Raw genomic sequence first — 55,785 nt, forward strand, 5'->3', positions numbered from 1 at the left:
CTCGCCGAGCCGCGGCGCGCCGCGGCCGGCCTTGAGCCGCGCCTGCTCGCGCGGCTCCACCCGCAGCCAGTGCGGTACGTTTTCGACGATGCGCACCGGCACCTTGAAATACTGCTGCAAAATTTTGCTCAGGCCTTCCGGATCGCGGCTGTGGCGAATCAGATGACCGGCCATAAAATGCTTGGCGTGGGCGTTGATGCTGTCGCGCTCTTGCTGCGCCGGCTGGCCGATGCCGATCAGGCTCGACAGGTACTCGTCGAAGCGCCGGTTGTCCGGGCGATCCAGCGATACCGTCGGCTGCGCGTCGGCCCAGGCGCGGTAAAACAGCAGCGTCAGGCGGTGATGGAACAGGTTGGTGAACGCCAGCAGGGTGGTGTCCTGATGGTGATACACCCGTTCGCGCACGTATTCGGTCAGGTGCAGCGGCAGCGGCCCGTTGGGGCCGAACAGGCCGAAACTGAAGATCGAAACGTCGTGCAGCGGGCCGTTGGCGCGCGGCGTCACCTGCGCCAGCGTGGAGGGCGCGAACGACAGCGACGGCTCCTGGCCCAGGCGCAGCATCTCGTGGCGCGGCAGCGGCGCGCGCCCCAGCAGGTAGGGCTGGCCGCCCTGGGCGTCGATGCGCCGCAGCAGCTGAAACAGATCGTGTTTGTAAGGCGCGCTGCGCAGCCGTGGCCAGAAGTCGTCCGGCAGGCGATACAGCGCGTTGATCTGCGGCGGCGCCAGTTCGGTGGCGATCATTTCCGCGCTCATATCAGCGTCCTTTTGCCCATGCGCGCCTGCCAGTGGGCGATTTCGCCGCGCTGCTGGCTGGAGAGCGTCATCTCGGTGAAGGTGTTCATCGCCACCAGGCGCGAGAACAGGCGCTCCAGCACGCTGCCGAGCAGGTAAGGGCTGTTGCCGGAGAACGCCTGCTCATCGACCGTCAGATCGATGGCGATGCCGCGCGCGAATACGATGGGGCCGGGCTCCGGTACACGCCGATAGACCGGCCGCAGGTTGCAGTGGCGCACGCCCTGGATCTGCTTGGCGATCGCCGGTTCGCTCAGGTTGCCGTACAGCCCCAGCAGCTGGCGCAGGCTGGCGGCACCCTGTTCCGGATCGCCGTCCATCATGCTGAGGTAGTTCAGCTGCAGCTGGCTGATCAGCCGCCAGGTGATCATCCCTTCGGCCAGCGCCGGGCGCGGCGGGGTGGGGCCTTTGCGCAGCGAGACCTGCTTGATCGGGATCGAATCGGGCATCACGAAGTTGCCCTGATCCTGTTGCAACAGCATCAACGGCAGATCGCGGCTGGTGCACAGCACGTCGGCGGTGAGGTATTTCAGATCGCTGTGCCACGGCGATTGCCGTTCGTCCACCAGCGACACGAACACTTCCGAACCGGCGTAGCCGGTGCGGGTGCCGTAGCGGCGGGCGTGCTCCGACAGCGTGCGCTGTTCGCGCCGCAGCGAAAAGTAGGCGCCATAGTTGCCGTCGTCCGCGCTCAGGGTGCTGTAAAACGGCCGAAACTCTTGCTCGTAGCGTTTTTCGCTGGCGCTGCCGCCGAGCCGCTGCACCGAAAACACTTCGTAATCCAGCGGCCGGATATTGTCGACCACCAGATGGTATTCGTGGTTCTTTTCGTTGATCGCGATGCGTTCGGCCACTTTCGGAAACAGGTTGATCACCGGCGTGCAGTGCAGCGCCAAATGGGCGGCGTCGACCACCCGTTCCAGCGCGGCATCATGCCGATCCAGCAGCACCACGATCTCGAATTGGCGCAGCCCCTTTTTCCCTTCGCGCACGCTCTGCAGCAGCGGACGCAGGCCGTTGACGCTGAAGAACTGGAAGCGTGCCGGGAAGGCGAAATACTCCTGCAGCAGCCGGTAGCCTTCAAAGTTGCGCAGGTCATTGGGCAGCAGCGCCTGCTCGGCGGCGAAACCCTCCTGCCGCAGCCCGTCCAGCGCCAGCGCCCGCCGCTGCGGTTGCGGTTCCACCGTTTGGCAGACAAGCCCGACGCTGTGCTGCATCAGCAACTCCAGCAGCTGCTGCGCCTGCATGTCCGGCCCGGCCAGGTAAAACATCAATTGATCCAGCTGCAGATTGTTGAGCGTCACGCTTTCGTAGCACTCAAGACGAATGCGCAGCGCGCTGACGCAGCCGCTGTGCTGCAGCCCCAGTGAGGCCAGCGGGATATCGGCCGGAATGCCGCCCAGCTCGACGCCGGCGATGCGCACCGGCTGCAGCGTGACGTCATGCGCCGTGGTGTAACTGCAGGTGATGCCGCTTTTCTTCAGCGTCTGGCTGTCCATCATGGTGCCGCGCGGCACCACGAAGCCGTTGCTGATATCGCCTTTACTGCTGTCCGGCTGCAGCTCGGCGATCGCCATCGACGGCGTCGGCGACAGGTAGTTAGGGTAGATGATCTCCAGCAAGCGCTGAGAAAAGCGCGGGAACTCGGCGTCCATTTTCAGCTGCACGCGCGAGGTGAGGAAGGCAAAGCCTTCCATCAGGCGCTCGATATAAGGGTCTGCCACGTCAATGCCGCGCATGCCGAGGCGGCCCGCGACCTTCGGGTACTGTTCGGCGAACTCGGCGCCCATCTCACGCAGATAGGCCAGCTCGCGGTTGTAATAATCTAACAGTTTACTGTCCATCGCCTTACCCTATGTCTTTCAGATCGAAGTGGCCGTTTTCCAGATCCACGTCGGTACGGAACAGAAACTCCAGCGGATAGGGCACGCACCACAGGCGGCCCTTGATTTCGATCGACAGCACGTTGTGCAGCTCCAGCGAGCCGGTATCCGAGATGCAGCGCACTTGCAGCCCCTCGGGCAAAATGCGCGGCTCGAAATGGAGAATGGATTCGGTCAGCGCGCGCTGAATGTCGAGCCATTCGATGTCCGACATGCGCTTGCCCGCCAGCGAGGCGATGCCGTAATTCAGGGTGGAGCGCTGCACCTGCGGAAAATCGCCGAGATCCAGATTGGATTCGCTGTTGACGCAGTTGAACAGCCACTGCAGATCGCGCAATACCCGGCGGCGCAGCTCGCTGTGCGACACCAGGTTGCGCACCTGCGCCTCCTGCTTTTTCTGCGGTTCGTCGTCGGTCAGCATATCGAGCAGCACCGGCTGCATTTTGTCGCGCGAGGTCAGGCGTTCGCTGTCCTGACGATAGCGATAGCCCTGGTGGCGCAGATCGCCGCCGTCGTAGTGGGGTGGGCGCTTATCGTTCATGGTCAGGCACTCGCGTCGAAGCTCAGCTGCCGCAGGCTGTGCAGTGGGAATTCATCGCTTTCGCTGAGCCAGGTTTTCAGGCCCAGCCCCGCATAGTGGGTGCCGTCGCCCAAAGGTTGCCATTCGGTGCGTTTGCCGAGCAGCAGCGCGTCGTCGCTGCCTTCGGGGAGCGGATAACGGGCGGGCAGTTGGCATACCTGTTCGCGGCCATCGGTCAGGCGCACCAGCGCATGGCTCCACACCAGGTCGATGGCGCTCTGCGGCGCCTGGAACTGGATCGCGGCGATGTCGGCAAACGGCAGCCAGTAGTAAACGCCGTTCAGCGCCAGTTCGCATACCGGCCCGAGGCGGCCGTCACCGTCGGTCAGCCAGTCGAAACGCAGTTGCCGTTCTTGTTCGCCTTCGGCCAGCGTTAACCGCCCGGCGCCGGCCGGGGCGGCCTCCAGCGCTTCGTCGCGCAGCGCCTGGGCCTGTTCGGCCGCCCCTTGCGCATCCTGATGCAGCGCCTGCACCATCAGTTTCAGCCAAGGCTGATCCTGCCGCAGCAGCGCCGGCGCGGCCGTGCCGGCAAACACCGCCTGGCGTTGCAGCTCGGCGTTGACTGACTGCATCAGCAGCAGCGTGGTCGGTTGGGCGATCGGTTTCAGCGCCTGCCAGGATTTCAGCTGCGCGTTGGCGCGCGTCCAGTTGCCGCTCAGACACAGCAGTTGCACCAGCGCGGCGCGCAGGTCGGCATCCGCCGGTTTCGCCTTGATATCGTTTTCGACGGCGGTGATGGCCGCGCCGATCGACTGGCCTTGCAGCATGCTTGCTAATGATTTCACAGGCTTTCCTTATAATCAGTGAGTGGCGCCGTTAACCGACAGGTAGCTGCCGCTGGCGGGATCAACGCGGTCTGCGGCCAGCTTTTCCACCAGTTTGAAAGTCAGCGGGGCGGGGGCGCTCAGCAGCGGCTGCCAGGCGGTTTGCGCCTGCTGCACGCGCTGTTTGATCTTGTTCTCGTCGGCGGCGTCGACGCGCGGCATTTCAACGATCGCTTCACCGTTGAACGCCCAGGCGTGCAGCTTCGGTTCGAAGTTCAGCAGCAGGAAGCTGCCCGGCGCCTGCGGGTTACCGCCCAAAATGAGCCGTTGGGCGTTGGCGCTGACGACGGTCAGCGCGCGATCGCCGCCGTTAACCTGCGCCAGCGGGTAACCTTGCAGGAACCACAGCGTCGGCGAGAGGGTTTGGCCGCCCTGTTGCAGCGTGACCGCGCCGCTGCCCTGCAGCCAGCCGTCCTCGCCGCAGCGCAGCGCGGCGCCGGCGGGAATGAACAGCGAGCCGCCGTTGGCCTCGTCACGCCAGAAGGTGCGGAAGTGGCAGCCCTGCGGCAGGCTGAAACGCTGAGCCGGCGCGCTGTCCGCCTGCGGAGAAGTCACGGCCACCGCCGCAGGGATCGCCGGTTGCGGCGGGGTTTCCGGCGGCTCGGAGGCCTCTTGTTTGACCACCGGTTTCCAGCCGCGCGCTTTGGCGGCTTCGCCGCTGGCCAGTTTCTCTCCGCGCTTGTCGGTCAGCGTCCAGGGCAGGTGGCCGGCTTTCGGGCACTGCTTTTCCAACAGATTGCCGACGCGCGGCAGAAAGTCGTTCAGCACCGCCGGATCCTGGCTTTGCGCCGAGACGATACGCAGCGGGATGCTTTTGCCGCACCAGCTTGCCGGATTGCTGTTTTTGACGTCATCGATAAACACTTCCAGCTTCTGGCTGGGGGAGTAAACCAGGCGATAGTTCATCGCCTGCGCGGTCGGCACCGCCATCAGGGCGACGAGCCCCGGCATCCAATATTTCATAGTGAACCTTGCTGTGAATGTGCGCTGCTCAGTCGCGGCTCAGAAACCGCTCCGCATCCGCCAGCGAATGCAGCAGGGTGGTTTCCTGCGGTGAGCCAATCCAGACGGCGATAGCGCTGTAGTTATCGCTGTTATTGTTTTTCTTCCATGCCTGCTGCATCAGGGCGATCCACTCGCTGGGGGAGTTGACCATGTGCAGCGACTGTTCCAGTTCGGCCTGGCTGAAGCTGTGCCAGAAGCCGTCGGTGCACAGCAGGAAAACGTCGCCGTCTTCCAGCTGCAGCACGTCACTGTAAGTGGCGTCGCGCTCTTCGTTGAGCCCCAGCGCGAAATACAGCAGGTTGCTGTTGATGCCGTTGGTCTGGTAGCCGGCGTCCTGCATCTGTTGGATCAGGCTGTGGTCGGTGGTGACGGCATGCAGGTAGCCGCGGCGGAACAGGTACAGGCGGCTGTCGCCGGCGTGCGCCCAGTAGGCCAGCTGGTAATCGCGATCGATAAACAGACTGACCAGCGTGGTGCCCATCTTGCTGTATTCGTCCGACTGCCGCTGCTGCTGGTGGATGGCGGCGTTGGCGCTGGTGATGTGCTGACGAATGCTCTGGGCGTTCAGGTGCTTTTCGCCGTCGAAGTTTTGCAAAATGGTGTCGCGTGCCAGTTTGGCGGCGATATCGCCGCCCGGAAAACCGGCGATGCCGTCGCACACCACGAAGCAGGCGGCGCGGTTGCCGAGCACCTCGCCGGTCTGATCCTGGTTGGAGGCGCGGCCGCCCTGGTTGGAGGTAGAGGCTATGGTGATATTCATTACGCGTCCGGTTTGGTCTGTGAGTCTTTGTATTGATTCACTTCAACGTCATAGGCGTGCAGGAAGGCTTCGCCGAACAGGGTGTGGAAATCGTCCTCGATTTCGCCGGAGGTTTGCTGATAGTTCTTCACGAAGTAGTCCCACAGCGCGGCCTTGCGGTTGGCGGGCAGCGACAGACGCGGCGCCACGCCTTCCTTGCGCGCTTCTTCTTCGAGACGCTCCGGGTTAAACGACTGCAGCATGGCGGCGATGATGGCGCGAATGCCGGCGATCATCCCCAGCTGGTGCGCCTGCAGGTCGATCAGCGCGTCGCGCACCGCCTGCTCCGGCGGCATAAAGCCCGGCATCTGGCTGCCGAACATCTGCATCAGTACCGTTTTGCCCGAAGGCAGCAACTTGAACGGGTTGTTGGCTTCGTCGAGGATCATGGTCATCTCGGCCTTCACGCCGCGCTTGAGGATCGAGCGGGATGAGAGCAGGGCGACGGTGCCTTGCGAGAACAGGCTCAGCAGGCGGCCGGCCAGGCGGATCTGTTGTTCGTCGAAATGCGGCTGCGGCTGCAGATCGTCAAGACCGATGCCTTGCAGCAGCGCCGCCAGCAACGGTCCTTCCAAGGTGTCGCCATTCGGCGCGGCGGCGTGCTGCCGCTGGGCAGACTGGTAGGCAACCGGATCGATGCCCAGGCGGTTGCCCTGGCGTGGACGCGGCGGTTGCGCAGGCGGCTCCTGCGGGCTGAACTGCGGCGCGGGTTGGGGTTGCGGCTCGGGCATCTGCACGGGCGGCGGCGTCGGCTGAGGGCGCGGCGCTACCGGCTGGGCGGCGACCGGAGCCGGTGCTGGCGGCGGGGACGGCGGCTGTACCGCTTCCTCCGGCTGAGCCAGCGGCACGGCGCCGCCCATCAGCAGCCCCAGCGGATCGTTGCTGTTCAGCGTCTCTGGCGAAGCGGGCGCGGATGAGCCGCCGAACAGCGCCAGCGGATCCAGCTCTTGCTCCGGTTGCTGCGCATTCCGGGCCGGTGTTGCCGGGCGCGGCGGCGCAGCCTGCTCCGCCAGCAGCGCGCTGGGGGTGGTGTCGGCCAGAATGTGTTCGCGTTCAAAAGTGGTGTCGGTATTGAACAGCGCCGCCGGATCGGTTTGCTGTTGCTGCAATTGGCGCAGATCGACATCGCCCGCCAGCTGCGCCAGCGGATCGGCCGGGTTCAGCTCGCGAGCGGGGGTATCCAGCAGCGGGTGATTGCCCGGGTTGGCGATCGGCGGCGGTGTGACGGCGGCCGGCGCGTTCGGCGTGAATTCTTCCACCAGGCTGTCCCAGATTTCGTTGGGAATTGGCGCGGCGGATTTTTCGGTGGCGGCGGCTGCTGGGGCCGCAGCAGCGGCAACGGCAGCAGCCTTGGCCACCGGTTGAGCCTGTGGCGCGGCGTGTTGCTGCAGCGCGCTGACTTCAATCTGGTAATCGTCGATGCCGAGTACGTCGCCATCCTGCAGTTCAACCTGGCGGCCGCGCTCCAGCGGAATATCGTTCAGCAGCACGCGGGTGACGTTGCCGCGGTTGGTGATGCGGCATTCGCCGTCAGCGGAAATATGCACGATCGCCTGCAGGCGGGAAATGGCGCGCTCTTCGTCCGGCAGCACCAGGTTGTTGTCCACGCTGCGGCCGATGGTGCCGCCCGGCGGCAGAAAATCGCAACTGCTCTGCGGCGGAACCTGGCCGCTTTTATTTTTTACAATGGAAAATCGCATAAGGCATTCCTGCTGATGGGGATTTTAGACTGCTTTGGGCGTATGTTGATTTAGTCATCTAATCAGATGGCTAACTTCTATTCTTTTCTTCTTTGTAATAGGTGTTTTTTGGTAGTTGAGTTAAGTAGATAAAGGTGAACATCAAACTGCCGTAGTGAATAGAGTCATAGTTATCGTTGCCTGGTGGGTAGAAAAGATTAAGAAAATCATTCCCGCATGCAAAAATTGAGAGCTGTATGATACTCATAAAAACCACAATGAGAGAGTTGAAAACAAAAAATGGATAATTGTGTTTGCGAGCCGATAATTTTTTTAAGTAATATAATGCCACTAAAGTGATGAGTGACAATGAAAAATAGAAAAGTAAGAATCCATATGAGTAAGTTGATAGCGTGACGTCTGGAGTCATGTTAATAATCAATAAATTTACTTGATTTGAAAGATTTATGAAATTGGGTTCGATAATCCTTACTATTACTTAGAGTAACGTTCAAAGATGGCTTTAGCATCACTGGAGCTTTGCAGTGAAAGGCAATCTAAAATATGATAACTTCCTTTAACTGAGCCTTGGCTATTTTTATTGGCGTACTGTTCAGCCAGCTTTTCGCCTTGTTCGAATGCATCCATCGGCAGTTTACTTAATTCTAAATAGGCGGAAGCGGAATGGAAGGCGTCTTGCTTGGTTTTTTCTGAGTCAGTGGACTTCCCAATGCAGCGGCTGACTAACCAATTTTTATATAGTGCCTCTTGCGATAAAATATTGAGTGAGTTTTCAGCAAGGGCTACATGGCTTCCGAGCAGCAGAGACATTAAAAAGTACGTGTATCTTCTCATCCGAGATAACCTTTGATATGAGCCGTCGTTTGAGCAACTCTGATATCAGTTTTCGTCTTTCCCTTGGTATTTCTTGATGATAGCTTGCAACGCTTGGCTATGTACAAGATCGATGCACTTGGCCATCGTCATCGGCTCTCCAGACATGCTGTCATAGGGCTTTGCCAGAAATTCTTTTGCCAGCGCCCTGACAGCGGTATGCGCTTCCAGAGAATAATCGCCGAACTCCATGTAACCCCGAGCAGCGGTGGCGGCATCGTTTTTGACTTCTTTTGCTGAGTACCCCTCGGCGATACAAACGCTGAGCGCGTAGTTTTTGAGGTTCTCGGCAGGGGAATAGTCAATTTCTGTCGCTGCATTAACGCTCAACGTTGCGGCGAAGGTTACAGTCAGTGAGATTTTTTTCACTGGTTATTTCCGAGGAGGATTTTCATTTACTCTGTCCGGATTGTCTTTCACCCAATTATCATTAGGGCGCTGTACATAATCTTTCGCAAGTTTGTCAAGTTCTTCACTATGGTACATATCCATGCACTTCATTAAGTCTAAGCGGCTTTTCCCGTCCTTAGCATTGTAATTCTTTTGCAAATACTGCTTTGTCAGCTTGATGATAGGGGATTCTTCATCACGAATTGCATAGTATGACCAAGCATCGATACCATTCGATGAGGCAATTGCATCTTTGCTAGCCTCTGGTGATGTCTTATAAGCGACGGAAATGCAGTAGGTCAGAGCAATATCCTTGTAGTTTTGCAAATAGTTTCGGTACGCCGCTTGCGGTGGCCACTTTTCAATAGGTTCTTCTTGGTTTTTCTGTGCTATAGCACAAGTGGCATATAGACAAAGAAAAGAGATAAGGATTTTTTTCATCTCAATACCCAAAAGTTAGCGTAATTTGTTGTATAGCGAGCTTCTGGTTCATTGAAATAACAATGATCATAACAATCGCCGTTCCCATTCCAAAGCGTAGCATGTCCTCCAGCATCGCTCCAACCTGCAATTTCAAACAGTATGATCCCTTTCTTCCCGGCTAATTCACCACCACCTGGAGGAGGGAATTTGACTCGAAGGTCGGGTTTGCCCCAGATCTTTGTCAGATAAGCGATAAGATCTTTAACTCTAAAAAAATACCATTGACGATCGGCGCCTGATACGGTCTGATCTTTTACATAAGGAATGGGGAAGCCAGATTTATTCAAGATGTAGCTCATACGCACAGCGCAGGTGTTTTCCCACTTTCCATTGGGCGCAATATTCATGGCGACACGCCCGCCGATAATCTTGGCAACATTTTGAGCTGAATATTGCGCGTTATATATTTTAGTGCTTGCAACCCATGCTGCTGAAAAAATGGGGCGATTATTATTCATTGTTATTTCCCTATATTAATCCCCCCGGCCGTAACCGGGGGGGGCATGCAGATTAAGCTTCGCGGTTTTCCTTGATGTTCCAACCTGCGCTGCTTTCGGCGCCTTTGCCGCCTTTGTCGCTCTGCTCCCAGTACTGCTGTTTCACTTTCGCCGCCTGGAAGGAGTAGGTGACGCCCACGGTGTCTTCGCCGCCTGCACCGGTGTACTGCACGGCGGTGACCAGCACGTCTTCCAGGGTGATTTTTGCGTATTCAACCTGGGTGCCGCCCGCCTTGCAAACCGACAGCTCAATCTTGGTCAGGTGTTTGCCGCTTGAGCAGTGTTTCAGCAAGGCCGGGGTTGACTTGTCGATCAGCGCGTTGACGTGCAGATCGTTGAAGCACACTTTGCCGGCGCCACCGCCGCCGCCAACGCCCATATTGCCTGGTTGAGAGGCGCCCCAGGAGAAAGAAGTAATGTCGGTCCAGCCTTTGTGATTCGAATCTTTGGATTCGCCGCTGGCACCTTCAACTTTCAGGAACATATCAATAGCCATAGTTTCTTCACTCTTTATTAAGGGTTAACAGTAGTATTAACGTTACGTTGAAAAACTCAGGTAATAGCAGCAGGAATTGCAAGTGTGGTAATGCATTACCAATTTATATCCTTGTGCCATGCACCTTCTTAAATACCGAAAACTATCGGTACGGGTTACCGAGCCACTATTAAGTGCTAATGGCTCAATGCTTAATTATTTCGCGTTATCTTGGTTTCACGCGCGATCTGGGTTGCCTGTTATGAACAAGCATGCAGTTAAACCAAACCTCATGCATTTACTGATAAGCCGATGGAACACTAGCTCAACTCCCAAAACCAGACCTCTTTGCAGTTAAAATAGCAATGGGAATGGCAGGTTAATAGCGAGTTTTCTGGTTCGATAAGATCAATGTGTCCGCCATCATAGTTGGTGATCTTATTGAAGAACACGACGCCTTTTTTATTGCCAATACCTTTCTCTGCATCTGGAGCATTAAAGAAAATTTTGGCTTTACCAAAACTACTGGAGCGATGCAACTGATCGGCCAGCAATTTGGCTCCCGGTTCAATCGTTTTACCCTTATAGGCGCCTTTCTTGATTGGCAGGCGGCCTTTGAAGCTGATACCGGTTTTCAACAGCGCCAGGCTCATGCGCACGGCACAGGTATTGGCATAACCAGGATTTTGCTTTAGAAGCGTATCAAGCTCATAGCCAATCTCAGCGTAAACGGCTTCTGCTGCCAAATATCCCGGGCTAGAGTAATCAGAGGAGTAATGGCTGCTTTTTAGCTGACGATATAAAGGTTTCATGCTTTGCCTCCTTTGCAGGGGAAGCGAGTTGCAAGAGCTTCTTCAATCAGGGGGGCAGCCCTTTCATGCAGGCGCGCCGTGGGAAGTTTATTAAAGAATTCGAACACAAACTCCTGCAGAGTGACGGTTTGTAGCTGGCTGTATTGGCACCAGCTTTTTCCTTCCGTCGCGTCCAGCACGCCCAGCAAATAAATCCGCGCTTTCTCTTTTTCCTGTTTATCTGCACTGCGATAGAAACGGAAAAAGTCGCTGCCTGGCAGATTGACATCATCGGACGTCAAATGTGCTATCGATGTCTGCTCGGCGAAAGCTGGCGGCGCGGCGGAGAGCGAGCAGACGACTGTCAACAGCGATGCCAGATAAAACCGTTTTGTCTTCATCTTTCTTTCCCTGTGATGAGGTTGATGTATCAGCCAGGCCGCACTACCGCGGCCTGACTTCAGTCCATCAGGACGCGTCGTTTTGTTTCAGCGAAGGCAGCTTCGACACCAGGCGCAGGGAGACGGTCAGGCCTTCCAGCTGGTAGTGCGGGCGCAGGAAGAACTTGGCGCTGTAGTAGCCCGGGTTGTCTTCGATCTCTTCCACCTGCACTTCCGCCGCGGCCAGCGGTTTGCGCGACTTGGTTTCCTGCGAGGAGTTGGCCGGATCGCCGTCCACGTAGTTCATGATCCAGTCATTCAGCCAGCGCTCCATATCGTCGCGCTCGCGGAAGGAGCCAATTTTGTCGCGCACGATGCACTTCAGATAGTGCGCGAAGCGGCAGCAGGCGAACAGGTATGGCAGGCGCGCAGAAAGCTGGGCGTTGGCGGAGGCGTCGGCGTCGTAGTATTCCGCCGGCTTCTGCAGCGACTGCGCGCCGATAAAGGCGGCGAAGTCGGAGTTTTTGCGGTGCACCAGCGGCATAAAGCCGTTTTTGGCCAGCTCGGCTTCGCGACGATCGCTGATGGCGATCTCGGTCGGGCACTTCATGTCCACGCCGCCGTCGTCGCTCGGGAAGGTGTGGCACGGCAGGTTTTCCACCGCGCCGCCGGATTCCACCCCGCGAATGGCGGTGCACCAGCCGAACTCTTTGAATGAACGGTTGATGTTGGCAGCCATGGCGTAGGCGGCGTTGGTCCAGGTGTAGTTGCCGTGGGTCGCGCCGTCGGTATCTTCTTCGAAGTCAAACTCGTCCACCGGATTGGTGCGGATGCCATACGGCAGGCGCGCCAGGAAGCGCGGCATCACCAGGCCCAGGTAGCGCGCATCTTCCGATTCGCGCAGGCTGCGCCAGGCGGCGTATTCGGTGTTCTGGAAAATCTTGGTCAGATCGCGCGGGTTGGAGAGCTCCTGCCAGGACTCCATCTGCATCACGCTCGGCGCGGTGCCGGCGATGAACGGGCAGTGCGAGGCGGCGCCGATCTTGGCCATTTCGCCCAGCAGCTCCACGTCCTGCGGGCTGTGATCGAAGTAGTAGTCGCCCACCAGGCAGCCGAACGGCTCGCCGCCGAACTGGCCATACTCTTCTTCGTAGATTTTCTTGAAGATCGGGCTCTGATCCCAGCCCACGCCTTTATAACGCTTCAGCGTGCGGCCCAGCTCCTGCTTGGAAATGCTCATGAAGCGGATCTTCAGCATCTCGTCGGTTTCAGAGTTGTTGACCAGGTAGTGCAGGCCGTGCCACGCGCCTTCCAGCTTCTGGAAATCGTCGTGGTGAATGATCTGGTTGATCTGCTGCGACAGCTTTTCGTCGATTTCCGCGATCAGCGCCTGGATGGTGCGGTAGGCGTCGGAAGAAACGGTGACGGTATTTTCCAGCGCCTGCTGCGCCAGCGTTTTCACCGCGTTCTCGACAGCTTCTTTGGCCTGATCGGTCTTCGGCCGGAACTCTTTGTTCAACAGCGCGCTGAACTCATCGCTGGAAAAAGTCTCGGTGGTTTGCAACGCATTTTGTTGCTGAGGCGAGTTGCTCATCGATTAATCCTCACGCTCGTTGTTGTCATCGTTAACCGCCGGCTTCGGCGCGTCGGTCAGGGATTTCAGCAGCGCCGGGTTTTGCAGGATCTTGGAGATCAGCTCCTCGGCGCCGTTCTTGCCGTCCATGTAGGACAGCAGGTTGGAAAGTTGGGTACGGGCATCCAGCAGATTGTCCAGCGCGTCGACCTTGCGGGCGATAGCGGCGGGGGAGAAGTCTTCCATGCTTTCGAAGGTCAGATCGATGTTCAGCTTGCCTTCGCCGGTCAGGGTATTGTCAACCTGGTAAGCGACACGCGGCTTCAGCGATTTCATGCGCTCGTCGAAGTTGTCGACGTCGATTTCCATGAACTTGCGCTCTTCCACGCTGGCTTGCGGATCGACCGCTTTCCCCACCAGATCCGCCATCACGCCCATCACGAACGGCAGCTGGATTTTGCGCTCTGCGCCATAAATTTCGACATCGTATTCAATCTGTACGCGCGGCGCGCGGTTGCGGGCGATGAATTTCTGCCCGCTGCGGGATTTCGAGTTTGACATGATTTACTCCATCTAATGGCGATTGGGAACGCGCCTCGTCCGGCTGGGAGAGTCAGGTTCTGATTCGGGTCTGCGCAGGGGCAGACGGTATCGGGTGTCGTCAAGAGAACAAAAGTCGGCGGCTAGCTGTTCTCCTCGTGGTCGGGGCGACCGAGAATGGTCTCCAGTTGGTTAAGCCCATCGGGCGCCAAATCGCGGACGATTTGCATAAAGTCCAGCGCAATCAGCCGCTGGACCCGATCGATCATCAGCGGCGCCGGGTGGCTTGGCTCATGAAGACGAAAATAGTTTTTCACCTTGTCCAGCATCAACTGGGCGTCGTCGCGCGACTGGATCTGCGCGCTGCGCCAGTTGAGTGGGGCAGAGGCGCTCTGTACGGCGGCCGGTGGTTGCTCAGCGGCGGTTTCCTGTGTGGCGTTCGCTTCGGTGGCGGCCGGGGCCTCGCTCTGGCCGGCGAGCGCCACCAGCGAAAAGACCTTGGTCAGCGCGCTCATTTCCGGCAGCGCGCTTTCACCCAGGTGGCGGGTCACTTCGCTGCGGATGGCGGCCAGGGTGTTGGCGATGTGCATCACCAGCGCGCCTTCGGGGCGATCCTGCTGCGCCAGTTCATCCTGCAGCCGCGCACGGCCGCCGGGAAAGTTGGGGCACTCTTGCTTGCTGCCGTCGAGCAGGGCGCCCGCATCGCGCAGCGAGATTTCACCGGCGGCGCTTTTCAGCAACGGCGCGGCGCGCACGCTGGCGGCCAGCGCGGCCTTGTCGCCAAGGTCGGCCAGCGCGTTGATGCGAAACAGCGGGTCGGCCTCGCCGTCGAACTCCAGCGGCGGCTGCAGGGCATCCCAGTAGCGGAGTATCGCCTGGTGGATCAGCGTCAGCCCGTCGGCATAGCCCGGCAATCCGCGCAGCTGGGTCCAGGCGCGGGTGAGATACAGCATGACGCGCAGGTCTTTGGTACGCGCCAGCAGCGAGCTTGCGAGACGCTCGACCTGCACCCAGTCCGGCGCTTCTTCCGGAATGATGGTGCTGCCGAATTGCTGTTCGGCTTTGCCGGTGGCGGCGCGCGCCATGGCCAGAAAGTCGGCGTCGTATTCCAGGTTGTCGCCGCAGGGATTGTCCGCGTCGACCGGGGCCAGCAGGGTATCGGTGTCGATAGCCATAAAATTTCCTTCAACGAGCGATGTTAATCAAACATTTGCGGGTACTGGCCGCCGCGGCCGGGGCGCGCCCAGCCGTTGGGCTCGAACAGCAGTGAAAACAGCTGCACGGTGAGGTTGCCGCTGTGCACGTGGGTGTAGAGCGGGTGCCCGTCGGCCTGATTGGTCCACCAGAAGCTGGTGTACTGCGCCGGATCGAAACAGTCGGCGGCCTGCTGCCAGCCGAGGCCCGGTACGTCCGGATGCTGGAACCCGATAATCGACAAGATCTCGGAGTCCGCTTCCGCCGGCGGGCTGGGCAGCGCCGGGATCGCCTGCAGCGTGCGGTCGATCTGTTCGGCGGAGAAGCCGTTGCGCACACCGTTCAGCAGGGTATGGCCGAGCTGTTGGTACCAGCTCGCCGCCATGTTCAGCTGTTGCGGGCGCCAATCCTGTTGGCTGAACAGGCGCAGCGCGCAGATGGGGTAACGCCGCCCGACGCGGTCGCGCGCCGGCAACAGGCAGCCCATCTGCACGTACTGGCTGCCGAGCGTGGCGGGGATCACGAAGTTCCACACCGGCGCGTTGCTGAACGGGTGATCGTTTGGCCCCTGCGCATCGCGCTGTAAATTCACCAGCCCGTTATGGAACCAGTGGGCCCAGTTGTTGATCACCGGGTCAGGCAAACGGCGTTGCAGGAAGTCACCGGCGGAAGGAAGTTTGCCGTACCAGCCGATGCTCGTCGGGGCGCTTGAATCAGTGCTCATGGTCATGTCCTTTCGGGGCTACGGGCACGAGAAGGCCGGCAGTTGGAACGGATTGCGAATGCTGTTGGGCGTGAACTCCAGCGTGACGCGATGGCCGTCGAGATTGAACGTCGCCTGGCGGCCGAGGCCGCCGGTGCCCGAAGACTGCGCCATATCCACCAGGCGGTTCAGCGCCCACGGCCCGCTGGTCACCAGGCTGGCGGTGGTGCCGTTGGCCAGCGCCAGCTGCAGATGCACCTGGTTGGTATTGCGGGTGCCCGGCCAGCTGACCACCAGCGGCACCTGCGGGCCGTGGCTGTATTTGAACAGCTGCCCGTCGATATCCAGCGTCAGGTTGAGGATGTCGTTATCCATCCGCACCGGCCGCACGGTCACGCGGTACGAGGGCGTCGCGGTACCGTTGGCGAAGAAGGCGTCGCGGATGCGCTGCGCCTGCTGGAACGAACGCAGGATGCCTTCGCCGCCGGGCAGCGTCTTGCCGTCCACGCCGGGGGTAAAGCGCCAGTTGGCGCGGGTAGTGTCGACCTTGCCCTGCAGGTTGTCGCGGAAGAAGCTGTCCATCAGCCCGCTGTTCGGCGCGAACATGCGCGCCAAATCGTCCGGCGTCACTTCCTGGCGCGCCCGGGCCACCAGCGGATAACGCCCGGCGATCGCCTGGCGGCAGAAGCTGCCGACCTCGAAGCTGATGCGTTTTTTCACGTTCTCCATCTCTTTGCGCTGGGTGTCGCTGCTGGCGCCGATCGCCAGCGACAGCAGCATCTGTTTGAACGGCACCGGCAAGCGGCCGGACTCGGCCTGCAGGCGCGGGATGATGTCGCTCGGTGGCGCCGACATGCCGCTGTTGGCCGCGCCTTGTACCGCCGTCAGGTAGCTGTACAGCTCATCGACCTGTTTCAGCACGCTGTCGAAAGGGATCGCCTTATTGCCTTCGCCCTGGCTTTGCGCCAGCTCCAGCAGCGGCGCGAAGTGCGCCATCACCAGCTGTTCCGGCTGGGCCGACACGTCGCCGTCGGCGTTGGCCGGCCGGTTGGTGAACAGCGCCTCCAGCGTGCGGTTGGCGTTTTGATTCAGCCTGTCTTCGGTTTTGGCCAGCAGCGAGCGGGAATCGGCGTCGCTTTTCTCGTCGCGCAGGGTGACGTTTTTGCTGACGTTGACCAGCAGGTTGCGCATCGGCGACGGGTTGCCTGACAGCAGGCGCGCGCTGCTGATACGCTGGGTCAGGTTGCCGATGTTGGCCAGTTGGATATCCCCCAGCAGCTCATCCCAGGCGCTGATGAAATCCTGCATATACAGCTGGCGGATGGTCTTGGTCAAATCGTCGCTCTTCTGCTCCGGCGTCTGGCTGTTCAACACCCAGACGTCTTCCTTGCGCAGGGTATCGGTCACCGGATCGATGTTGTCGTTGAACGCTTTCCAGTACCCTTGCGAGGTGAACAGGCCCGGCACGCCATCGGTCACCGGTTTGCCGCTTTTGCGGCTGAACGCCAGCTCGGTCTGCGGGCCGGCCAAATCGACCAGGCTGACCGGCTTGATGTCGGTCTGTTTCAGCAGCAAGCGCTTGAGGCGGCCATAGACGCGCTGCGACAGCGGCGCCCGATTGATGGCGGCCTGCGCCTGCGCCACCAGCTGTTCGTCTTTGGCGTAGGGCGAGGCCTGGATCTGCGCATCCAGCAGTTGGCTCAGGTGCCATTCGATCTGCTGCAGCTGTTTTTGGGTGCTGCCCTGCGGCAGGTTGCGCTGCAGGTTGAGCATCACCCAGGCGCGCAGGAATTTGCCGTCGTACTGCTTCGGCAGATACAGCATCTGGTAGGCCTTCAAAGCTTCATAGCTGAAGTCCGCGTCGCCGTGGTTGTCGTTGCGCAGCGTGGTGGCGATCTGTTGCGCCACCTGCGGCAGCAGCAGCTCTTTCAGCGCTTTTTGGTACAGGGCATTGCCGGCGTCACCGACCTGATCGCCGCGGAACAGCCCCATGCGGTAAGTGAACGGTGGGTCGTCCAGCGAAAAGTTCTGGCTGTCCGGCAGGTGCAGCAGGCTGTTGAGGAACGGCAGCAGCGAGAACATGTCGCCGTTGCCCACCTGCGTCAGGTTTTGCCCCTGGCGCTCGACGCCGGGCACCTTGGCGGCCACTTCCGCCAGGTAGGCCTTGTTGTTGCCGTAGCTGGTGAACCAGAGCATCGCCAGCACCGCCAGGACCACCGCCAGTGCGATGTAACCCGCCCAGTGCAGGGCGCGGTTGCGGTATTCCCACCAGCGGTTGCTGCCCGCCAGCCCGGACTCCTGGAAGATCACCGATTCCAGCGTCTCTTTCAGGAAGAAGCTCTGGCCCTTGGCCGCCGGGATCGGCGTTTCCTGGCCCACGCTGTCCCAGGCCGCGTTGGCCTGCGCCCCTGAGTTTGCCGTCGGCAGCTGCAGGTAGCGGTTCAGTTCGCCCATCACCCGGTCGAACGGCAGCCCCTCTTGGGTGCCGCTGGTGAAATAGATGCCGCGCGGGGTAAAGCGGGTTTCAAAACTGGAGGTGGCGAACACCTGTTCCAGATAGTGGCCGAGCAGCGGGCGCAGCGCGGCGAATTCCTGCGGGAACAGATAGCTTTCGGCGCGTTGGCGCGCGTCGTGCTCCATCAGCAGCGTATCCGGCAGCGCCGCATCCAGCCGTTGTTGCAGCAGGGCGTATTGTTGTTCGAAGGCGGCGTTCAGGTTGAAGTCCGGCTGCCGCGAGCGCTCGTAAGGGAAGGTGAATCCCCAGATCTGGTCGCGCTGCGCTTTGTCGAAGCTGCCGAAATAGGCCATAAAGCCGTTGAGCAGGTCGGTTTTGGTCACCAGCACATAGACCGGGAAGTGAATGCCCAGCTGTTCGTGCAGTTCGATCAGGCGCTTGCGCAGCGCGCTGGCCTGGGCGGCGCGCGCTTCGGCGCTGTCGCTCAGCAGATCGGCGACGCTGATGGTGACCATCACGCCGTTGATTGGCTGGCGGGTGCGATATTTTTTCAGCAGCGCGACGAAGCTTTGCCATTCGCCGGCGTCTTCTTCGCGCTGGCTTTCCTGGGTGGTGTAGCGGCCGGCGGTGTCGAGCAACACGGCGTCGTTGGTAAACCACCAGTCGCAGTTGCGGGTGCCGCCCACGCCGCGCAGCGCGGATTTGCCGAAGCGATCCGCCAGCGGGAAGTGCAGGCCGGAATTGACCAGCGCGGTGGTCTTGCCGGCGCCGGGTGCGCCGATGATCACATACCACGGCAGTTGGTACAGGTATTGGCGGCTAAAGCGGGTCATCCAGCGGTGTTTGCCGTCGCCCTGGCCCGGTGCGAAGCGCGCCTTTTTCAGCAGCTGCGCCGCTTCGTCGAAGCGCTGCGCCAGCTGATCGTCTTGTTTAACCTCTGGCTTGCCGTCTTCCGCCGGCACCGTTTCGGCGGCGCGCAGGTTGCTCAGCAGGCGGCTGTTGAACCAGGCGCTGTAGAGGCGCGGGATCAGGCGGCACAGGAACCAGATCAGGTAGATGACGCCAATGGCGATCTGGCGGTTAAGTTCCGGCTCCAGCGGGCGATAGTCGCCGATGGCCACCAGCGGGCCGATCATCCAGATGATGAACGCCAGCGCGGTAATGCCGACAAAGCCCCACAGCAGGCGGCTGGTGATGATGGAGAATAACGTACTGAGCATTACTTTCCGGTTCCTTGCGGCAAGCCGTTGATTTCCGCCTGGGTGTTTTCCGGGGCGACCAACAGCGTAATCTCTACCCGGCGGTTCAACGCGCGGTTCACTTTGTTATCGTTCGGCGCGACGGGGTTGCTCTCGCCGCGGCCCTCGGCCTTGACCCGCTGCGGGTTGGCGAGGTGTTTTTGCAAGCGGGCGCTGACCGCTTCGGCGCGCGCCAGCGACAGCTCCCAGTTGGAGGCGAAACGGGCGCTGCGGATCGGCAGGTTGTCGCTGTAGCCGGTGACCAGGATCTTGCCGCTGACGCCGTTCATGGCGGCGGCGATGCGGTCGATGACCGGGATATAGTTGGCGCGCACCGTGGTGGCGGCGGAGTCGAACAGCCCGTCGCCTTTCAGGATCACCACGCTTTGCTGCGCTTCGTCGCGCACCACCACCAGCCCTTCGGCGATCTCTTTGCGCAGGAAGCTTTTCAGGCTCAGCGTCGGCGGCGCGGCCGGCGCCGGGTTACCGATCGCCACCTGCGGCAGATTGGTTTGGTAAATCGCCGCCAGCACCGGGCTGGTGTTGTCGCCCAGCCGCCAGTTGAGGGCGATGAACAGCAGCGAAGCCAGGAAGCCGGTCAGCGCCACGCAGGCCCACAGCGGCACCAGCGGCCGCCACAGTTTCTGCTGTACCGGCAGATCCAGCGCATGAGGCGACAGCGGCGGGGCGTAGCCGCCGCGCACCGTCCGGATCAGCTGCAGCAGGCGCTGTTTCATGGTTTCCAGCTGAGAACGGCCGTTTTCCATGACCCGATAGCGGCCTTCAAAGCCCAGCAGCAGGCAGTAATTGATCAGTTCCAGCAGGTTGATGTGCTCACGCGGGCTCTGCGACAGCTTGGCCAGCAGCTGGAAAAACTTTTCGCCGCCCCAGGTTTCGTTATGGAAGGTCACCAGCAGCCCGCTGCCGGACCACACGCTGTTGCTGCCCCACGGGGTCAGCGCCGCCGCTTCATCCAGCGCGGTGCACAGGCAATAACGCGCGCCGATGATCACTTCGTACGGCAGATTGGCGCGTTGGCCGCGGATCTCGAAGCGGCGCATTTCGTCGATCAGCTGTTGGCGCAGCTGCGCCGGGTTGGCGTGCGTGGCCGACTGGCGGATCTGCGAAATGGCGTTCAGCAGCGGGTTGGCGGCGTCCACCAGCGGATTGGCCGCCGGCGCCATGCTATTTTCCTGAGTCATAGGTTACCGGTCCGTATGGCTGCGAATCGCCCAAAATTCCATGTCCAGCCCCGGGAACTCGCCGGCCAGATGCAGGGCGAAGGCGCTGGATTTTTCCATCTGTTTCCACAGGTCGCCGCCTTTTTCCAGCTCGAAATAGGTGTAGCCGGCGTGATAGGGGATCTGACGCGGCGCGGCGGGCATGGTGCGCAGGCCGATGCCCGGCAGCTGCAGCTGTACCAGATCGCGGATGCGCGTGACCGGGGCGATCTTCATCTGCGCCGGGAAGTGGGTCAGCAACACCTCGGCGGCCACGTCGGCGCGCACTGCCAAGACGAAACCGAAGTCGCGCATCATTTTGGTGTCCTGCACGGTGGCGACGTTCAACCCGTGGGAGCGTTCGACCAGCGTCAGCTGAATGGCGTTGTCTTCCAGCACCACTGACAATCCTTGACGCAGCAACAGCATCAGCTTACCGAAGCACAGCGCCAGGTTGTCGTGGTCGTACACCGGCAGGCGGCCTTCCGGGGTGCGCTGCGCCGAGAAGCTGGCGAGCTCGGTGGCGAACTGCAGCCAATCGGCGAACAGGCGTTCCGGGTGCAGATGGTCGAGGTGATAGGCATGGCTCACCTGGCCAAGATGACGGTTGATCAGCTGCAGCAGCATGAAATCGACCATTTCGGAACTGCCGCCGCGGCCCGGCTGCAGCAGGCGTTGGCTCATCTGCTGGCTGCGCTGCTGCAGCAGGCCCTGCAGGTCGTTGATGAAGGTTTTCAGTACCGGGTTGCCCTGGCAGTTCAGCATCGGCGGGATTTGCGCCGTATCAAGACGCAGGCTGTTGTCGCCGCGCTTTTCCAGCACGCGGGTAACGCCGAGCGCCGTCCATTCGGCGTTTAGCTCGCTCTCCAGCATCAGCCGCAGGCGCAGGCGACCGAATTGCAGCGCCGCGCTGCCCACCGAGACGGCGTTGAGATCGTCGACTTCGTTCTCGTAAGCCAGATAGCGCGCCAGCGCCTCCGGGCTTTCCTGAAAGATCACGTCTTCACGCCCTGCGCGGTAAGTCGGCAGGGCCAGCACCACGTTTTCACCGGTCTGGTTTTCGGCGATGCTCAGCGGCGCGGGCGCCTGCTGGGCACCGGCAAAGCGAAACGGCGTGCCGTCCGGCATGATGCCGCTGGCGGCGTTGAGCGCAATCTTGCCTTGGCGCAGCAGCGTTTGATCCAGATCCAGGGTCAGGAACCCCCAGAAACAGCCGCTGTGGGCCTGGCCCCAGTTGCGCATATAGCCTTCGAGATAGTTTTCCGCCTGCTGGAAATGGTGAGGGCGTAAAAACATCCCCTCAGTCCAGACAACCTTATGAGCATCTTTCATCATCACACCTATAGTTACTTCGCTTCAGCGCAGCGGTAGATCAGTCGACCTTTTTTACGGGGCGCAGGCCATTCACGCCCGCGACGATATGTGCTTCCAGCTCATCCGGCGAGAATTGCCATACCTTGTAGAAATTGGTTTCGGTGGGCTCCGGCAGCGGCAGCGAAATGCGCCAGGCCTTGCCGTCCAGGTTTTGATACTCGGCGATCACGCCGATGTAACGTGCGTCCAATGCGCTTTGCCCGCCGAGCGTCTTGCCGGTCTGGCCCGGCGTCAGGAAGAACTGATCGCTGTCCAGCAGGCTATTGCCGAGCACGCTTTTGGCGTCGTTTTGCAGACTGAAGAAGTCGGCATCCATGAATTCCGCATCCGAACGCAGTAGCAGCACGCGAATTTTTATCGGCGCCGGTTGTGCGCCGGCGGCGGCGTTGACCTGGCGATCGGCATCGAACACCAGGCTGTAGCGCGACGGCACGCTTTTGGCGGAAGACATGCAACCGCCGAGCGCCAACGCGCCCAGCAGCAGAAACAACATCCCGCACCAGCGGGAAGCGATAGGGGTCTTCATCATGGGAATCTCGTCGCCCGCAGGCGTACTGACTACTGGAGGATCCAGGTGGCTGAGCCGGCGTTTTTACACGCCTTGCTGTCGCCGCCGACTTTGACGCAGTCCTGTTTGGCGGCGCGCGCGCGGCGCGGCAGATCTTTGCGCAGCGTTGATTTGTAGCGCGCTTCCGGTACGCCGGCGTTGGCCTGGATATAACCCACCAGGTCGCCACCGCGAATGGCGGAGATCGCCAGCCAGTTGTTTTCCACTTCGCCCAGCGCGTAGAACGCGGCGGCGTTGTCCAGGCTGCCGACGGCGGTGCCGGTATAATCGGGGCTGCTCATGATGCTGGCGGCGTACAGGCTGCGGTATTCCTCACCGATCGGCTTGAACTGTTTCGGCGCGCTCACCGCGGCGCGGTGTTTTAGCGTGACGCCATTGACTTCACTGCTGACGATGGCGTCGTTATTGAGCGCCGGCGGCGGCGGCGGCGGGGTGGAGCAACCGGCAAGCGTCAGGGCGGTCAGCAGCGTCAGGGTAATCCGTGTTTTCACAATGTCCTCTTTTTCTTGATTGAATGGCTGTGTAATAAGGCGCCGTCATCAGGGCGCAAGCAGCAACACTTTTAATTGGCTCGGCACGATGCGCATGCCGAGCGCGTTGGTGGAATTCTGCAGGCTGAGGCTGGTCAACCGGGTGGCCGGGGTGCCTTTGAGCAGCACGGTAAAGGCGCCGGTCAGGTGGCGGGACGGCCCCATCACCGTGCCGGAAGCGACGCCGGTGGCCACGCCGGGGTTGTCGCCGTTGGTCAGGGGCGTCACCGTCGCCATGTTGTGCGCCGGGGTGCCGACGAACAGAATGTTGAACGCATTCGGGATGGCGGTCGGCGCCAGGGCGATATCCGGGTAAGGCACGGGCACCGGCGCCGGGCTTGGCGTCAGACAGACGTCGGGAAACGCCAGGTCCACGCCGATCATTTGGCTGTTGGCAAACATAAAAGGCCTCCGCAGGTTATCCGACGTGGATTTGTTCCGAATCCAGCTTGGTGATGTCTTTCGAGGTAATCAGCGTGTTGCGGGCATGAATGCGGGCGTAATCTTCCGCCTGGTAATCCAGCTGCCCGGCGCGCACGTGCTCGGTCTGGCGCACTTTGCGAAACAGCGAATGGCTGATCTGGCTGACCGAATGCCACAGCGACTCGCAGCGTTTGCCGACCAGGCGGCTGAGGCTGACAAAGGCAGACAGCTCTTCGCCGCTGTATTTCATCTTGTCGACGTGGCAGTCGCCGCTGTTCGCTTGCAGCGTCATGGCGTCGCCGCTCAGGTTCAGCGCCTGCGCGCCGTGCAGCGACAGCGAGCCGTTCGGTGTTTCAATGTGCAGATCGCCTGCGACGCAGAGCCGCGCCGCGCTTTGCGGCTCTGCGCGCTCGAGGACGGCGATCGCCCACAGCTGGTGGCCGCAGCCGGCGACCAGCACGTTATCGCCGAGGGCCGGCGTCAGCAGGCAGCTCGCCGCCCGGCGGCAATGCCAGCCGCGGCCTTCGCACTCCACCACCAGGCTGCCGTCCGGCAACAGGTTGACGACCTGGCCGGCGGCCTGCTGGGGCGGTGCGATGTTGACGGCGCGAGTTGTGTTGGCAACGCTCATGGTGATCCCCTCGTGAAGTGGTCAATGCATTCAGATTCGGCTCTGGCGCTGTGCGCTCCAGGTTTCGGCGGCGTACAGTTCTTCGTCGCGCTCGAGGATCCCGCTGCGATCGCCCCAGCGCGTTTGCTGCTGGTGGGCGCGGTGCATGCGGGTGCGCATAAAACGCGCGCGCCGGAAATCGGCGGCGCCGATGTCGGCGTAACAGAAGTCGGCGTAGGTCAGGTCGCTGTCGCTGAAATCACAGCGCGCCGCGCGGCTGCGCTGGAACACGCATTGATACAGGCGCGCCTGGCTAAAGTTGGCGGCGTCCAGCGTCGCTTCGCTGAAGATCGCCTGATCGAACTGCCCGCTGCGGCACTGTGCGTGGGTCAGATTAGCCTCCAGCCACAGTGACTGCTGCGCTTGCACGCCCGTCAGGTTGGCGCGCAGCAGTGAAGCGCCCTTGAAGTTGCTTTGACGCAACGTCGCCTGGCTGAAATCGACGTCGTCCAGTTGGTTATCGGTAAACTGGCAGGCGATGAGGCGCTGCCCGGCGTAACTTTTGCCGCGGTGGTCACATTCGAAAAACGTGACGCGGTCGAAATCAACCCCATCAAACCTTGTTTCACAGAGATTTAATCGAAAGAACGTGACAAGTGACAGCCTCGTATGACTTAAATCTGCGCCGTCGAGCGGGCTTTCGTAAAAGGTGGTGCGATCGTGCTGAGTGGCGGAAAAATTCGCGCCGGCCAATTGGCATGACATCCAGTGGCTTTGGTTGAGCGGCAGCCGGCTAAAGTCGCTCTGTTCAAGCCGGCAGTCGTTGAACATCGTCAGTTCGATATGGCTCTCGCTGAAGCGGCCGCCTGCCATGGCGCACTGATTGAAGGCCGTTTGCTTCAGGTTCGCTCGCGCAAATTGAGCGTGTTCGAGCCGGCAATCACTGAAGACGCTGTCGCGCAGATCGCAATCGGAGAAGTTCACGCCGTTCAGGTTCAGTTCGTTGAACATGCCGCCGGCCAAATCCATACCGGCGAATGACAGGCCGTGCAAATCCTCACCGGCAATCAGCTCGCCGCGTTTCACGCGCTGGCGTATCTGCTCAGGTTTTGACGTCATACTTCCTTCCCGTTGTGGCGAGGCAATGTTTTCACCCTGGCGGTATAGGCACCGTCGAGCCGGGTCGCCTGATCCACTTGCGACTGCGACAAATCGGCCCGGAACAGATTGGTGCCCTGCAGGTCGGCGCCTGACAGTACGCATTTTTGCAGGATCGCCGCGATGAAATTGGCGTCGCGCAGGTTGGCCTGGGACAGATCGCAGCGAATAAACAGGCTGTCGCTGCCGTTGGCCTGACGGAAATCGGCCTCGTTCAGCCGGGCTTCCGACAGGTCGCAGTTGTCGAGGCGCGCACGGCTGAAATTAGCCCGCTGCAACGGCATCTGGCGCAAATTGCACTGGTTCAGCGTCGCGTCGCCGAAATCCGCCTGCGGCAACAGCGTCTTTGCCGCGAAGGCGCAGGCGGTGAGGCGTGCGGCGCGGAAGCTGAGGCTTTGCGTCTCGGTATCAACCCAGGCGCAGCTCTCTAGCCGTGCCCGATCGAAGTTCACCGCCAACAGCCGGCATTTGACGAAGCTGACTTTGTCGAGCCGGGCGTGGCTGAATGTCAGCTGCTCCAGTTGCAGCTCCATCAACGTAATGTTGGCCAGCGTGGCGCGGTTGAAGTCACACTGCCCGAGCAGGGTTTCGTACCCCAGCAGGTCGCGTAACGACGCCATAGTGAAATCGCAGCGTTGAAACAACGTTTGCTGGATGTTGGTTTCGTGCAACTGCGCGCCGCCGAAATCCGTCGCTTCACATTTCGCCAGGGCCAACGAGGCGTGGCTCAAATCGGCCTGCTGTAAGACGGCGCCGCTGAGATCGGCGCGCGCCAACATTGCCTCACGAAGATCGCAACCCACCAATTGGGTTTGGCGCAGATCGGCGTTTTCCAGCAAAGCGCCGCGCAAGTTAGCCTGGCAGAGATCCATGCCGGACAGATCGGCGCCGGTGAGATCCAGGCCGCTGAGATCCTTATCGCGCAGCATGGCGGCGGCGACGCGTTGGCGAATGATTTGCGCCAGATCGCCACGCAGGCGCAGTGCAGGGCTTTGCGCCTGTGCCGACATTAAATACATTTGGTGCAGCGCGCGTTCGCTTTCCCCACGCTGTTTATCGCTAAATGCGTCAGGATGCCGGCGTGCCTCCTGGAACAGCAGATCGCGTTGCTGCTGGTAGCTTTCCGCACCGGATGGCGGCACATGGTCCCCACCGGGGTTGAGCGGATCGATACCCTCGGCTTGCGTCAGCTTGAGCATGTCCTGATACTGCGCCTCGGCCTGGCTTTCCAGACGCTCGACGAATTCGGCGAGCTGGTCCAGCTTCGGCGGCGCCTCTTGCGACGGGCGCGGGAAAAGTTCATCAATGTCTTGCCCCTCGCGCAGCAGACGCTGGCGATGCTCTTCGCGTTGCTGGTGCTCGTAGGCGGCGATATTTTCCGCCATCGGGCTTTGCTGCGTCGGCGTTTCCGTATCCAGCCAGGCGCCGATGCACGCCTCCGGCAGCAACTCTTGCTCACGAAAAGCGTGCAGAGCACCCCGTTCTTTATCCAGCCGCTGGGCCAATACCTGCCGATAATGCGCGGTGGAGCGGGGCTCGCCTTCGGTTTCCAGGGCCGGCATCAGCTGCATCACGTCGGCCGCATCGTCTTCATTGATGCATGTGCTGCCCTGATAAATCAGCAGCATCTGTTCCCGATGGGGGAAGAACCAGACGGTGGTGTGGCGCATCGCGATCTCTTCGAAATGCGTTTCGCCGCCGCGCAGCCGGTTGATGAAGCAGCGCGCGCGCCACGGCGGCAAATGCCCTTGCTGTACCGGTTCTGAAGGGTGCATGTTCCAAATCCGATAGGCGGCCCGGGGCGGCAAGCTGTCGCGTTGAGGATACTGCTGATCGCTTTCCGCCATGTTGAACAGGCGCCAGTCGATATCGTTGGCGAAGCCGGGAAAGCCGTTTTTCAACCAGTCGGCGTCGTAGTTTTTGCCGATGCGGGAGAAGCGGCGCGGCCAGGTGATATCCAACGCGTCAAAGCTTGCCGGTTGCGCGCTTTGCCGAGAAGACGCAAGGCGCCCCTGCAGGGGTTCAACATTGGGTAGGCGATGGATGCGGCCTTGCGGAAATGTTTCTGGGGTGGCGCCGATGCCGTGCGGATTATCGGCGAACTGTGCGCCGCCGTAAGCCCGGCGCCAGTCCAGACGCATTTCTGCAAAAGGGAGGGGAGTAGAGGGACGATCGTTGATCCAATGGCGATCGCCGAAAACCACCAGCGTTTTTTCCAGCGAATCAAGCTGGATCTTCACGGCGCAAGCGGTTTTGTCTTGTTGATGATGGGTGTAGGCATTGCCGGTGGCGAGAAACTCCGCGCAGGCTTTTGGGATAGCCAAATCGAGCACGCCGCCGCTCAACGTGAGTTCGTCGGCGGCCAACTGCCACAACTCCGGTTCGGGACGCAGGCGCGGGGCTGCCCCCATGTCGGCCAAGGCCAAAACGGAAACGCCCAGATGGTTTTGCCCTTGCCAAGAGAAGGGACGATGAAGCGCGCTGAGGCGCAGAGGTTTTACGACTTTCATTGTGTGTGTAAAGCTTCCTGTGGATATCAGCCGGCAGCCAGGCTGCTTGCTCAAAAACAATCCGTTTTTCGGTTTAATAGATATCAGGCTATGTCACAACAGATGAAGAAAACGATGCGGCGTTCAGAGCCGATCGCCAATGCGGGGAGCGCCCCGCTTCGAAATGGATGATCAAGAGGACAGTGCGTTGTCCTTTCCGCTTATTCCACGAGCCAGCAGCACGGCGGCCACGGACAACGCCGCGGCGATCGCCTTGGCGATCAATTGGCCGGCGCTCTCCAGGTGATAGGGCGCAAAGAAGCCGATGTCATTGGTGCCCAGGATCAGCAGCGCGGCGAGCGCCGCAAAACAGGGCGGCTCTATCGCCAGCGCCAGTCTGCCGGTGGGCGCCGCACCCAGGTAACTCATCAAAAAGCCGGGAAAAATCAGCAATCCGATCAGTTCTGCGGGGGCATTTACCGCAGACATCACCTGCTGGTTGTATTTCAGGAGCGCCAGCATCAGCGCGACAAAGATCAGCAGCCGCACAGGCAACGTGGCCGCTCGGTTGGCCGACAAAAAGGTTTTGCCGATCGCAGCGAGCAATACGCAGCCAACCAGGATGCCAAAGAAGGTAAACAGGACTTGTCCCCAGAGGCTGTCCTGCGTCGAAAAGGCAATGAACGTGCCCATCGTGACACTTCCTTATGCAAGGTGATTTCGCGAACTGATGAACGATAAGCCGTTTACGGAACGTTGAAATCGGATCGCGTGATTGAAGGGATGCTTTTCGCTCAAAGCCGGGAAAGCTCTTCGATCACCGCTTTTTTGGGATTCTTCGGATCGTACTTTATCGCGATGAAATGGCCCGGCTGATAACGCGGCAGATCCACGACGCTGATCGGGCCTTTCGCCACGGCCGTATGGTTTTTCCCGTCTTGGGCGATGTACTTGACTTCGACTTCGCAGACCGGCCGATTCCCGTCCCACAGGTTGGTCTGGCGAATGCTGACGATTTGCCCTGAGGCGGAAATACCGTTCTCCATCACGCTGAGGGAAGAACCGATATGTTTGAAATAACCCCAGATATCGACCGTGATGAATTTGAAAAAGCCCACCAGGCTGAGAATGGGAGCCAATAAAATCAAACCGATAACGGTGAAAACATTTTTGGCCTTCGACATGGGAGTCCCTTTACAAGAAGATCGCCAGCGCCTTGGTGCTCAATCGTAAGGCACCGTTGGTCACCAGCGCGCCAAGCTGCGTGAACGTCATGGGATCATTACTGAGCTTGAAATTGGTTTTGCTGATCGACAGCGGGTTGTGCGAGATATCCAGCATCGTGTGTTTCAGGCTGGCTCCTGTCAACGCAAGATTTGAACCGTAAAAGGCGAAGTTGGCCCCGGTCGCCACCCATTTCAAGCCGTGGCAGTTATCTTTCCAGCTCGGTGTTTGCACCGATACGCCGTCCGCGCTGGTGATATTGATCGTTTTCGCCTTGATGGTCAGCGTGCCGGTGATCGTGGTGCTCTGATCGTTTTTGTAGGTCTCGGTGACATCCCCGGTTACGGTGGCGGTTTGGCCGCCGCCTTTAATCGTCAATTCCTGCCCGCCGGCGGTGATGGTGGTGTGCTGCCCGCCGGAGGTGATGTTGACCGTCTGCCCTTGCTTGATGGTGCTGGTCTGTTGCCCCTCGGTAATGTCGAGGGTCTGGTTGCCTTTCACCGTGACATGCTGGGTTTGCGTAATGTTTTGCGTCTGCGCGCCGTCGAGCTTGAAGGACTGATTGCCGGTGATGTCGATTTTATCGCCGCCGTCGATAATCGTCAGGTCGCGGCCGCCTTTGATGTTCACCGTCTGGTGAGCGTTCAGGTTGGCGGTTTCCAGCCCATTGACCGTTGTGGTGCGTTTCGCTTTGTACAGGAACGTGGCGTCGCCGGTGACGGTGTCGTCCTGCTGGCGACCGATGGTGGTGGTGCGACTGCCGTCAATATTGACGTTCTTGTCGTTTTCCACCGTCATGTTCATGTTGCGTTCGGCGTGCATGTCGAAAGATTCGTTGCCGGGCGAGTCTTCCAGGAACAGGAAGCTGGCGTTGTCGACGCCGCCGCCTTTGCTGCGGCTCATAAAGCCCATTTTGGTGGCGTCGCCGGGCAGATCCCACGGTGGCATGCTGTCTTCGTTGTAAACGCGGCCGGTGATGATGGGGCGATCCGGATCGCCGTTGATAAAGTCGACCACCACTTCCTCACCGACGCGCGGGATCTGGATCCCGCCGTATTTCCAGCCGGCCCAGGCGCTGGAGACGCGCACCCAGCAGGAGCTGGTTTCGTTGCCGCTGCCGTGGCGATCCCAACGGAATTTGAGTTTCACCCGGCCATATTTATCGGTCCAGATGCTTTCGCCTTCCGGGCCCACCACTTCGGCAGTTTGCGGGCCATGGGTTTTCGGCCAGGGCGTGGTGCGCGCCGGGCGCCAATTGATATCCGCCGGAACGACCTGAAATTCGGTTCGCTGTTCGCCGACGTCGTTATCGTTGCTGGCGTAGCTATTTTCCTGCATGAAGTAATGTGCGCTGACCACCAGGTAGGTGCGGTTGTCTTCCATACGCGGCGCCTGGGTCAGTTGAAAACGATAGCCGGGCGCAATGCCCTGCGAATTACCTTCGCCGCTCATCTGCTCATGCTGCGCTTCGAACTCCTGTTGGCGAACCTTGACGTAAAACTGGCCATGGGCGTGATCGGTATAACGGCCGGGCCAGTCGAACACCTCGGCTTTGTCCTGCGCGAATGAGGCGGGATTTTGCCGGGCCTCCAGCAACCGCGCGCGCGGCTTGCGAAAATCGTAGTCATCCAGGCTATACAGGCTGGGCGTGATGGCGTCAGAAACGCTCCAGCTGTTGATGCTGTCTTTGTTTTCCACTAGGCCGCCTTCCGCGAGCTGATAGGGAATGCTGGCGTAGCCGGCGAGTTCCTGATGGGCCGCCGGCGCGTCAGCCAGCACCAGCGTATGGCCGTCTTGCTGGTGCGTGAAATAGTAATAGATGCCTTCGTGTTCCATCAGACGGCTGATGAAATCGAAATCGCTCTCCTGGTACTGCACGCAGTACCCCCAGATGCGGTAGTCGTAACTCAGGCGGTTATCGATTTTCACCTGATACTGCCCCAGCACCTGAGTCAGGATGTCGGGAACGGTCTTTTCCTGGTAGATGCGAAAATCGCGGTTTTGCGTCAGATACCACAGCGTGGGGCGCAGCACGGCGCGGTAGATATAGTAACGGTTGCCGCCGGCTTCTCGTCCGGAGAGGGTCATGCGCGTGATATTGCCGTTGAGATAACGCGGCGCCAACGGATTGCCCCGCAGCTCCAGCGTGATTTTTTGTCCCAGCAGCGCTTTCAGATCGAGCCGATTGTCGGGGCTGAGCAGCTCGACGTCGAATTCGAACAGGCCGGCCAGTTTTTCCTCACCGGAAAGGCTTCTGAACAACAGCTGATGGGCGGGCAAAGGCGTGTGCGCAATGATAAGACGATCCATACTATTCCCCGGTTTAGGCATAGCTACCGCACGAGAATTGACGCGCGATCCCGATGGCGTATCTGTCACGAATGGAGACAGGAACTGACGAAAGATTTAACAAAGTTTACACAAAGGCACGATTTGTGCAGTCTACAATAGAGCACTGCATTTGCAAAATAGCCTTGTGGATCAATGCTCAATTCGTTAACTCGCTCACGATCTTGTTTTTTATTTTTTAAAACATATAGATACGCATAGATCATTTTTTATCTCAAATTATTGGAGAATTGGTAATACCAGAAAGTAAATGTGTAACACATAAGCCAACGTGCTTATAAAACAACTCTTTTTTTACGTAAAAAAAGTCACTGACTGTTTTTTATCCTTACCATTTGCCAGTTAAAGATGATCAAATATATAAATTTGGCGAATGTTAATTCGGATGATTCCTATTTGGTGGGCGTTCCAGGGCCCACCGACGGGCCTGGGAACATGCGTTTGAACGGTTGAAAATGCAGCGAATGTCGCCGTTAGCGTGGAGAGAAGGCGAAGGAGAGTTGCCCGATAAGCTCGCAGAGCCAGATTAAAGCCGGGTCGCGTTGCGCCTGCCGGCCGGCGATCAGCTCAATGGGAAAAGGCGAGATGGCCAGCTCGTCAGGCAGCGGGAGAATGCGTACGCGTTGCGGATCGGAAAAATGCCGGGCCGCGCTGGCGGCCAGCGTGGCGATCAGATCGCTGTCGGCGACCACCGCCGGCAGAGCGGCAATGTGTGAAAAGGTCACGGCAACGCGCCGTTGACCGCCAATTTCCGCCAGACGCCGGTCGACCAACCCTCTGGCAGAGCCGTCGTCTGCCGGTGCATACAGCCCATGCGGCAGGCTGAGGTAGCGCGCCAGATCCCAGCGGCCATCCGCCAGCTGTGGGTGTGAACGGCTGGCTATACACACCAGATGTTCTTCAAACAACGTGCGCACATAGTGGCTTTCCGCACCGGAAAGGTGCCCTCCCAGCGCGATATCCACCTCGCCGCGATCCAGTTGCCGGTAAATATTGTGGCGATCCAGGCGCGAAACGCGAATATCGATGCCGGGTGCGGTCTGACGCAATCGACTGATGATGGCGGGCAGCAGCAAGATATCGGCATAGTCGCCGGCCGCCAGCGTAAAACGCCGCTGCCCGGCGGTGGCCGGGTCGAAACGGGCAGGGGGTGCCAACGCCAGATGGATTTGCTCAAGCACCCGCTGTATTTGCGGCATCAACTGGTGGGCGCGCGGCGTGGGGGCCATGCCGCCGCCGCTGCGAACAAACAGCGGATCGTTCAGAAGAATGCGCAGCCGCGCCAATGCATTGCTGACGGACGGTTGTGCGCGGTTAAGACGCCGGCCTGCGGCGGTGACGTTGCGCGTCTGATACAACGCCTCAAACACCACCAGCAAGTTGAGATCGACGCTGGATAAATTCATTTTATGAATACTCTATATACAGATAATCCATTTCCAGAATCATACTGCGTTCTTTAGGCTGGAAGTACACGAATTTAGCCTTCAATCAGGGGAAATGATGAACAAAGTTTTGATCACCGGCATTGAGCCGTTCGAGGGTGATGCGGTGAATCCCTCCTGGCAGATTGCGCAGGCGTTGGCCGGTGAACATATTGCCGGCGCGGAGATTGTGGTGCTCGAGCTACCTTGCGTATTGGGCGTAGCCAATCAGCGGTTGATCGCGGCGATTGAGGCATTGCAGCCGCTGGCGGTGATTTGTCTGGGGCTGGCCGGCGGCCGGGCCGAGATATCCCTGGAACGGGTGGCCATCAATCTGATCGATGCCCGCATTCCCGACAATGCCGGTAAACAGCCGATTGACGTGCCGGTGGTTGCCGGCGGGCCAGTGGGCTATTTCAGTACGCTGCCCGTCAAGGCCGCGGTGCAGCAACTGCGCCGGCAGGGGATCCCCGCGGCGGTCTCTTATACGGCAGGCACCTACAACTGCAACCACATTTTTTATGGTCTGCGTCACTATCTGGAGACGCAGCATTCGCGGGCCAGGGGCGGGTTCGTGCATATTCCGTACAGCCATGAACTGGCGGCAGCGCACCCGGGCAAGCCGAGCATGGCACTGGCGACGATGGTGGAAGCGGTGCGCACTGTCGTTCAGGTGACGCTGACGGTAGAGGAAGATGTGCGATTCGGCGACGGTGCCGTACATTAAAAGCAGAGCGCGGCGGACCACGCCCTGCTACGGGTTATTCGTCGGCGACGCGGATCACCAGTTTGCCGAAGTTTTTGCCCTGCAGCAGGCCGATAAACGCCTGCGGCGCCTGCTCCAGCCCGTCGACGATGTCTTCGCGGAACTTGATTTTCCCCTGTTCGACCCAACTGCTCATTTGTTGCAAGAACTCGTCAAAGCGTGAGCCGTAGTCGTCGAAGATGATAAAGCCCTGCATACGGATGCGTTTGCGCAGGATCAGCCCCTCCAGCAGCGGCAAGCGGTCCGGCCCCGCAGGTAACCCGGTGGCATTGTAATGGGCGATGATGCCGCATACCGGAATACGCGCTTTGGTGTTCAACAGCGGTAGTACGGCGTCGAACACCGCCCCGCCGACATTCTCGTAATAGATGTCGATACCCTGTGGGCAGGCGGCGGCCAACCGTTCGGCAAAGTCTGGGGCGCGGTGATCGATACAGGCGTCGAAACCCAACTCTTCCACCACATAGCGGCATTTTTCCGCACCGCCGGCGACGCCGACGACGCGGCAGCCTTTCAGTTTGCCGATTTGGCCGACCACCGAACCAACCGCACCGCTGGCGGCGGCCACCACCAGCGTTTCACCCGCCTGCGGTTGGCCGATGTCGAGCAGCCCCATGTATGCGGTAAATCCCGGCATGCCGAGCACGCCCAGCAGGCGGGAAGGGTGCGGCAAATGCGGGCCGAGGTTGCGCAGGCCGCTGCCGTCGGACAGCGCATATTCCTGCCAGCCGTCATACCCCAATACCCAATCGCCGACGTTGAAATCGGGATGCTGTGAGGCCGCCACGCGCGATACCGTACCGCCCACCATCACCTGACCGATCTCCACCGGCGGCGCATAGGAGGGGGCATCGCTCATGCGTCCGCGCATATAAGGATCCAACGACAGATATACGGTGCGCAGCAGCAGTTGGCCGGCGCCGGGTTGCGGTGCGGGAACGGTATCGAGACGGAAGTTCGCCGCTGTCGGTTCGCCGTTCGGACGCGAGGCCAGCAGGAAGCGGCGGTTCTGTTGAGAAGGGGACATCGAAAGCTCCTTTGTAGTGCGGCAAACAAGGTCCGTTAAGCCTAGTGCAGGAGCGCTGAGGCGACGTGACCGAATGTGCTTAGCTCAGAGCGGAACGATCAACACGTCGATATGACTGATATTGATAAAGCGGGCGGCGGAACAGGAGACTTTGTTCATCATGCTGTCTCGGTGATTGCCGCAGATCAGCAGGTCAAACGGCTGACGGCGGCTGGCGAATGCCAGGCTGTCACCCAGCTCGCCATGCACGATCAGCGTATCGGCGATAGGGTAGCCGGCGCGTTGGCGCAGTTCCTCCATAAACAGCCGGGTTTCCTCTTCCATCAGCGAGCGCAAATCGCCCAGCATCGGCCCGGCGAAATTATTGTACATTTCCGGATTGGCGAGGGTGCTTAACAGGGTGATGCTGCCGCCGTAGGGGCGAACGATGGAGACGGCCTTTTCCACCAGGCGGTGGCTGTCAGGGGCTACGGCGACGGTGACCAGAACGTTTTGATACCCCATATCCGACTCCTTGTTGTATCCATCGTGTTTCAGGCTGCTGCATCGGCGGCCTTGGTGGAAGTACTGCGTCGGATAAAGGGTAGAACCTGGCGGGGGGAATAAATGTGTTTCATATCACGCGCGGCAATAAAAGCTGAATGTGCCCCGGTTATATAGCAATAAAAGATAAAACCGTTGCCGCACGTAATTTCACTGAATTAAAGCACCTGTGCCCACAGCGTTTTCGGCACCTTGCCCAGGTCGAACAATTTACCGGCAACCAGCTCGGCGCGACGGTGGTCGGCGGCACGGTACATATTGCTCATTTCCGTATCGTTTTCAATGGAGTAGTTCAGTTTGTCGTACACCTTCTCCAGGCTGTCCAAAGAGGAGCATTTACGAAATGTCAGCAGATATTCGAGCGTATCGGTCATGATTAAAATATAGCCTGTTAATAGTTAAAGCCGGGTGAATAACACATAGCGACTCACGGCGACGCCGTCGAGGCAGCGATGTACGACCTGACAAAAATCATTTCAATTAGATAAATTGCACTGGGTAATGATGTCGCGCCGCCCGTAGCGGCGCTTTGGTAAATCATAATATGCCAGTGCGCCGTCAGCAATCTCAGCCTGCTGATTAATGGAGAAATAGGGAAAGTCTCAGGGCGGTTGACGGCCGACGCGTCGTCGTTCGTGCTGTGGGCAAGCACAAGGTGCCGTGCCGGGCCTCTTTTGGGTGATTTTTTCACCCGGCCGTGGCGCCGTCGCGGCATTGGGCGATGTTTGTCGCCGCTGCTTGCGTTGAAAAGCCGTTTTTTTCGATGAAGAAATATGAACAGTAAAACAAAACTGCGTTTTATTTTATGACAATGAAGTAATGAAAGCCAAAGCCATGTAAATAATCTCTGGGGGGGAGGGGGAATTATCTCGGCGTCAGAAAAAGAAATAAAAAGCATTAAAGTTTTATGAATTGCTGCCGATATAACGTTTTGGGGAAATTTAACTCAAAAAAGCACTCTTGCATCGTGCTAATACGGAAACATATCGTTACGTCTGTTGGCTTGTTCACTACGCCTGCGAATCATTGATAAGCCATAATCACCTGATGTTGAAAATTAGAACAGCCTCAGGCTGAAGGCTTAAGTCAAATCCGATAGCTAATAACCTTATAGTTTACATTGGTTATTTTTCAGCTTGGATATTTTTTAGTAACTCAAATGGTTATTTATACTGAGTTTGTTGCCTATATGCAGATTTTTGTTCTGTTATTTTGGTTTGGTGATGCTTTTGTTCGAATTGATCTAAAAAAGATAATTTTTTGGCGCATAAACATTGTTTTTAAGACGTTTTTTTACCTATGGCTGTTTTATGAGCAAAATGACGGTCAATAAGTGAGCGTATTTGGGGGTATTTGGCTTAATTACTTTTTATTTTTGTGATCCATGTCACATTGTATTTAAAATTGCCTCTCACTTACATTGTGTGTGCTAATGGTTCGGGGGTAGAGTTGCGCTGCTTTAGGAATAATCTTATTAAATTTGTAAAAATAGTTTCATGGTGACTAAACACTATCGAAGCAGAATGCTGTACATCCATACACGTTGGTTTACGCTCGTAGCAAATACTGAACAGTGGTCGAATTTAGCGATTGTCGAAAATTATAGCAGTCGTTTTTGAGAGATTAATTTGCCAACTTTGGGAAACAACCCAAGTCACGGGCGATAAAATTTATCACCCAGCGTATGTTTTTAAACATAGTCTGTCGGGATGGGGAATATGGGTACGTCTGAATTACTTAAGCATATTTATGACATCAATCTGTCATATTTACTTTTAGCACAGCGTTTGATCAACGATGAAAAAGCGTCCGCAATGTTTCGCCTGGGTATTGATGAAACCATGGCCGATGCGCTGGCGCAGCTGACTTTGCCGCAAATGGTTAAACTGGCCGAGACCAACCAGCTGGTTTGCCACTTCCGCTTTAACGAAAGCCAGACCATCGAACGCCTGACCAAAGAGTCGCGCGTCGACGATCTGCAACAAATCCATACCGGCATTTTGCTATCAAGCCATTTACTGCAAGAGCTATCGAGTAAAGACGCTAGCCCGACGAAGAAAAGAGCCTGATGATGGTTGAGAAAAGTATCGTTCAAGAAGCCAAGGACATTCAGCTCGCCATGGAGCTGATTTCGCTGGGAGCCCGATTGCAGATGCTGGAGAGTGAAACCCAGCTCAGCCGCGGGCGCTTGATTAAACTTTACAAGGAGTTACGCGGCAGCCCGCCGCCAAAAGGAATGTTACCGTTCTCAACCGACTGGTTTATGACCTGGGAACAAAATATTCACTCGTCGATGTTTTACAACGCTTACCTGTTTTTGATGAAAAGCGGGCAGTGCAGCGGCGTGGAGGCGGTGATCAAAGCCTATCGCCTCTATCTCGAGCAGTGTCCGCAGCAGGCCGGCGAGGCGCCGTTGCTGGCGCTGACCCGCGCCTGGACGCTGGTGCGCTTCGTCGATAGCGGCATGTTGCAGCTTTCCGCCTGCAGCTGCTGCGGCGGCGCATTTATCACCCACGCGCACCAGCCGCTGAATGGTTTCATCTGCAGTTTATGCCAACCCCCATCCCGCGCCGTAAAAAGACGTAAACTTTCGCCGCAACTGGCCGATATTATTCCTCAACTGCTGGACGAGCAGGTCAAACGCGCCATCTGAGCCGCCACGTTGCCGGCTCTCGGCAATGAATACCGACGTGTGATACGCAGGGGCGGCATGCCGCCCCCAGACATGCAGCCTGGTCTGTCGCGCCAGGGCGCGTTTGCCCCACCTTCCATCCACATTGTTAATTTAAGGAATGCGTGTGCTAGTTATTTTGGGTTATCTCGTGGTATTGGGTGCGGTGTTTGGCGGCTACCTGATCGTGGGCGGTCATCTCGGGGCGTTGTATCAGCCGGCGGAATTTCTGATTATCGGCGGGGCGGGCGTCGGCGCCTTCATCGTCGGCAACAACGGCAAAGCGATCAAAGCCACGCTGCGCGCGCTGCCGCGGCTGATGCGCCGTTCCAAATACAACAAAGATCTGTATATGGATCTGATGGTGTTGCTGTTCCGTCTGCTGGCCAAATCGCGCCAGCAGGGCATGCTGTCGCTCGAGTTCGATATCGATAATCCGCAAGAAAGTGAAATTTTCTCTAATTATCCGCGCATCCTTGCCGATAACACTCTGGTGGAGTTCATTACCGACTATTTACGGCTGATGGTGAGCGGCAATATGAATGCGTTCGAGATCGAAGCGCTGATGGACGAAGAGATCGAAACCTACGAGCAGGAAAGCGAAGTGCCCGCCGGCAGTCTGGCGATGGTGGGCGACTCCTTGCCGGCGTTCGGCATCGTCGCGGCGGTGATGGGGGTGGTGCACGCCCTGGCTTCGGCTGACCGTCCGGCCGCTGAACTGGGCGCGCTGATCGCTAACGCCATGGTCGGTACTTTCCTCGGCATTTTGTTGGCCTACGGCTTCATCTCGCCGCTGGCGACGTTGCTGCGCCAGAAGAGCGCCGAAAACGTCAAGATGATGCAGTGCATCAAGGTCACGCTGTTGTCGAGCCTGAACGGTTACGCGCCGCAGATCGCGGTCGAGTTTGGCCGCAAAACGCTGTATACCACCGAACGTCCTTCTTTCGTTGAGCTGGAAGAACACGTGCGCCGCGTGAAAGCGCCGGCGCAGCAGGCGACGGAAGAAGAAGAAGCATGAAACAGAATCATCCGGTCGTTCTGGTCAGAAAGCGCAAGTCGCATCATGCCGCCCATCACGGCGGCTCCTGGAAGATCGCTTATGCCGACTTTATGACGGCGATGATGGCGTTCTTCCTGGTGATGTGGCTGCTGGCGATCGCCAGCCCGCAGGAGCTGACGCAAATCGCCGAATATTTCCGTACGCCGCTCAAGGTTGCCCTGACCAGCGGCGACAAGAGCAGCTCCGAAAGCAGCCCCATTCCTGGCGGCGGCGACGATCCTACGCAGCAGCACGGCCTGGTGAAAAAACAGGTCGATTCGCCGGACTCGCGCGCCGAAGAGCTGCGCCTGAACAAGCTGCGCGAAAAGCTGGATGAGTTGATTGAGTCCGATCCGCGCCTGAAGGCGCTGCGTCCGCATCTGCTGATCAACATGATGGACGAAGGGCTGCGCATCCAGATTATCGATAGCCAAAACCGGCCGATGTTCAAAACCGGCAGCGCGCAGGTCGAGAGCTACATGCGCGATATTCTGCGGGCGATAGCGCCGATCCTTAACGACCTGCCGAACAAAATCAGCCTGTCCGGCCACACCGATGACATCCCTTACGCCACCGGCGAGCGCGGCTACAGCAACTGGGAACTGTCGGCCGATCGCGCCAACGCGTCGCGACGCGAGCTGATCGCCGGCGGCCTGGCGGAAGGCAAGGTGCTGCGGGTGGTGGGCATGGCGGCCACCATGAGCCTGAAACAGCATGGCGCCGATGACGCGATTAACCGTCGCATCACCGTGCTGGTGCTGAACAAGCAAACGCAAGAGGGCATCGAGCACGAAAATGCCGAAAGCAACGCGATGGATATTGCCCAGCCGGAAAGCCTAAAGCAGCTGGCGCCGTCGGCGACCGCACCGGCCAGCCAAACGCCGGAACCCTCGGCGACGGCCCCGGAACCGGTGGCGACAACGCCAGGCGCTCCACCGCAGGCATCCCCGGCGATAGCACCGGCCGATCAGGCATCGGAACCACCGGCGTCCGCACCCGCACCGACTAACCGCGACTCACAGCCAGAGGTGACCCCGTGAGCATGGACATTAGCGATTTTTATCAGACCTTCTTTGATGAGGCAGACGAGTTGCTGGCCGACATGGAGCAACACCTGCTGGAGCTGGATCCGCTGGCCCCCGATATCGAGCCGTTAAACGCCATCTTTCGCGCGGCGCATTCGATCAAGGGCGGCGCGGCGACCTTTGGTTTTTCGGTGCTGCAGGAAACCACCCACCTGCTGGAGAACCTGCTGGACGGTGCAAGACGCCAGGAAATGAGCCTGAGCACCGAGATTATCAACCTGTTTCTGGAAACCAAAGACATTATGCAGGAGCAACTGGACGCCTATAAAACCTCGCAACAGCCTGACGCTGAAAGCTTTGAATACATTTGTCAGGCGCTGCGCCAGCTGGCGTTGGAAGCGCAACAGCAGCAAGAGGCGCCTGCGGCTCAACCGGCCGTTCAGCAGCCAGTCGTTAAGCCATCGGCCGCGCCGGCGGCGATCGAGGGCGGCATGCGCATCAGCCTGAACGGGCTGAAAGCCAGTGAAATCCCCTTGATGTTGGAAGAGCTGGGCAACCTCGGCGAGGTTAAAGATCCGCATCAGACGGAACACAGTCTGGACGTGACGTTGCTCACCTCCGCCAGTGAAGACGACATCAGCGCCGTGTTGTGCTTCGTGCTGGAACCGGAACAAATCAGCTTCTCGACGCCGACCCAGAGCGAACCGGCCATCGCAGAAGCGAGCTTACCGGAAGTGGCCGCCTTACCGGAGCCTGCGCCGGTCGCGAACGCCGCGCCGCCTGCCGCGAAACCGGCCGAAGCACCAAAAGCGCGCGCCAAGGCGAGCGAATCCACCAGCATCCGCGTGGCGGTGGAAAAGGTGGATCAGCTGATTAACCTGGTGGGCGAGCTGGTGATCACCCAATCGATGCTGGCGCAACGCTCCGGCACGCTCGATCCGGTGAACCACGGCGATCTGCTGAACAGCATGAGCCAGCTGGAGCGTAACGCGCGCGATCTGCAGGAATCGGTGATGTCGATCCGCATGATGCCGATGGAATACGTCTTCAGCCGCTACCCGCGGCTGGTGCGCGATCTGGCCGGCAAGCTGAATAAACAGGTGGAGCTGACGCTGCAGGGCAGCTCGACCGAACTGGACAAGAGCCTGATCGAACGCATTATCGATCCGTTGACGCACCTGGTGCGCAACAGTCTCGATCACGGTATCGAAGAGCCGGCTACCCGCATCGCCGCCGGCAAGTCGGCGGTGGGCAATCTGGTGCTGTCGGCCGAACACCAGGGCGGCAACATTTGTATTGAAGTCATCGACGACGGCGCCGGGCTGAACCGCGAAAAAATTCTCGCCAAGGCCGCTTCGCAAGGGCTGGCGGTCAGTGACAGCATGAGCGACGAAGAGGTCGGCATGCTGATCTTTGCGCCGGGCTTCTCCACCGCCGAGCAGGTGACCGACGTTTCCGGCCGCGGCGTCGGCATGGACGTGGTGAAACGGAATATTCAGGAGATGGGGGGCCACGTCGAGATCCGTTCGCAGGCCGGTAAAGGCACCACCATCCGCATCCTGTTGCCGCTGACGCTGGCGATCCTCGACGGCATGTCGGTCAAGGTGAACGACGAAGTCTTTATCCTGCCGCTGAACGCGGTGATGGAATCGCTGCAGCCGCAGGCGGAAGATCTGCATCCGCTGGCCGGCGGCGAACGCGTGCTGCAGGTGCGCGGCGAATACCTGCCGCTGGTGGAGCTGTATCGGGTATTCGAAGTGGACGGCGCCAAAACCGACGCCACGCAGGGCATCGTCGTTATCCTGCAAAGCGCCGGCCGCCGCTATGCGTTGCTGGTAGATCAGCTGATTGGCCAGCATCAGGTGGTGGTGAAGAATCTGGAAAGCAACTACCGCAAAGTGCCGGGCATCTCCGCCGCGACCATTCTGGGCGACGGCAGCGTGGCCTTGATCGTCGATGTCTCGGCGTTGCAAACCTTGAACCGTGAAAAGCGTCTGACGGACGCCGCCGCATAATAATGAGTTTATTGATTTAAAAGGTGAATGATATGGCAGGATTGGCAGCCGTCAGCAAATTGGCTGGCGAAACGGTAGGGCAAGAGTTTCTGATTTTTACCCTGGGCAACGAGGAGTACGGCATCGACATCCTCAAGGTGCAGGAAATTCGCGGCTACGATCAGGTGACCCGCATCGCCAACACCCCGGCGTTCATCAAGGGCGTCACCAACCTGCGCGGCGTGATTGTTCCTATCATCGATCTGCGGGTGAAATTTTCGCAGCAGAGTGTTTCCTACGATGAAAACACCGTGGTGATCGTGCTGAACTTTGGCCAGCGCGTGGTGGGCATCGTGGTTGACGGCGTCTCCGACGTGCTGTCGCTCACCGCCGATCAGATCCGTCCGGCGCCGGAGTTCGCGGTGACCCTGGCGACCGAATATCTCACCGGCCTCGGTTCGCTGGGCGAGCGCATGCTGATCCTGGTGGATATCGAAAAGCTGCTGAGCAGCGAAGAGATGTCGCTGGTCGACAGCGTGGCGAAAAGCGTCTGATTTCAGACTCAAGGGGCGGGGCGCCGCCCCCTTTAATCTTCACTTTCCCTGATCTGTCGCGATGGCCTCAGCCGCGCCCGGAACCCCCACTAAAAATAGTTACTTTCCCGCATAAAGTTTTGCCGCACGGCGCCGATAACTCTCACATTCAACGTCATCAGAGCCTGTCTGCGCGGGCTTCAACAAGGGAAATCATGTTAAATCGTATGAAGGTGGTCACCAGCCTGTTGCTGGTGTTGGTGCTGTTTGGCGCCTTGCAGTTGATTTCGGGCGGACTCTTTTTCTCCTCGCTGAAAAGCGATAAGGAAAACTTTACCGTCCTGCAAACGATCCGCCAGCAGCAGCTGCAGCTGAGTGAAAGCCGCGTTGACCTGCTGCAGGCGCGCAACTCCCTGAACCGCGCCGGTATTCGCTACATGATGGATACCAACAAGATCGGCAGCGGCGCCACCATTGATGAACTGCTGGCCAAGGCGAAGGAAGAGCTGGGTGAAGCGGAAAGACACTACGCCGCGTACGAGAAAATTCCTCAGGACCCGCGCCAGGATCCTCAGTCGGCGGAACGCCTCAAGCAGCAGTACGATGTGCTGTACGGCGCGCTCTCCGAGCTGATCCAACTGCTGGGCGAAGGCAAAATCAACGCCTTCTTCGATCAGCCTACGCAGAGTTACCAGGACAACTTTGAGCAGAGCTACAACGTTTATCTGGAGCAAAACGGCAAGCTGTACCAAATCGCGGTCGACGGCAGCAACAGCTCCTACAACTCGGCCATTTGGACGCTGATCGTGGTGCTGGTGGTGGTGCTGGCGGTGATCGTACTGGTCTGGACCGGTATCCATCACATCCTGGTGCGCCCGCTGAACCGTATGATCGACCACATCAAACAGATCGCCGCCGGCGACCTGACTCAGCAGATCGTCGTCAACAGCCGCAACGAAATGGGCGTGCTGGCGGCCAGCCTGAAACACATGCAAAGCGAACTGATCGAGACCGTCAGCGGCGTGCGCCAGGGGGCGGACGCCATCTACAGTGGCGCGTCTGAAATCGCCGCGGGCAACAACGATCTCTCCTCCCGCACCGAGCAGCAGGCCGCGTCGCTGGAAGAGACCGCCGCCAGCATGGAGCAATTGACCGCGACGGTGAAACAGAACGCCGAAAACGCCCGTCAGGCTTCACAGCTGGCGCTGAGCGCCTCCGAAACCGCGCAGAAAGGCGGCAAGGTGGTGGCCAACGTGGTGCAGACCATGCACGACATCGCCGGCAGTTCGCAGAAGATCGCCGATATTACCGGCGTGATCGACGGTATCGCCTTCCAGACCAACATCCTGGCGTTGAACGCCGCAGTGGAAGCGGCGCGCGCCGGCGAACAGGGCCGCGGCTTCGCGGTGGTGGCCGGTGAAGTGCGCAACCTGGCGCAGCGCAGCGCGCAGGCGGCGAAAGAGATCAAAGGCCTGATCGAAGACTCGGTCAGCCGCGTCGATATGGGCTCCGTGCTGGTGGAAAGCGCCGGGGAAACCATGGGCGACATCGTCAACGCCGTCACCCGCGTGACCGACATCATGGGCGAAATCGCCTCGGCTTCCGACGAGCAGAGCCGCGGTATCGATCAGGTTGGCCAGGCGGTAGCGGAAATGGACCGAGTGACCCAGCAGAACGCCTCGTTGGTGGAAGAATCCGCCTCGGCGGCGGCGGCGCTGGAAGAACAGGCCAGCATGCTGACCCAGTCGGTAGCGGTATTCCGCCTGAGGTCGGAAGGCCAGGAAGAGTTTAAAGCGCCTGTCACCAGCAAGGCGCCGGTAACACCGGTAATCAATCATAAGAAAATGAACGCCAGCGATCTGCAGGATAACTGGGAAACGTTCTGACCGGTATCGGGCCTCTCTCGCAGAGGCCCTTTTCCCTACGTAGGCCGGTCGCCGGCCGGCTGCAAGGAGGTTCACAGTGTTTAACCGAATCCGTATCTCTACCAGCTTGTTCCTGTTGTTGATGACCTTCTGCGTTCTGCAGTTGGCCAGCAGCGGCCTGTCGTATTCCGCGTTTCGCTCCGATAACCACAACCTCGACATCATCACCCTCGGCAGCCAGCAGCGCGATTCGCTCAGCCTGAGCTGGGTATCGCTGTTGCAGGCCCGCAATACGCTGAACCGCGCCGGCACCCGCGCGGCGCTGAAACTGCCGCAGGAGCAGGTGAACGAATTGATGAGCAGCGCCCGCAGTTCGTTGCAGAAGGCCGATCTCTATTTCAATCAGTTTATGGCGGTTGAACGCAGCAGTGAACAGCAGAACCAGCAGACGGCCACCACCAAGGCCAGCTACGAGCGGCTGCGCGGCGCGCTGCGTGAGCTGATCGGTTTCCTGGAAAAGGGCGAGCTGCAGGCGTTTATGGATCAGCCGACGCAGAAAACCCAGGACCTGTTTGAGGCTGACTTCGTGCAGTACCTGCAATTGGTCAACGGTGACATCAGCGAGGCTCGAGACGCCAACCAATTCTCCTTCACGCTGGCGGGCCTGATGCTGGCGGGGGCGGTCCTGATGCTGATCGTGGTGACCGGCAGCGCCATGTGGTGGTTGCGCACCATGTTGGTACAGCCGCTGAACCAAATCCGCAGCCACTTTGAACGCATCGCCGCCGGCGATTTGGCGACGCCGATTCAGGTGTATGGCCGCAATGAAATCAGCATGTTGTTCGCCAGCCTGCAACGCACGCAGCAGTCACTGATCGGTACCGTCGGCGCGGTGCGCGACGGTGCGGAGTCGATTCTGATTGGCCTGCAGGAGATCGCCGAAGGCAATAACGATCTCTCTTCCCGTACCGAGCAGCAGGCCGCTTCGCTGGAAGAAACCGCCGCCAGCATGGAACAGCTGACCGCGACGGTGAAACAGAACGCCGACAATGCGCGGCAGGCCTCTCAGCTGGCGCGCGACGCTTCGGCCACTGCGGCCAAGGGCGGCGAACTGGCCGGGGACGTGGTCACCACCATGCACGATATCGCCAACAGCTCGCAGAAAATCGGCGCCATCACCAGCGTGATCGACGGCATCGCCTTCCAGACCAACATTCTGGCGCTCAATGCGGCGGTGGAAGCGGCGCGCGCCGGTGAACAGGGGCGCGGTTTCGCGGTGGTCGCCGGCGAAGTGCGCAACCTGGCGAGCCGCAGCGCGCAGGCGGCGAAAGAGATCAAGGTGCTGATCGACGAATCGGTCAGCCGCGTCAAACACGGCTCGGTGCTGGTGGAAAATTCCGGCGCCACCATGCAGGACATCGTGCGTTCGGTGACGCGCGTCACCGACATCATGGGCGAGATCGCGTCGGCTTCGGATGAACAGAGCCGCGGCATCGAGCAGGTGACGCAGGCGGTGACCCAGATGGATCAGGTTACCCAGCAGAACGCCGCGCTGGTGGAAGAGTCCGCTTCTGCCGCCACCGCGCTGGAAGAGCAGGCCATTACCCTGGCCGACGCGGTCGCGGTATTCCGTCTGGCGGACGATAACTTCGTCGCGCCAGGTAACAGCAACAACGCAGTTTCACCCGTGGTAAAGGAAGCCCAAGATTGTCAAACCGCATAAGCAGCACGTTTTACTCCGGTGAGGCGGCATGAAACAGGCGCCGTCAACTTCTAACCGGGATACTGCGTCGATGTTGACGCAAATGGTGCAGCGCCTGCCGCTGTCGGACGTGCATTTTCGCCGTATCAGCCAGTTGATTTATCAACGCGCCGGCATCGTGCTGGCGGAGCATAAGCGCGAGATGGTTTACAACCGCCTGGTGCGCCGGTTGCGGCTGCTGGGATTGCACGATTTCGGCGATTACCTGGCGCTGCTGGAAAGCGATCCGAACAGCGCGGAATGGCAGGCGTTCATCAACGCATTGACCACCAACCTGACGGCATTTTTCCGCGAGGCGCATCACTTCCCGATCCTGGCGGAGCATGCGCGCTCGCGGCCGAACGGCTACAGCGTCTGGAGCACCGCGGCCTCGACCGGCGAAGAGCCGTATTCGATCGCCATCACGCTGAGCGATGCCCTGGGGCAACGCGCCGGCAGTTGCCAGGTCTGGGCCAGCGACATCGATACGCAGGTGCTGGAGAAAGCGGAGGCGGGCGTTTACCGCCAGGAAGATCTGCGCACCCTGACGCCGACCCAAATGCAGCGCTATTTTCTGCGCGGCACCGGTCCGCATCAGGGGCTGGTGCGCGTGCGGCCGGAGTTGGCGGCGCGAGTGAACTTTCAGCCGCTGAATCTGCTGGCGCCGGAGTGGGCGCTGCCGGGGCAATTCGACGCCATTTTTTGCCGCAACGTCATGATCTATTTCGATAAGGCGACGCAGGAGCGCATCCTGCGCCGCTTCGTTCCCTTGCTTAAGCCGGGGGGGCTGATGTTCGCCGGCCACTCCGAGAATTTCAGCCAGATCAGCCGGGATTTCTACTTGCGTGGGCAGACCGTGTATGGGCTGACCAAGGAGAGGTAATGAGTAAAATCAGAGTGTTATGCGTAGACGATTCGGCACTGATGCGCCAGCTGATGACGGAAATCGTGAACGGCCATCCCGACATGGAAATGGTGGCGACTGCGCCGGATCCGCTGGTGGCGCGCGATCTGATCAAAAAATTTAATCCTCAGGTGCTGACGCTGGACGTCGAGATGCCGCGCATGGACGGGCTGGATTTCCTCGAGAAGCTGATGCGCCTGCGACCGATGCCGGTGGTGATGGTCTCTTCGCTGACCGGCAAAGGCTCGGAAATCACGCTGCGCGCGCTGGAACTGGGCGCGGTGGATTTCGTCACCAAACCGCAACTCGGCATTCGCGAGGGCATGTTGGCCTACAGCGAGCTGATTGCCGAGAAGATCCGCACCGCGGCCAGAGCGCGCCTGCCGCAGCGCTCCAGCAGCCCGGCGCCGGCGATCCTCAGCCATGCGCCGCTGCTGAGCAGTGAAAAACTGATCGCCATCGGCGCCTCCACCGGCGGCACCGAAGCGATCCGCCAGGTGCTGCAGCCGCTGCCGGCTACCAGCCCGGCGCTGCTGATCACCCAGCACATGCCGCCGGGTTTCACCCGTTCGTTCGCCGAGCGGCTGAACAAACTGTGCCAGATCACGGTGAAAGAAGCGGAGGACGGCGAGCGCGTGCTGCCGGGCCACGCCTATATCGCGCCGGGGGACCGCCATCTGGAGCTGACGCGCAGCGGCGCCAACTATCAGGTGAAGCTGCATGACGGCCCGGCGGTCAACCGCCATCGTCCGTCGGTCGACGTACTGTTCCGCTCGGTGGCGCAATACGCCGGCCGCAATGCGGTGGGGGTGATCCTCACCGGCATGGGCAACGACGGAGCGGCGGGGATGCTGGAGATGCATCGCGCCGGGGCGTATACCCTGGCGCAGAACGAGGCGAGCTGCGTGGTGTTCGGCATGCCGCGCGAGGCGATTGGCAGCGGCGGCGTCAGCGAAGTGGTCGAGCTGGACAGGATGAGCCAGCGCATGCTGGCGCAGATCGCCGGCGGCCAGGCATTGCGCATTTGATTTCAGTCCGCAGGGTCTTCCCGGCGGCGATATGACCCAGGTTCGCCGTGCGGCGGCCTGCGGTGTTGCATCATTAAACGGTTAACTATTTCAGGAGTAACAATGGCAGACAAGAACCTCAGATTTCTGGTTGTGGACGATTTTTCCACCATGCGCCGCATCGTCAGAAATCTGCTCAAAGAGCTGGGCTTCAACAACGTCGAAGAAGCTGAAGACGGCGCGGATGCGCTGAACAAGCTGCGCGCCGGCGGTTTCGACTTCGTGGTGTCCGACTGGAACATGCCGAACATGGACGGGCTTGAGCTGTTGCAAACCATCCGCGCCGACAGCGCGCTGGCCGCGATGCCGGTACTGATGGTGACCGCGGAAGCCAAGAAAGAAAATATCATCGCGGCGGCGCAGGCCGGCGCCAGCGGTTATGTAGTAAAACCATTTACGGCGGCGACGCTGGAAGAAAAGCTCAACAAGATTTTTGAAAAATTGGGCATGTAAGGAGAGGGCGATGAGAGACATTCCAATGCCTGCCAGCGATGCAGCGACCGCGGGAGAGATCATCTCCCGCATCGGCCAACTGACCCGAATGCTGCGCGACAGCATGCGCGAACTGGGGCTCGATCAGGCGATCGCCCAGGCGGCAGAGGCGATCCCGGATGCGCGCGACCGTCTTGACTATGTCGTAACCATGACGGCGCAGGCGGCGGAACGGGCGTTGAACTGCGTGGAGGCGGCGCAACCGCGCCAGGCGGAGCTGGAATCCGGCGCCAACGCGTTGAAAGGGCGCTGGGACGAGTGGTTCGCCAATCCCATCGAACTGGACGACGCGCGTTCTCTGGTCAACGACACGCGCCAGTATCTGGAGCAGGTGCCTGGCCATACGGCCTTCACCAACGCCCAGTTGCTGGAGATCATGATGGCGCAGGACTTCCAGGATCTGACCGGTCAGGTGATCAAGCGCATGATGGACGTGGTGCAGGAGATCGAAAAGCAGCTGCTGATGGTGCTGATGGAAAACATGCCGGAGCAGCCGGTGAAGGAAAAACGGCCGAACGACAGCCTGCTGAACGGCCCGCAGCTCGACCAGAACGGCGTCGGCGTGATCGCCAATCAGGCGCAGGTCGACGATCTGCTCGACAGCCTCGGTTTCTGAGGCCTTTCGGGGCGCGCGACGGCGCCCCCCGAAAGTTGCGCAGCGTCGCGCAAAGATTGGAGTATATAGCGTTGCTATATACACCGTGGCGATTATAATTTGTACTCCAGTTAAAGGAGGTCGCCATGACGTTAGGTTCTGTCTTTACCAATAATCGGACGCAGGCCGTGCGCTTACCCGCAGAGGTGCGTTTCCCCGATACCGTTTCTAAAGTGACCGTCCGCGTGGTGGGCAAAGAGCGTATTCTTGCGCCGGTGGAGAATACCTGGGACAGTTTCTTCTGCGCGGAAAATGAGGTGAGCGATGACTTCCTCAACGAACGTGCCGGGCAACACCAGCGCGAGCGGGAAGAGTTCTGATGTTCAGCCATATGCTGGACACCAATATTGTTATCTATGTCATCAAGCGCCGGCCTCTGGAAGTGCTGGAGGCGTTCAATCGCTATGCGGGCAAAATGGTCATTTCGTCGGTCACCTATGGCGAATTGGTTCACGGAGTGGAGAAAAGCTCGCGTCCGGCGGTTAACGCCAGAGTGGTTGAGGATTTTGTCTCTCGATTGGACATTCTCGATTACGGCGCCAAAGCGGCTTCGCACTACGGCAACATTCGGGCTGCGCTGGAACGTCAGGGAACGCCTATTGGCGTAGACGATCTGCAAATCGCCGGGCATGCGCGCAGCGAAGGATTGATTCTGGTGACCAATAACCGACGCGAATTTGAGCGCGTTGATGGCTTACGGCTGGAAAATTGGCTGTAACGTCTCCCCCTTGATTGCCTCATCCCCTAAATAACCCGCCTTTTCCCCCGTTGTTCCGTCAATGACATCGCCAATTTTTTGGCATGCTGACCGCCATTCTTTACCCTCCCGATACAGGAACGGCGTTTCGTGGCTGAAGACAGCGATCTGGAAAAAAGCGAGGCCCCCACGCCCCACAGGCTGGAGAAGGCGCGTGAAGACGGCCAGATCCCGCGCTCCCGCGAGCTGACCTCGGTACTGATGCTGCTCTCGGGCCTGGCGATTATCCTGATGTCCGGCAGCAACATGGCGCAACAGCTGGCGGCGATGCTCACGCAAGGTCTGAACTTCGATCACGGCATGGTCAGCAACGATAAACAGATGCTGCGCCAATTGGGCATGTTGCTGCGCCAGGCGGTGCTGGCGCTGCTGCCGATCATGGCGGGGCTGGTGCTGGTGGCGCTCGCCGCGCCAATGCTGTTGGGGGGTATTTTGTTCAGCGGCAAGTCGATCAAGTTCGATTTGAAGCGGCTGAACCCGCTATCCGGGTTGAAGCGCATCTTTTCCAGCCAGGTGCTGGCCGAGCTGCTGAAAGGGATCCTGAAAGCGACGCTGGTCGGTTGGGTGACTGGCCTCTATCTGTGGCACAACTGGGCGGCGATGCTGCATCTGATGACCCAGCAGCCGCTCGATGCGCTGGGCAATGCGCTGCAGATGATCCTGTTCTGCGGTTTTCTGGTGGTGCTGGGGCTGACGCCGATGGTGGCGTTCGACGTGTTCTATCAGCTGTGGAGCCACTTCAAAAAGCTGAAGATGACCAAGCAGGATATCCGCGACGAGTTCAAAGACCAGGAAGGGGACCCGCACGTCAAGGGGCGCATTCGCCAGCAGCAGCGGGCGATCGCCCGGCGCCGCATGATGGCCGACGTGCCCAAGGCAGACGTGATCGTCACCAACCCGACGCACTACGCTGTCGCGTTGCAGTACAACGACAAAAAAATGAGTGCGCCGAAAGTGCTGGCCAAAGGGGCCGGCGAAATCGCCTTGCGCATTCGCGAACTCGGTGCGGAACACCGCATCCCGATGCTGGAGGCGCCGCCGCTGGCGCGCGCGCTGTATCGGCACAGCGAGATCGGCCAGCATATTCCGGCTACCCTGTATGCCGCGGTCGCCGAAGTGCTGGCCTGGGTGTACCAGCTGCGCCGCTGGCGGCGCGAGGGCGGCCTGATCCCGAAAAAACCTGAACGTTTACCGGTGCCGGAAGCACTGGATTTTGCAAGAGAGAGTGACTCTGATGGCTAATTTGGCCTCCCTGCTTCGTTTGCCGGGCAATTTTAAAGATACGCAGTGGCAGGTGCTGGCCGGCCCGGTGCTGATCCTGCTGATCCTGTCGATGATGGTGTTGCCGTTGCCGGCGTTTATCCTCGACCTGCTGTTTACCTTCAACATCGCGCTGTCGATCATGGTGCTGCTGGTGGCGATGTTCACCCAGCGCACGCTCGAATTCGCCGCCTTCCCGACCATCCTGCTGTTCTCCACATTGCTGCGTTTGTCGCTCAACGTCGCGTCGACGCGCATCATCTTGCTGGAAGGGCACACCGGCTCCGCCGCCGCCGGCCGCGTGGTGGAAGCCTTCGGCCACTTCCTGGTGGGGGGCAACTTCGCCATCGGCATCGTGGTGTTCATCATCCTGGTGCTGATTAACTTTATGGTCATCACCAAAGGTGCGGGGCGTATCGCCGAAGTGGGCGCGCGCTTCGTGCTGGACGGTATGCCGGGTAAACAGATGGCGATTGACGCCGATCTGAACGCCGGCCTGATCGGTGAAGACGAAGCGAAGAAACGCCGCGCCGAAGTGACCCAGGAGGCCGACTTTTACGGCTCGATGGACGGCGCCAGTAAATTCGTGCGCGGCGACGCCATCGCCGGCCTGATGATCATGGTGCTGAACGTAGTCGGCGGCCTGTTGGTCGGCGTGGTGCAACACGGCATGGAGCTGGGGGCGGCGGCAGAAAGCTATACGCTGCTGACCATCGGTGACGGCCTGGTGGCGCAGATCCCGGCGTTGGTGATCTCCACTGCCGCCGGCGTCATCGTCACCCGCGTCGCGACCGATCAGGACGTCGGCGAGCAGATGGTGGGCCAGCTGTTCAACAATCCGCGCGTGATGTTGCTGAGCGCCGGGGTGCTGGGGCTGCTGGGCCTGGTGCCGGGCATGCCGAACCTGGTGTTCCTGCTGTTTACCGCGGCTCTGCTGGGCCTCGCCTGGTGGCTGCGCGGCCGTGAACAACAGGCGCCGAAAACGGTGGAAGATCCGGTGATGCCGGAGAATCCGCAGGCCGCCGAAGCCAGCTGGGCCGACGTGCAGTTGGAAGATCCGCTGGGGATGGAGGTGGGCTACCGGCTGATTCCGATGGTCGATTTTCAGCAGAACGGCGAACTGCTGGGCCGTATCCGCGGCATCCGCAAGAAATTCGCCCAGGACATGGGTTATCTGCCGCCGGTGGTGCATATTCGCGACAACCTGGAACTGCCGCCTGCCAGCTACCGCATCCTGATGAAAGGCGTCGAGATCGGCAGCGGTGAAGCGCAGCCGGGCCGCTGGCTGGCGATCAACCCCGGCAATGCCGTAGGCGAGCTGGCGGGAGACAAAACCGTCGATCCGGCCTTTGGGCTCGAGGCGGTATGGATCGACAGCGCCTTGCGCGAGCAGGCGCAGATCCAGGGCTTTACCGTGGTGGAGGCCAGCACCGTGGTGGCGACACACCTCAATCACCTGATCGGTCAGTTCGCCAGCGAGCTGTTTGGTCGCCAGGAAACTCAGCAACTGCTGGACCGCGTGTCGCAGGAGATGCCGAAGCTGACCGAAGACTTCGTGCCGGGCGTGGTGTCGCTGACGACGCTGCACAAAGTGCTGCAAAACCTGTTGGCCGAGCGCGTTTCCATTCGCGATATGCGTACCATCGTCGAAACGCTGGCGGAACATGCCCCGGCGCAGAGCGATCCTTACGAATTGACCACCGTGGTGCGGGTGGCGCTGGGCCGGGCGATCACGCAGCAGTGGTTCCCGGGCAACGGCGAGATTCAGGTTATCGGCCTGGATACCCAGTTGGAGCGTCTGTTGCTGCAGGCGTTGCAGGGCGGCGGCGGCCTGGAGCCGGGGCTGGCTGACCGTCTGCTGGAGCAGGCGCGTCAGGCGCTGCAACGGCAAGAGATGCTCAGCGCGCCGCCGGTGCTGTTGGTTAACCATGCGCTGCGTCCTTTACTGGCGCGCTTCCTGCGTCGCAGCCTGCCGCAGCTCGTGGTGCTGTCCAACCTGGAGATCAACGACGATCGCCAGATTCGCATGACCTCGACCATTGGAGCCGCCTGATGAAACGCTGTCTGTCCTTGTTGTGTTTGCTGGCTCCGCTCGCCGCCGGCGCGGTGTCCGGCTCCTGGGTCGCTGAAGGGGCGGGGGTCACGCTGGAACAGGGCGGGATGCGCGATGAATCCGCCGCTTTGCGGCCGCCGAACGCGCTGCCGGACGCCAACGCGCGCATCACCAGCGTCAGCTGGCGCTACCGTTTGCTGGGGCCGGAGCCCGTGGGGCTGCAGGCCCAGCTCTGCACGGTAAACCGCTGCATTCCACTGGGTGGCGGCAGCGGCAGCAGCAACGGTCTGCAGGGCGAACCGGCCAATGCGGAATTGCGCTTTGTCTATTACGTGCAGTCGCAAGGCGGGTTGAACCCACCGCTGCGGGTGATTGGCAATCAGGTGATCGTCAATTATCAGTAACATCAGGCCAGAATTTGCAGGCCGTTGCGTTCCACCAGCGTCAGCAGTTTCATCGCGGCGGAGTTCGGTTGCGCTTCGCCGCGCTCCCATTTCTGCACCGCTTTTTTGCTGACGTTGAGATACAGCGCAAACACCGGCTGACTGACGTTTTCTCGTTCGCGCAGCGCGCGGATCTCGGCCGGCCCGAACTGTTTCACCGGCCGCAGGCACAGCATGTCGAAGGTGCGCATGGTCACGTCATCGACGAAACCGGCGCGATGCAGGCCCTGAACTTCCTGGTGGATCTCGGCAAGAATTTTACTCATCGCTTAGCCTCCGTAATTCCTTGTTGTTGACCAACTGGTAGAGTCTGAATGGCGAATAATCCAGATACAACGCAGCCAGATGTTTCAATCCTTGTAACTCATCCGCACTGATGTTTTCTCTCTCACTTTTGGCAAAGCCGCGCATAAAAAACAGGCGGTCTTCATCGCGAAAAACGATCAGTACCCGATAGCCGCCACGTTTGCCCGCACCAGCCCGAGCGATGCGCTTTTTGTATACGCAACCGCCAAGATTGGCATCGTACAGCTGATGTTGCATCTCTCGCGCCGCTTTCACTATCGTGGCGTCGCTAATGCGCTCGCGTGCGGCAAAACCCTGAAAGGTTTTGGTGAGATAAATGTCGGCCATTCGCTCTCCCTGCGAATCTATACCCGTTAAGGGTATATTTCAAGTGGTTTAAAAATAACCACAGGGTGACAAGCGGCCAAAGGGAAAGAAACAGCCAAATTCACGCCATGCGCAGCCTGACGCAAAGCCTTGAGTGAATTCAAAGAGTGATAGGGAGAAAATGCGAAGGGATGCGCAGAAGCCGGTGAACGCATGCCCGGTGATAGGCTCACCGGGCAAATGAGTCAGGTCAAACGCCGATTTTTCTGCCGAGCAGGCTGCCGGCGTGTGACTGGCCGTCCGGGCCATACAGAGATTTGTTGTTTTTGCTGAGGATGGCCAGCGCCTGAGCGTTATGGTCGATCTGCTGATTGAGCAGCAGACCGTTGTGCTGATTCTTTTCGCGCAGCGTTTGGCTCAGCAATTGAACGCGCTGCCAACGATCGGCCAGGGGCGCTTGGCTGGCATAGGGGGCGCGTTGCCCGCAGGTTTTTTCCTGCCCCAGGCGCTGTTGTTCGAGATAAGCGACCGTCGCCAGCAGTTGGCTTTTGGCATCGGTGACGCGCTGCAAGGCCACGCCCGGCAACTGGCCGGAGCACAGCAAGTCGTGCTCTTCCTCCAGCACGCCATTGAGCGCCTGCAGCGTTTCCAACAGTTTATCCAGCAGTTGTGCCAGCTTTTCCATAGTAATGACTTATCCTTTACCGCTACTCGCCGCGCGCTGTCAGTCGCGTCCGGCGATCCATTGAACATCGCTCTGCGCGTCTTGCAGCAGCGCATCGGCGATTTTGCCGGCGTCCATCTTCAGTTCACCGTTGCGGATCGCCTGTTTGATGGCCTCGACCCGACCCATATCGATATCCTGGGTGCCCGGCTGCATCAGGCGCGCCTGCGCCTCGCTCAGTTTGACCTGCGTGCCGCTGACGGCGGTTTCTGCCACGGCGGCCTTGCGCGGTTGGAGCGGGTTGTCGGCCGGGGTTTCACGCGGTTGCACAGTGGAAACCGGCTGTAACCGCTGGGTGCGATCGATACTCATGGTCCATCTCCGTTTACGCCGTGACCGCTTGCGGTCGACGACGCTGCAATGAAAGTGTTGCGGCCCTGGTGGCCAATAAAATGCTGCTTGATTTGTCTTATCGGCAAGGTTGGCGGAACCTTTACTTTTTTATAACGTAATGCGGATCGCGCCGTCGTCCCCGACCACGCCGCTGACGATCTGCCCGGAGGCCATGCGTACCCGCACGCTGTCTTCGGCGGCGGCGTTGTTCATCGCCTTACCCGCACCGCTGATGCTGAATCCTTCGCCCTGTGCGTTGACCTGCACCGGTTGCCCAGCCTTGATAATCCAGGCGCGCCGCAGCATGGCGAGTGTCAGCGGCTGGCCGGGGCTGATGTTGCGCAGGCTGACGGCGCCTAACGCTTTGCCCGGCTCGGTCAGCGCGCGCGGCGGCAGGGTATCGAGCCGGCCCTGTTTCAACGTCAGATCCGCCGCCGTCAATCGGCTGCCGGCGCTGATGCCGCGTGCCGACACGAGATAACGGCCGAACACTTGCACCTGCGTCTGAATAAAACGCCGCTCCTGGCCACAGCGCGCCGAAATGCTGACGTTGCCGCCGATCCGCGCGTTGGGCGACAGCGACAGCTGCGGCAGTTCGCAAGCGGGCCATTGGTTCGGCGGCGTGCGCACCCGCACTTTTACCTGTACCGGTTCGCCGCTGAACTTGCCTTGGATGAAGCTTTCGATTTGCGTCGCCAGATCGTCGGCGCGCGCGTTCAGACTGCACAGCAGGCCGA

General features: G+C 59.6%; 57 protein-coding genes (1 of these 57 only partly in view). 18 read left to right on the forward strand and 39 right to left on the reverse strand.

Going from position 1 to position 55,785, the window contains the following annotated elements; translation table 11 throughout:
- From tssG to ACJ8PN_RS09420, 31 genes are all read right to left on the reverse strand, one after another.
- Positions 1 to 753 (reverse strand): type VI secretion system baseplate subunit TssG (gene tssG / locus ACJ8PN_RS09270; protein WP_442534846.1); only part of this gene is annotated, 753 nt, incomplete at its 3' end.
- Positions 750 to 2,636 carry a type VI secretion system baseplate subunit TssF gene (gene tssF, locus ACJ8PN_RS09275; RefSeq protein ID WP_033632721.1) on the reverse strand — a complete coding sequence of 629 codons (1,887 nt, stop codon included), beginning with the start codon at positions 2,634 to 2,636 and terminating at the stop codon, positions 750 to 752. The genes tssF and tssG, both read right to left, overlap by 4 nt.
- 4 nt (positions 2,637 to 2,640) lie before the next feature.
- On the reverse strand, positions 2,641 to 3,216 hold the full coding sequence (locus tag ACJ8PN_RS09280; protein ID WP_442534847.1) for a type VI secretion system baseplate subunit TssE: 576 nt from the start codon (positions 3,214 to 3,216) through the stop codon (positions 2,641 to 2,643).
- Between the two features lie 2 nt (positions 3,217 to 3,218).
- Positions 3,219 to 4,040, reverse strand: a complete 822-nt coding sequence (locus ACJ8PN_RS09285; RefSeq protein ID WP_276552589.1) for a type VI secretion system accessory protein TagJ — start codon at positions 4,038 to 4,040, stop codon at positions 3,219 to 3,221.
- Positions 4,041 to 4,055: 15 nt separating this feature from the next.
- Positions 4,056 to 5,042, reverse strand: a complete 987-nt coding sequence (locus ACJ8PN_RS09290; RefSeq protein WP_033645724.1) for a hypothetical protein — start codon at positions 5,040 to 5,042, stop codon at positions 4,056 to 4,058.
- A gap of 28 nt (positions 5,043 to 5,070) precedes the next feature.
- Positions 5,071 to 5,844 (reverse strand): PP2C family protein-serine/threonine phosphatase, encoded by a 774-nt coding sequence (locus tag ACJ8PN_RS09295; protein WP_004934976.1) that lies wholly within the window; start codon positions 5,842 to 5,844, stop codon positions 5,071 to 5,073.
- Positions 5,844 to 7,583, reverse strand: coding sequence for a type VI secretion system-associated FHA domain protein TagH (tagH, locus tag ACJ8PN_RS09300; RefSeq protein WP_171454267.1), 1,740 nt, complete (start codon positions 7,581 to 7,583; stop codon positions 5,844 to 5,846). The genes ACJ8PN_RS09295 and tagH overlap by 1 nt, the downstream gene beginning before the upstream one ends.
- Before the next feature lie 474 nt (positions 7,584 to 8,057).
- Positions 8,058 to 8,393, reverse strand: a complete 336-nt coding sequence (locus tag ACJ8PN_RS09305) for a T6SS amidase immunity protein Tai4 family protein (RefSeq protein WP_253718470.1) — start codon at positions 8,391 to 8,393, stop codon at positions 8,058 to 8,060.
- Positions 8,394 to 8,462: 69 nt separating this feature from the next.
- Positions 8,463 to 8,816 (reverse strand): T6SS amidase immunity protein Tai4 family protein, encoded by a 354-nt coding sequence (locus tag ACJ8PN_RS09310; protein ID WP_325962356.1) that lies wholly within the window; start codon positions 8,814 to 8,816, stop codon positions 8,463 to 8,465.
- A gap of 12 nt (positions 8,817 to 8,828) precedes the next feature.
- A complete protein-coding gene (locus ACJ8PN_RS09315; protein ID WP_004934966.1) occupies positions 8,829 to 9,287 on the reverse strand; it encodes a T6SS amidase immunity protein Tai4 family protein in 459 nt (152 codons plus the stop codon).
- Complete coding sequence (locus tag ACJ8PN_RS09320) at positions 9,284 to 9,787, reverse strand: type VI secretion system amidase effector protein Tae4 (protein ID WP_351106224.1); 504 nt, start codon at positions 9,785 to 9,787, stop codon at positions 9,284 to 9,286. Before ACJ8PN_RS09320 ends, ACJ8PN_RS09315 begins: the two co-directional genes overlap by 4 nt.
- 52 nt (positions 9,788 to 9,839) lie before the next feature.
- Positions 9,840 to 10,322, reverse strand: a complete 483-nt coding sequence (locus tag ACJ8PN_RS09325) for an Hcp family type VI secretion system effector (RefSeq protein WP_004934962.1) — start codon at positions 10,320 to 10,322, stop codon at positions 9,840 to 9,842.
- A 299-nt stretch (positions 10,323 to 10,621) separates the two neighbouring features.
- A complete protein-coding gene (locus tag ACJ8PN_RS09330) occupies positions 10,622 to 11,113 on the reverse strand; it encodes a T6SS effector amidase Tae4 family protein (protein WP_025303293.1) in 492 nt (163 codons plus the stop codon).
- Complete coding sequence (locus ACJ8PN_RS09335) at positions 11,110 to 11,493, reverse strand: Rap1a/Tai family immunity protein (protein ID WP_351106221.1); 384 nt, start codon at positions 11,491 to 11,493, stop codon at positions 11,110 to 11,112. Before ACJ8PN_RS09335 ends, ACJ8PN_RS09330 begins: the two co-directional genes overlap by 4 nt.
- 67 nt (positions 11,494 to 11,560) lie before the next feature.
- Positions 11,561 to 13,066 carry a type VI secretion system contractile sheath large subunit gene (gene tssC, locus ACJ8PN_RS09340; RefSeq protein WP_004934958.1) on the reverse strand — a complete coding sequence of 502 codons (1,506 nt, stop codon included), beginning with the start codon at positions 13,064 to 13,066 and terminating at the stop codon, positions 11,561 to 11,563.
- 3 nt (positions 13,067 to 13,069) lie between these two features.
- Positions 13,070 to 13,606, reverse strand: coding sequence for a type VI secretion system contractile sheath small subunit (gene tssB, locus ACJ8PN_RS09345; RefSeq protein ID WP_015378282.1), 537 nt, complete (start codon positions 13,604 to 13,606; stop codon positions 13,070 to 13,072).
- A gap of 122 nt (positions 13,607 to 13,728) precedes the next feature.
- Positions 13,729 to 14,760 (reverse strand): type VI secretion system protein TssA, encoded by a 1,032-nt coding sequence (gene tssA, locus ACJ8PN_RS09350; RefSeq protein ID WP_171454264.1) that lies wholly within the window; start codon positions 14,758 to 14,760, stop codon positions 13,729 to 13,731.
- Between the two features lie 23 nt (positions 14,761 to 14,783).
- Positions 14,784 to 15,503, reverse strand: a complete 720-nt coding sequence (tagF, locus tag ACJ8PN_RS09355; protein WP_004934950.1) for a type VI secretion system-associated protein TagF — start codon at positions 15,501 to 15,503, stop codon at positions 14,784 to 14,786.
- Between the two features lie 18 nt (positions 15,504 to 15,521).
- Positions 15,522 to 19,157: a type VI secretion system membrane subunit TssM gene (gene tssM, locus ACJ8PN_RS09360; protein ID WP_442534848.1), complete on the reverse strand. Its 3,636-nt coding sequence runs from the start codon at positions 19,155 to 19,157 to the stop codon at positions 15,522 to 15,524.
- Complete coding sequence (locus tag ACJ8PN_RS09365) at positions 19,157 to 20,359, reverse strand: DotU family type VI secretion system protein (RefSeq protein WP_004934945.1); 1,203 nt, start codon at positions 20,357 to 20,359, stop codon at positions 19,157 to 19,159. Before ACJ8PN_RS09365 ends, tssM begins: the two co-directional genes overlap by 1 nt.
- Positions 20,360 to 20,380: 21 nt before the next feature.
- Positions 20,381 to 21,727 carry a type VI secretion system baseplate subunit TssK gene (gene tssK / locus ACJ8PN_RS09370; RefSeq protein WP_004934941.1) on the reverse strand — a complete coding sequence of 449 codons (1,347 nt, stop codon included), beginning with the start codon at positions 21,725 to 21,727 and terminating at the stop codon, positions 20,381 to 20,383.
- 40 nt (positions 21,728 to 21,767) lie between these two features.
- Positions 21,768 to 22,298, reverse strand: coding sequence for a type VI secretion system lipoprotein TssJ (tssJ, locus tag ACJ8PN_RS09375; protein WP_351106210.1), 531 nt, complete (start codon positions 22,296 to 22,298; stop codon positions 21,768 to 21,770).
- Positions 22,299 to 22,327: 29 nt separating this feature from the next.
- Positions 22,328 to 22,828: a type VI secretion system accessory protein TagV gene (tagV, locus tag ACJ8PN_RS09380; RefSeq protein ID WP_033632731.1), complete on the reverse strand. Its 501-nt coding sequence runs from the start codon at positions 22,826 to 22,828 to the stop codon at positions 22,328 to 22,330.
- Positions 22,829 to 22,876: 48 nt separating this feature from the next.
- Positions 22,877 to 23,269: a DUF4150 domain-containing protein gene (locus tag ACJ8PN_RS09385; RefSeq protein ID WP_004934933.1), complete on the reverse strand. Its 393-nt coding sequence runs from the start codon at positions 23,267 to 23,269 to the stop codon at positions 22,877 to 22,879.
- Positions 23,270 to 23,285: 16 nt separating this feature from the next.
- A complete protein-coding gene (locus ACJ8PN_RS09390) occupies positions 23,286 to 23,921 on the reverse strand; it encodes a DUF3540 domain-containing protein (protein WP_015378275.1) in 636 nt (211 codons plus the stop codon).
- Positions 23,922 to 23,951: 30 nt separating this feature from the next.
- Positions 23,952 to 25,019: a pentapeptide repeat-containing protein gene (locus ACJ8PN_RS09395; RefSeq protein ID WP_082996672.1), complete on the reverse strand. Its 1,068-nt coding sequence runs from the start codon at positions 25,017 to 25,019 to the stop codon at positions 23,952 to 23,954.
- Positions 25,016 to 27,568 carry a DUF2169 family type VI secretion system accessory protein gene (locus tag ACJ8PN_RS09400; protein WP_351106206.1) on the reverse strand — a complete coding sequence of 851 codons (2,553 nt, stop codon included), beginning with the start codon at positions 27,566 to 27,568 and terminating at the stop codon, positions 25,016 to 25,018. The genes ACJ8PN_RS09395 and ACJ8PN_RS09400 overlap by 4 nt, the downstream gene beginning before the upstream one ends.
- A gap of 171 nt (positions 27,569 to 27,739) precedes the next feature.
- Complete coding sequence (locus ACJ8PN_RS09405) at positions 27,740 to 28,240, reverse strand: hypothetical protein (protein WP_082996674.1); 501 nt, start codon at positions 28,238 to 28,240, stop codon at positions 27,740 to 27,742.
- 101 nt (positions 28,241 to 28,341) lie between these two features.
- Positions 28,342 to 28,731, reverse strand: a complete 390-nt coding sequence (locus ACJ8PN_RS09410) for a DUF3592 domain-containing protein (RefSeq protein ID WP_004934914.1) — start codon at positions 28,729 to 28,731, stop codon at positions 28,342 to 28,344.
- A 10-nt stretch (positions 28,732 to 28,741) separates the two neighbouring features.
- The gene (locus ACJ8PN_RS09415; RefSeq protein WP_346594307.1) at positions 28,742 to 31,081 is read right to left on the reverse strand and encodes a type VI secretion system Vgr family protein; all 2,340 of its coding nucleotides are present in this window, start codon (positions 31,079 to 31,081) and stop codon (positions 28,742 to 28,744) included.
- Positions 31,082 to 31,593: 512 nt separating this feature from the next.
- Positions 31,594 to 32,526: a LysR family transcriptional regulator gene (locus tag ACJ8PN_RS09420; RefSeq protein WP_351106201.1), complete on the reverse strand. Its 933-nt coding sequence runs from the start codon at positions 32,524 to 32,526 to the stop codon at positions 31,594 to 31,596.
- A gap of 97 nt (positions 32,527 to 32,623) precedes the next feature.
- On the opposite strand from ACJ8PN_RS09420, the gene pcp reads away from it, so the two are divergent.
- A complete protein-coding gene (gene pcp / locus ACJ8PN_RS09425) occupies positions 32,624 to 33,271 on the forward strand; it encodes a pyroglutamyl-peptidase I (RefSeq protein ID WP_004934904.1) in 648 nt (215 codons plus the stop codon).
- A gap of 34 nt (positions 33,272 to 33,305) precedes the next feature.
- On the opposite strand, the gene ACJ8PN_RS09430 is transcribed toward pcp, so the two are convergent.
- From ACJ8PN_RS09430 to ydgT, 3 genes are all read right to left on the reverse strand, one after another.
- Positions 33,306 to 34,337 carry an NADP-dependent oxidoreductase gene (locus tag ACJ8PN_RS09430; protein ID WP_015378268.1) on the reverse strand — a complete coding sequence of 344 codons (1,032 nt, stop codon included), beginning with the start codon at positions 34,335 to 34,337 and terminating at the stop codon, positions 33,306 to 33,308.
- 84 nt (positions 34,338 to 34,421) lie between these two features.
- Positions 34,422 to 34,841: a universal stress protein UspC gene (gene uspC / locus ACJ8PN_RS09435; protein ID WP_044031007.1), complete on the reverse strand. Its 420-nt coding sequence runs from the start codon at positions 34,839 to 34,841 to the stop codon at positions 34,422 to 34,424.
- A gap of 197 nt (positions 34,842 to 35,038) precedes the next feature.
- Positions 35,039 to 35,254 carry a transcription modulator YdgT gene (gene ydgT, locus ACJ8PN_RS09440; RefSeq protein WP_004934895.1) on the reverse strand — a complete coding sequence of 72 codons (216 nt, stop codon included), beginning with the start codon at positions 35,252 to 35,254 and terminating at the stop codon, positions 35,039 to 35,041.
- Positions 35,255 to 36,598: 1,344 nt separating this feature from the next.
- Between ydgT and flhD the strand changes: the two genes are divergently transcribed.
- The 17 genes from flhD (at position 36,599) to ACJ8PN_RS09525 (ending at position 53,340) form a co-directional block, all read left to right on the forward strand.
- A complete protein-coding gene (flhD, locus tag ACJ8PN_RS09445) occupies positions 36,599 to 36,949 on the forward strand; it encodes a flagellar transcriptional regulator FlhD (RefSeq protein WP_004934891.1) in 351 nt (116 codons plus the stop codon).
- Entirely contained in the window at positions 36,949 to 37,533 is a 585-nt protein-coding gene (gene flhC, locus ACJ8PN_RS09450; RefSeq protein WP_016927281.1) for a flagellar transcriptional regulator FlhC, read from the forward strand. The genes flhD and flhC overlap by 1 nt, the downstream gene beginning before the upstream one ends.
- A 145-nt stretch (positions 37,534 to 37,678) precedes the next feature.
- Positions 37,679 to 38,569 (forward strand): flagellar motor stator protein MotA, encoded by an 891-nt coding sequence (gene motA, locus ACJ8PN_RS09455; RefSeq protein WP_442534849.1) that lies wholly within the window; start codon positions 37,679 to 37,681, stop codon positions 38,567 to 38,569.
- Positions 38,566 to 39,630: a flagellar motor protein MotB gene (gene motB / locus ACJ8PN_RS09460; protein ID WP_351106197.1), complete on the forward strand. Its 1,065-nt coding sequence runs from the start codon at positions 38,566 to 38,568 to the stop codon at positions 39,628 to 39,630. Before motA ends, motB begins: the two co-directional genes overlap by 4 nt.
- A complete protein-coding gene (gene cheA / locus ACJ8PN_RS09465) occupies positions 39,627 to 41,630 on the forward strand; it encodes a chemotaxis protein CheA (RefSeq protein WP_044031008.1) in 2,004 nt (667 codons plus the stop codon). The genes motB and cheA overlap by 4 nt, the downstream gene beginning before the upstream one ends.
- 32 nt (positions 41,631 to 41,662) lie before the next feature.
- Complete coding sequence (gene cheW / locus ACJ8PN_RS09470) at positions 41,663 to 42,163, forward strand: chemotaxis protein CheW (protein WP_004934876.1); 501 nt, start codon at positions 41,663 to 41,665, stop codon at positions 42,161 to 42,163.
- A gap of 194 nt (positions 42,164 to 42,357) precedes the next feature.
- Positions 42,358 to 44,028: a methyl-accepting chemotaxis protein gene (locus ACJ8PN_RS09475; protein ID WP_004934873.1), complete on the forward strand. Its 1,671-nt coding sequence runs from the start codon at positions 42,358 to 42,360 to the stop codon at positions 44,026 to 44,028.
- Between the two features lie 76 nt (positions 44,029 to 44,104).
- On the forward strand, positions 44,105 to 45,730 hold the full coding sequence (locus tag ACJ8PN_RS09480; RefSeq protein WP_004934871.1) for a methyl-accepting chemotaxis protein: 1,626 nt from the start codon (positions 44,105 to 44,107) through the stop codon (positions 45,728 to 45,730).
- 28 nt (positions 45,731 to 45,758) lie between these two features.
- A complete protein-coding gene (gene cheR, locus ACJ8PN_RS09485) occupies positions 45,759 to 46,631 on the forward strand; it encodes a protein-glutamate O-methyltransferase CheR (RefSeq protein ID WP_025159837.1) in 873 nt (290 codons plus the stop codon).
- Entirely contained in the window at positions 46,631 to 47,680 is a 1,050-nt protein-coding gene (locus ACJ8PN_RS09490; protein WP_351106191.1) for a protein-glutamate methylesterase/protein-glutamine glutaminase, read from the forward strand. The genes cheR and ACJ8PN_RS09490 overlap by 1 nt, the downstream gene beginning before the upstream one ends.
- A 102-nt stretch (positions 47,681 to 47,782) precedes the next feature.
- Positions 47,783 to 48,172, forward strand: a complete 390-nt coding sequence (cheY, locus tag ACJ8PN_RS09495; RefSeq protein ID WP_004934862.1) for a chemotaxis response regulator CheY — start codon at positions 47,783 to 47,785, stop codon at positions 48,170 to 48,172.
- A gap of 10 nt (positions 48,173 to 48,182) precedes the next feature.
- Positions 48,183 to 48,827 carry a protein phosphatase CheZ gene (cheZ, locus tag ACJ8PN_RS09500; RefSeq protein WP_171454255.1) on the forward strand — a complete coding sequence of 215 codons (645 nt, stop codon included), beginning with the start codon at positions 48,183 to 48,185 and terminating at the stop codon, positions 48,825 to 48,827.
- A gap of 125 nt (positions 48,828 to 48,952) precedes the next feature.
- On the forward strand, positions 48,953 to 49,186 hold the full coding sequence (gene vapB / locus ACJ8PN_RS09505; protein WP_019452964.1) for a type II toxin-antitoxin system VapB family antitoxin: 234 nt from the start codon (positions 48,953 to 48,955) through the stop codon (positions 49,184 to 49,186).
- Positions 49,186 to 49,584, forward strand: a complete 399-nt coding sequence (gene vapC, locus ACJ8PN_RS09510) for a type II toxin-antitoxin system tRNA(fMet)-specific endonuclease VapC (protein ID WP_171454254.1) — start codon at positions 49,186 to 49,188, stop codon at positions 49,582 to 49,584. The genes vapB and vapC overlap by 1 nt, the downstream gene beginning before the upstream one ends.
- 129 nt (positions 49,585 to 49,713) lie before the next feature.
- Positions 49,714 to 50,865 carry a flagellar biosynthesis protein FlhB gene (gene flhB / locus ACJ8PN_RS09515; protein ID WP_047730459.1) on the forward strand — a complete coding sequence of 384 codons (1,152 nt, stop codon included), beginning with the start codon at positions 49,714 to 49,716 and terminating at the stop codon, positions 50,863 to 50,865.
- Positions 50,858 to 52,936, forward strand: coding sequence for a flagellar biosynthesis protein FlhA (gene flhA / locus ACJ8PN_RS09520; RefSeq protein WP_033643531.1), 2,079 nt, complete (start codon positions 50,858 to 50,860; stop codon positions 52,934 to 52,936). Before flhB ends, flhA begins: the two co-directional genes overlap by 8 nt.
- Complete coding sequence (locus ACJ8PN_RS09525; protein WP_171454253.1) at positions 52,936 to 53,340, forward strand: flagellar protein FlhE; 405 nt, start codon at positions 52,936 to 52,938, stop codon at positions 53,338 to 53,340. Before flhA ends, ACJ8PN_RS09525 begins: the two co-directional genes overlap by 1 nt.
- A 2-nt stretch (positions 53,341 to 53,342) precedes the next feature.
- Here ACJ8PN_RS09525 and ACJ8PN_RS09530 read toward each other — a convergent pair whose 3' ends face one another.
- The 5 genes from ACJ8PN_RS09530 to flgA all read right to left on the reverse strand — a co-directional run.
- Entirely contained in the window at positions 53,343 to 53,645 is a 303-nt protein-coding gene (locus ACJ8PN_RS09530) for a helix-turn-helix domain-containing protein (protein ID WP_015378258.1), read from the reverse strand.
- A complete protein-coding gene (locus ACJ8PN_RS09535) occupies positions 53,638 to 54,012 on the reverse strand; it encodes a type II toxin-antitoxin system RelE/ParE family toxin (protein ID WP_004934837.1) in 375 nt (124 codons plus the stop codon). The genes ACJ8PN_RS09530 and ACJ8PN_RS09535 overlap by 8 nt, the downstream gene beginning before the upstream one ends.
- Positions 54,013 to 54,241: 229 nt before the next feature.
- Positions 54,242 to 54,676 (reverse strand): flagella synthesis protein FlgN, encoded by a 435-nt coding sequence (locus ACJ8PN_RS09540; RefSeq protein ID WP_004934835.1) that lies wholly within the window; start codon positions 54,674 to 54,676, stop codon positions 54,242 to 54,244.
- Positions 54,677 to 54,715: 39 nt separating this feature from the next.
- Complete coding sequence (gene flgM, locus ACJ8PN_RS09545) at positions 54,716 to 55,027, reverse strand: flagellar biosynthesis anti-sigma factor FlgM (protein ID WP_004934832.1); 312 nt, start codon at positions 55,025 to 55,027, stop codon at positions 54,716 to 54,718.
- A gap of 129 nt (positions 55,028 to 55,156) precedes the next feature.
- On the reverse strand, positions 55,157 to 55,785 hold the 3' portion of the coding sequence (gene flgA / locus ACJ8PN_RS09550; protein WP_171454251.1) for a flagellar basal body P-ring formation chaperone FlgA. 25 nt of this gene lie beyond the right edge of the window; 629 of the gene's 654 nt are visible here — the last part of the coding sequence; its start codon lies beyond the right edge, outside the window — the gene reads right to left on this strand; its stop codon occupies positions 55,157 to 55,159.

This window comes from Serratia sp. CY76391 (assembly GCF_052166695.1).
Lineage (GTDB): Bacteria > Pseudomonadota > Gammaproteobacteria > Enterobacterales > Enterobacteriaceae > Serratia > Serratia nematodiphila.

What these genes read in the sequence shown, in the direction of transcription:
- tssF (WP_033632721.1), bottom strand. Translation starts at nt 2,636, where the DNA reads ATGGACAGTAAACTGTTAGATTATTACAACCGCGAGCTGGCCTATCTG.
- ACJ8PN_RS09280 (WP_442534847.1), bottom strand. Translation starts at nt 3,216, where the DNA reads ATGAACGATAAGCGCCCACCCCACTACGACGGCGGCGATCTGCGCCAC.
- ACJ8PN_RS09290 (WP_033645724.1), bottom strand. Translation starts at nt 5,042, where the DNA reads ATGAAATATTGGATGCCGGGGCTCGTCGCCCTGATGGCGGTGCCGACC.
- ACJ8PN_RS09295 (WP_004934976.1), bottom strand. Translation starts at nt 5,844, where the DNA reads ATGAATATCACCATAGCCTCTACCTCCAACCAGGGCGGCCGCGCCTCC.
- tagH (WP_171454267.1), bottom strand. Translation starts at nt 7,583, where the DNA reads ATGCGATTTTCCATTGTAAAAAATAAAAGCGGCCAGGTTCCGCCGCAG.
- ACJ8PN_RS09305 (WP_253718470.1), bottom strand. Translation starts at nt 8,393, where the DNA reads ATGTCTCTGCTGCTCGGAAGCCATGTAGCCCTTGCTGAAAACTCACTC.
- ACJ8PN_RS09315 (WP_004934966.1), bottom strand. Translation starts at nt 9,287, where the DNA reads ATGAAAAAAATCCTTATCTCTTTTCTTTGTCTATATGCCACTTGTGCT.
- ACJ8PN_RS09320 (WP_351106224.1), bottom strand. Translation starts at nt 9,787, where the DNA reads ATGAATAATAATCGCCCCATTTTTTCAGCAGCATGGGTTGCAAGCACT.
- ACJ8PN_RS09325 (WP_004934962.1), bottom strand. Translation starts at nt 10,322, where the DNA reads ATGGCTATTGATATGTTCCTGAAAGTTGAAGGTGCCAGCGGCGAATCC.
- ACJ8PN_RS09330 (WP_025303293.1), bottom strand. Translation starts at nt 11,113, where the DNA reads ATGAAACCTTTATATCGTCAGCTAAAAAGCAGCCATTACTCCTCTGAT.
- ACJ8PN_RS09335 (WP_351106221.1), bottom strand. Translation starts at nt 11,493, where the DNA reads ATGAAGACAAAACGGTTTTATCTGGCATCGCTGTTGACAGTCGTCTGC.
- tssC (WP_004934958.1), bottom strand. Translation starts at nt 13,066, where the DNA reads ATGAGCAACTCGCCTCAGCAACAAAATGCGTTGCAAACCACCGAGACT.
- tssB (WP_015378282.1), bottom strand. Translation starts at nt 13,606, where the DNA reads ATGTCAAACTCGAAATCCCGCAGCGGGCAGAAATTCATCGCCCGCAAC.
- tssA (WP_171454264.1), bottom strand. Translation starts at nt 14,760, where the DNA reads ATGGCTATCGACACCGATACCCTGCTGGCCCCGGTCGACGCGGACAAT.
- tagF (WP_004934950.1), bottom strand. Translation starts at nt 15,503, where the DNA reads ATGAGCACTGATTCAAGCGCCCCGACGAGCATCGGCTGGTACGGCAAA.
- tssM (WP_442534848.1), bottom strand. Translation starts at nt 19,157, where the DNA reads ATGCTCAGTACGTTATTCTCCATCATCACCAGCCGCCTGCTGTGGGGC.
- ACJ8PN_RS09365 (WP_004934945.1), bottom strand. Translation starts at nt 20,359, where the DNA reads ATGGCGCCGGCGGCCAATCCGCTGGTGGACGCCGCCAACCCGCTGCTG.
- tssK (WP_004934941.1), bottom strand. Translation starts at nt 21,727, where the DNA reads ATGAAAGATGCTCATAAGGTTGTCTGGACTGAGGGGATGTTTTTACGC.
- tssJ (WP_351106210.1), bottom strand. Translation starts at nt 22,298, where the DNA reads ATGATGAAGACCCCTATCGCTTCCCGCTGGTGCGGGATGTTGTTTCTG.
- ACJ8PN_RS09385 (WP_004934933.1), bottom strand. Translation starts at nt 23,269, where the DNA reads ATGTTTGCCAACAGCCAAATGATCGGCGTGGACCTGGCGTTTCCCGAC.
- ACJ8PN_RS09390 (WP_015378275.1), bottom strand. Translation starts at nt 23,921, where the DNA reads ATGAGCGTTGCCAACACAACTCGCGCCGTCAACATCGCACCGCCCCAG.
- ACJ8PN_RS09395 (WP_082996672.1), bottom strand. Translation starts at nt 25,019, where the DNA reads ATGACGTCAAAACCTGAGCAGATACGCCAGCGCGTGAAACGCGGCGAG.
- ACJ8PN_RS09400 (WP_351106206.1), bottom strand. Translation starts at nt 27,568, where the DNA reads ATGAAAGTCGTAAAACCTCTGCGCCTCAGCGCGCTTCATCGTCCCTTC.
- ACJ8PN_RS09405 (WP_082996674.1), bottom strand. Translation starts at nt 28,240, where the DNA reads ATGGGCACGTTCATTGCCTTTTCGACGCAGGACAGCCTCTGGGGACAA.
- ACJ8PN_RS09410 (WP_004934914.1), bottom strand. Translation starts at nt 28,731, where the DNA reads ATGTCGAAGGCCAAAAATGTTTTCACCGTTATCGGTTTGATTTTATTG.
- ACJ8PN_RS09415 (WP_346594307.1), bottom strand. Translation starts at nt 31,081, where the DNA reads ATGGATCGTCTTATCATTGCGCACACGCCTTTGCCCGCCCATCAGCTG.
- ACJ8PN_RS09420 (WP_351106201.1), bottom strand. Translation starts at nt 32,526, where the DNA reads ATGAATTTATCCAGCGTCGATCTCAACTTGCTGGTGGTGTTTGAGGCG.
- pcp (WP_004934904.1), top strand. Translation starts at nt 32,624, where the DNA reads ATGAACAAAGTTTTGATCACCGGCATTGAGCCGTTCGAGGGTGATGCG.
- ACJ8PN_RS09430 (WP_015378268.1), bottom strand. Translation starts at nt 34,337, where the DNA reads ATGTCCCCTTCTCAACAGAACCGCCGCTTCCTGCTGGCCTCGCGTCCG.
- uspC (WP_044031007.1), bottom strand. Translation starts at nt 34,841, where the DNA reads ATGGGGTATCAAAACGTTCTGGTCACCGTCGCCGTAGCCCCTGACAGC.
- ydgT (WP_004934895.1), bottom strand. Translation starts at nt 35,254, where the DNA reads ATGACCGATACGCTCGAATATCTGCTGACATTTCGTAAATGCTCCTCT.
- flhD (WP_004934891.1), top strand. Translation starts at nt 36,599, where the DNA reads ATGGGTACGTCTGAATTACTTAAGCATATTTATGACATCAATCTGTCA.
- flhC (WP_016927281.1), top strand. Translation starts at nt 36,949, where the DNA reads ATGATGGTTGAGAAAAGTATCGTTCAAGAAGCCAAGGACATTCAGCTC.
- motB (WP_351106197.1), top strand. Translation starts at nt 38,566, where the DNA reads ATGAAACAGAATCATCCGGTCGTTCTGGTCAGAAAGCGCAAGTCGCAT.
- cheW (WP_004934876.1), top strand. Translation starts at nt 41,663, where the DNA reads ATGGCAGGATTGGCAGCCGTCAGCAAATTGGCTGGCGAAACGGTAGGG.
- ACJ8PN_RS09475 (WP_004934873.1), top strand. Translation starts at nt 42,358, where the DNA reads ATGTTAAATCGTATGAAGGTGGTCACCAGCCTGTTGCTGGTGTTGGTG.
- cheR (WP_025159837.1), top strand. Translation starts at nt 45,759, where the DNA reads ATGAAACAGGCGCCGTCAACTTCTAACCGGGATACTGCGTCGATGTTG.
- ACJ8PN_RS09490 (WP_351106191.1), top strand. Translation starts at nt 46,631, where the DNA reads ATGAGTAAAATCAGAGTGTTATGCGTAGACGATTCGGCACTGATGCGC.
- cheY (WP_004934862.1), top strand. Translation starts at nt 47,783, where the DNA reads ATGGCAGACAAGAACCTCAGATTTCTGGTTGTGGACGATTTTTCCACC.
- cheZ (WP_171454255.1), top strand. Translation starts at nt 48,183, where the DNA reads ATGAGAGACATTCCAATGCCTGCCAGCGATGCAGCGACCGCGGGAGAG.
- vapB (WP_019452964.1), top strand. Translation starts at nt 48,953, where the DNA reads ATGACGTTAGGTTCTGTCTTTACCAATAATCGGACGCAGGCCGTGCGC.
- vapC (WP_171454254.1), top strand. Translation starts at nt 49,186, where the DNA reads ATGTTCAGCCATATGCTGGACACCAATATTGTTATCTATGTCATCAAG.
- flhA (WP_033643531.1), top strand. Translation starts at nt 50,858, where the DNA reads ATGGCTAATTTGGCCTCCCTGCTTCGTTTGCCGGGCAATTTTAAAGAT.
- ACJ8PN_RS09525 (WP_171454253.1), top strand. Translation starts at nt 52,936, where the DNA reads ATGAAACGCTGTCTGTCCTTGTTGTGTTTGCTGGCTCCGCTCGCCGCC.
- ACJ8PN_RS09530 (WP_015378258.1), bottom strand. Translation starts at nt 53,645, where the DNA reads ATGAGTAAAATTCTTGCCGAGATCCACCAGGAAGTTCAGGGCCTGCAT.
- ACJ8PN_RS09535 (WP_004934837.1), bottom strand. Translation starts at nt 54,012, where the DNA reads ATGGCCGACATTTATCTCACCAAAACCTTTCAGGGTTTTGCCGCACGC.
- ACJ8PN_RS09540 (WP_004934835.1), bottom strand. Translation starts at nt 54,676, where the DNA reads ATGGAAAAGCTGGCACAACTGCTGGATAAACTGTTGGAAACGCTGCAG.
- flgM (WP_004934832.1), bottom strand. Translation starts at nt 55,027, where the DNA reads ATGAGTATCGATCGCACCCAGCGGTTACAGCCGGTTTCCACTGTGCAA.